51 protein-coding genes and 8 tRNA genes (2 of these 59 cut by a window edge) are annotated in these 57,671 nt (G+C 51.0%); 12 read left to right on the top strand and 47 right to left on the bottom strand.

The window, feature by feature from the left end; all coding sequences use genetic code 11:
• Positions 1-237: the 5' end (the start) of a DUF4430 domain-containing protein gene (locus tag HY394_01190; GenBank protein MBI4052636.1), read on the bottom strand. The gene continues 1,323 nt to the left of window position 1, outside the view; only the first 237 of its 1,560 coding nucleotides appear in the window; the start codon lies at positions 235-237; its stop codon lies off the left edge, out of view.
• 144 nt (positions 238-381) lie between these two features.
• On the opposite strand from HY394_01190, the gene HY394_01195 reads away from it, so the two are divergent.
• Positions 382-912: a helix-turn-helix domain-containing protein gene (locus HY394_01195; protein ID MBI4052637.1), complete on the top strand. Its 531-nt coding sequence runs from the start codon at positions 382-384 to the stop codon at positions 910-912.
• 129 nt (positions 913-1,041) lie between these two features.
• Here the strand turns inward: HY394_01195 and HY394_01200 are convergent, their stop codons facing one another.
• Both HY394_01200 and HY394_01205 read right to left on the bottom strand, forming a co-directional pair.
• Positions 1,042-2,199 carry a PLP-dependent transferase gene (locus HY394_01200; GenBank protein ID MBI4052638.1) on the bottom strand — a complete coding sequence of 386 codons (1,158 nt, stop codon included), beginning with the start codon at positions 2,197-2,199 and terminating at the stop codon, positions 1,042-1,044.
• A gap of 47 nt (positions 2,200-2,246) precedes the next feature.
• Positions 2,247-2,843: a ferric reductase-like transmembrane domain-containing protein gene (locus HY394_01205; GenBank protein MBI4052639.1), complete on the bottom strand. Its 597-nt coding sequence runs from the start codon at positions 2,841-2,843 to the stop codon at positions 2,247-2,249.
• 72 nt (positions 2,844-2,915) lie between these two features.
• Between HY394_01205 and HY394_01210 the strand changes: the two genes are divergently transcribed.
• A complete protein-coding gene (locus HY394_01210) occupies positions 2,916-3,536 on the top strand; it encodes a hypothetical protein (GenBank protein MBI4052640.1) in 621 nt (206 codons plus the stop codon).
• 126 nt (positions 3,537-3,662) lie between these two features.
• Here the strand turns inward: HY394_01210 and HY394_01215 are convergent, their stop codons facing one another.
• Entirely contained in the window at positions 3,663-3,821 is a 159-nt protein-coding gene (locus tag HY394_01215; protein MBI4052641.1) for a hypothetical protein, read from the bottom strand.
• A 301-nt stretch (positions 3,822-4,122) separates the two neighbouring features.
• On the opposite strand from HY394_01215, the gene HY394_01220 reads away from it, so the two are divergent.
• Positions 4,123-5,229, top strand: a complete 1,107-nt coding sequence (locus tag HY394_01220) for a DEAD/DEAH box helicase (protein ID MBI4052642.1) — start codon at positions 4,123-4,125, stop codon at positions 5,227-5,229.
• Positions 5,230-5,271: 42 nt separating this feature from the next.
• Here HY394_01220 and HY394_01225 read toward each other — a convergent pair whose 3' ends face one another.
• From HY394_01225 to HY394_01250, 6 genes are all read right to left on the bottom strand, one after another.
• A complete protein-coding gene (locus HY394_01225) occupies positions 5,272-6,201 on the bottom strand; it encodes a Fic family protein (protein ID MBI4052643.1) in 930 nt (309 codons plus the stop codon).
• A gap of 345 nt (positions 6,202-6,546) precedes the next feature.
• Positions 6,547-7,419 (bottom strand): phosphatase PAP2 family protein, encoded by an 873-nt coding sequence (locus HY394_01230; GenBank protein ID MBI4052644.1) that lies wholly within the window; start codon positions 7,417-7,419, stop codon positions 6,547-6,549.
• A gap of 29 nt (positions 7,420-7,448) precedes the next feature.
• Entirely contained in the window at positions 7,449-7,889 is a 441-nt protein-coding gene (locus HY394_01235) for a DUF2666 family protein (protein ID MBI4052645.1), read from the bottom strand.
• A gap of 177 nt (positions 7,890-8,066) precedes the next feature.
• Positions 8,067-8,140, bottom strand: a tRNA-Lys gene (locus HY394_01240).
• Positions 8,141-8,490: 350 nt separating this feature from the next.
• Positions 8,491-8,564: transfer RNA gene (locus tag HY394_01245), tRNA-Thr, on the bottom strand.
• Positions 8,565-8,647: 83 nt separating this feature from the next.
• Entirely contained in the window at positions 8,648-9,196 is a 549-nt protein-coding gene (locus tag HY394_01250) for a PH domain-containing protein (protein MBI4052646.1), read from the bottom strand.
• A gap of 116 nt (positions 9,197-9,312) precedes the next feature.
• Here HY394_01250 and HY394_01255 point away from each other — a divergent pair, with 116 nt between their 5' ends.
• Entirely contained in the window at positions 9,313-10,710 is a 1,398-nt protein-coding gene (locus HY394_01255) for a hypothetical protein (protein ID MBI4052647.1), read from the top strand.
• On the opposite strand, the gene HY394_01260 is transcribed toward HY394_01255, so the two are convergent.
• Entirely contained in the window at positions 10,679-11,560 is an 882-nt protein-coding gene (locus tag HY394_01260) for a hypothetical protein (GenBank protein ID MBI4052648.1), read from the bottom strand. The genes HY394_01255 and HY394_01260 overlap by 32 nt on opposite strands.
• 56 nt (positions 11,561-11,616) lie before the next feature.
• On the opposite strand from HY394_01260, the gene HY394_01265 reads away from it, so the two are divergent.
• Both HY394_01265 and HY394_01270 read left to right on the top strand, forming a co-directional pair.
• On the top strand, positions 11,617-13,677 hold the full coding sequence (locus HY394_01265; GenBank protein ID MBI4052649.1) for a sodium-translocating pyrophosphatase: 2,061 nt from the start codon (positions 11,617-11,619) through the stop codon (positions 13,675-13,677).
• Between the two features lie 160 nt (positions 13,678-13,837).
• The gene (locus HY394_01270) at positions 13,838-13,993 is read left to right on the top strand and encodes a hypothetical protein (protein ID MBI4052650.1); all 156 of its coding nucleotides are present in this window, start codon (positions 13,838-13,840) and stop codon (positions 13,991-13,993) included.
• Positions 13,994-13,996: 3 nt separating this feature from the next.
• Here the strand turns inward: HY394_01270 and HY394_01275 are convergent.
• From HY394_01275 to HY394_01310, 8 genes are all read right to left on the bottom strand, one after another.
• Positions 13,997-14,142 (bottom strand) — tRNA-Glu (locus tag HY394_01275).
• On the bottom strand, positions 14,128-14,832 hold the full coding sequence (locus HY394_01280; protein MBI4052651.1) for an LAGLIDADG family homing endonuclease: 705 nt from the start codon (positions 14,830-14,832) through the stop codon (positions 14,128-14,130). Before HY394_01280 ends, HY394_01275 begins: the two co-directional genes overlap by 15 nt.
• Positions 14,833-14,900: 68 nt before the next feature.
• Positions 14,901-17,288: a U32 family peptidase gene (locus tag HY394_01285; protein ID MBI4052652.1), complete on the bottom strand. Its 2,388-nt coding sequence runs from the start codon at positions 17,286-17,288 to the stop codon at positions 14,901-14,903.
• 27 nt (positions 17,289-17,315) lie between these two features.
• Positions 17,316-17,540 (bottom strand): DUF2283 domain-containing protein, encoded by a 225-nt coding sequence (locus HY394_01290; GenBank protein MBI4052653.1) that lies wholly within the window; start codon positions 17,538-17,540, stop codon positions 17,316-17,318.
• Positions 17,528-17,833: a hypothetical protein gene (locus HY394_01295; GenBank protein MBI4052654.1), complete on the bottom strand. Its 306-nt coding sequence runs from the start codon at positions 17,831-17,833 to the stop codon at positions 17,528-17,530. Before HY394_01295 ends, HY394_01290 begins: the two co-directional genes overlap by 13 nt.
• Positions 17,834-18,109: 276 nt before the next feature.
• Positions 18,110-19,189: an aspartate-semialdehyde dehydrogenase gene (asd, locus tag HY394_01300; GenBank protein ID MBI4052655.1), complete on the bottom strand. Its 1,080-nt coding sequence runs from the start codon at positions 19,187-19,189 to the stop codon at positions 18,110-18,112.
• A gap of 149 nt (positions 19,190-19,338) precedes the next feature.
• A tRNA-Met gene (locus HY394_01305) sits at positions 19,339-19,447 on the bottom strand.
• A 72-nt stretch (positions 19,448-19,519) separates the two neighbouring features.
• Entirely contained in the window at positions 19,520-20,242 is a 723-nt protein-coding gene (locus HY394_01310; protein ID MBI4052656.1) for a ribose-5-phosphate isomerase A, read from the bottom strand.
• A gap of 104 nt (positions 20,243-20,346) precedes the next feature.
• On the opposite strand from HY394_01310, the gene HY394_01315 reads away from it, so the two are divergent.
• From HY394_01315 to HY394_01330, 4 genes are all read left to right on the top strand, one after another.
• Positions 20,347-21,462, top strand: coding sequence for a TIGR04084 family radical SAM/SPASM domain-containing protein (locus HY394_01315; protein ID MBI4052657.1), 1,116 nt, complete (start codon positions 20,347-20,349; stop codon positions 21,460-21,462).
• 40 nt (positions 21,463-21,502) lie between these two features.
• Positions 21,503-22,924, top strand: coding sequence for an aspartate ammonia-lyase (locus HY394_01320; protein MBI4052658.1), 1,422 nt, complete (start codon positions 21,503-21,505; stop codon positions 22,922-22,924).
• A gap of 71 nt (positions 22,925-22,995) precedes the next feature.
• Complete coding sequence (locus tag HY394_01325; GenBank protein ID MBI4052659.1) at positions 22,996-24,153, top strand: 2'-5' RNA ligase family protein; 1,158 nt, start codon at positions 22,996-22,998, stop codon at positions 24,151-24,153.
• A gap of 14 nt (positions 24,154-24,167) precedes the next feature.
• Positions 24,168-24,398 (top strand): hypothetical protein, encoded by a 231-nt coding sequence (locus HY394_01330; GenBank protein MBI4052660.1) that lies wholly within the window; start codon positions 24,168-24,170, stop codon positions 24,396-24,398.
• Positions 24,399-24,578: 180 nt separating this feature from the next.
• On the opposite strand, the gene HY394_01335 is transcribed toward HY394_01330, so the two are convergent.
• The 21 genes from HY394_01335 to HY394_01435 form a co-directional block, all read right to left on the bottom strand.
• Positions 24,579-24,650, bottom strand: a tRNA-Thr gene (locus tag HY394_01335).
• 36 nt (positions 24,651-24,686) lie between these two features.
• Entirely contained in the window at positions 24,687-25,934 is a 1,248-nt protein-coding gene (gene hisS, locus HY394_01340; protein MBI4052661.1) for a histidine--tRNA ligase, read from the bottom strand.
• Between the two features lie 89 nt (positions 25,935-26,023).
• Positions 26,024-26,623 (bottom strand): class I SAM-dependent methyltransferase, encoded by a 600-nt coding sequence (locus HY394_01345; GenBank protein ID MBI4052662.1) that lies wholly within the window; start codon positions 26,621-26,623, stop codon positions 26,024-26,026.
• A gap of 116 nt (positions 26,624-26,739) precedes the next feature.
• A complete protein-coding gene (locus tag HY394_01350) occupies positions 26,740-27,114 on the bottom strand; it encodes a DUF1801 domain-containing protein (protein ID MBI4052663.1) in 375 nt (124 codons plus the stop codon).
• A complete protein-coding gene (locus HY394_01355) occupies positions 27,114-28,010 on the bottom strand; it encodes an ATP phosphoribosyltransferase (GenBank protein ID MBI4052664.1) in 897 nt (298 codons plus the stop codon). Before HY394_01355 ends, HY394_01350 begins: the two co-directional genes overlap by 1 nt.
• Positions 28,007-29,008 (bottom strand): phosphoribosyl-AMP cyclohydrolase, encoded by a 1,002-nt coding sequence (gene hisI, locus HY394_01360; GenBank protein MBI4052665.1) that lies wholly within the window; start codon positions 29,006-29,008, stop codon positions 28,007-28,009. The genes HY394_01355 and hisI overlap by 4 nt, the downstream gene beginning before the upstream one ends.
• Positions 29,005-29,784 carry an imidazole glycerol phosphate synthase subunit HisF gene (gene hisF / locus HY394_01365; GenBank protein ID MBI4052666.1) on the bottom strand — a complete coding sequence of 260 codons (780 nt, stop codon included), beginning with the start codon at positions 29,782-29,784 and terminating at the stop codon, positions 29,005-29,007. Before hisF ends, hisI begins: the two co-directional genes overlap by 4 nt.
• A 12-nt stretch (positions 29,785-29,796) precedes the next feature.
• The gene (locus tag HY394_01370) at positions 29,797-30,201 is read right to left on the bottom strand and encodes a hypothetical protein (protein MBI4052667.1); all 405 of its coding nucleotides are present in this window, start codon (positions 30,199-30,201) and stop codon (positions 29,797-29,799) included.
• 9 nt (positions 30,202-30,210) lie between these two features.
• On the bottom strand, positions 30,211-30,813 hold the full coding sequence (gene hisH, locus HY394_01375; GenBank protein ID MBI4052668.1) for an imidazole glycerol phosphate synthase subunit HisH: 603 nt from the start codon (positions 30,811-30,813) through the stop codon (positions 30,211-30,213).
• Entirely contained in the window at positions 30,810-31,442 is a 633-nt protein-coding gene (hisB, locus tag HY394_01380) for an imidazoleglycerol-phosphate dehydratase HisB (protein MBI4052669.1), read from the bottom strand. The genes hisH and hisB overlap by 4 nt, the downstream gene beginning before the upstream one ends.
• Positions 31,439-32,506 (bottom strand): histidinol-phosphate transaminase, encoded by a 1,068-nt coding sequence (hisC, locus tag HY394_01385; protein MBI4052670.1) that lies wholly within the window; start codon positions 32,504-32,506, stop codon positions 31,439-31,441. Before hisC ends, hisB begins: the two co-directional genes overlap by 4 nt.
• On the bottom strand, positions 32,499-34,700 hold the full coding sequence (gene hisD / locus HY394_01390; GenBank protein ID MBI4052671.1) for a histidinol dehydrogenase: 2,202 nt from the start codon (positions 34,698-34,700) through the stop codon (positions 32,499-32,501). Before hisD ends, hisC begins: the two co-directional genes overlap by 8 nt.
• A gap of 85 nt (positions 34,701-34,785) precedes the next feature.
• Positions 34,786-35,009, bottom strand: a tRNA-His gene (locus tag HY394_01395).
• Positions 35,010-35,435: 426 nt separating this feature from the next.
• Positions 35,436-35,519, bottom strand: a tRNA-Leu gene (locus HY394_01400).
• Between the two features lie 65 nt (positions 35,520-35,584).
• A tRNA-Arg gene (locus tag HY394_01405) sits at positions 35,585-35,658 on the bottom strand.
• Between the two features lie 85 nt (positions 35,659-35,743).
• A complete protein-coding gene (locus HY394_01410; GenBank protein ID MBI4052672.1) occupies positions 35,744-36,613 on the bottom strand; it encodes a hypothetical protein in 870 nt (289 codons plus the stop codon).
• A gap of 5 nt (positions 36,614-36,618) precedes the next feature.
• Positions 36,619-37,212, bottom strand: coding sequence for a hypothetical protein (locus HY394_01415; protein MBI4052673.1), 594 nt, complete (start codon positions 37,210-37,212; stop codon positions 36,619-36,621).
• A gap of 35 nt (positions 37,213-37,247) precedes the next feature.
• On the bottom strand, positions 37,248-41,237 hold the full coding sequence (locus tag HY394_01420) for a hypothetical protein (protein ID MBI4052674.1): 3,990 nt from the start codon (positions 41,235-41,237) through the stop codon (positions 37,248-37,250).
• On the bottom strand, positions 41,234-42,028 hold the full coding sequence (locus HY394_01425) for a hypothetical protein (GenBank protein MBI4052675.1): 795 nt from the start codon (positions 42,026-42,028) through the stop codon (positions 41,234-41,236). Before HY394_01425 ends, HY394_01420 begins: the two co-directional genes overlap by 4 nt.
• Before the next feature lie 129 nt (positions 42,029-42,157).
• Positions 42,158-43,054: a type II methionyl aminopeptidase gene (locus tag HY394_01430; protein MBI4052676.1), complete on the bottom strand. Its 897-nt coding sequence runs from the start codon at positions 43,052-43,054 to the stop codon at positions 42,158-42,160.
• A 52-nt stretch (positions 43,055-43,106) separates the two neighbouring features.
• The gene (locus HY394_01435; GenBank protein MBI4052677.1) at positions 43,107-45,521 is read right to left on the bottom strand and encodes a ribonuclease H-like domain-containing protein; all 2,415 of its coding nucleotides are present in this window, start codon (positions 45,519-45,521) and stop codon (positions 43,107-43,109) included.
• Positions 45,522-45,569: 48 nt separating this feature from the next.
• Between HY394_01435 and HY394_01440 the strand changes: the two genes are divergently transcribed.
• A complete protein-coding gene (locus HY394_01440; GenBank protein ID MBI4052678.1) occupies positions 45,570-46,097 on the top strand; it encodes a hypothetical protein in 528 nt (175 codons plus the stop codon).
• A 90-nt stretch (positions 46,098-46,187) separates the two neighbouring features.
• Here HY394_01440 and HY394_01445 read toward each other — a convergent pair whose 3' ends face one another.
• A complete protein-coding gene (locus tag HY394_01445) occupies positions 46,188-47,744 on the bottom strand; it encodes a hypothetical protein (protein ID MBI4052679.1) in 1,557 nt (518 codons plus the stop codon).
• A gap of 82 nt (positions 47,745-47,826) precedes the next feature.
• Between HY394_01445 and HY394_01450 the strand changes: the two genes are divergently transcribed.
• Positions 47,827-48,486, top strand: a complete 660-nt coding sequence (locus HY394_01450; protein ID MBI4052680.1) for a hypothetical protein — start codon at positions 47,827-47,829, stop codon at positions 48,484-48,486.
• 98 nt (positions 48,487-48,584) lie between these two features.
• Here the strand turns inward: HY394_01450 and HY394_01455 are convergent, their stop codons facing one another.
• The 6 genes in view from HY394_01455 to HY394_01480 are tightly spaced (at most 50 nt apart) and all read right to left on the bottom strand, a layout consistent with a single transcriptional unit that may run on beyond the window.
• The gene (locus HY394_01455; protein MBI4052681.1) at positions 48,585-48,938 is read right to left on the bottom strand and encodes a hypothetical protein; all 354 of its coding nucleotides are present in this window, start codon (positions 48,936-48,938) and stop codon (positions 48,585-48,587) included.
• Positions 48,939-49,262, bottom strand: a complete 324-nt coding sequence (locus HY394_01460) for a hypothetical protein (GenBank protein MBI4052682.1) — start codon at positions 49,260-49,262, stop codon at positions 48,939-48,941.
• 33 nt (positions 49,263-49,295) lie between these two features.
• Positions 49,296-49,520 (bottom strand): hypothetical protein, encoded by a 225-nt coding sequence (locus HY394_01465; protein MBI4052683.1) that lies wholly within the window; start codon positions 49,518-49,520, stop codon positions 49,296-49,298.
• A 35-nt stretch (positions 49,521-49,555) separates the two neighbouring features.
• Positions 49,556-49,891 (bottom strand): hypothetical protein, encoded by a 336-nt coding sequence (locus HY394_01470; protein ID MBI4052684.1) that lies wholly within the window; start codon positions 49,889-49,891, stop codon positions 49,556-49,558.
• Entirely contained in the window at positions 49,888-50,223 is a 336-nt protein-coding gene (locus tag HY394_01475; protein ID MBI4052685.1) for a hypothetical protein, read from the bottom strand. Before HY394_01475 ends, HY394_01470 begins: the two co-directional genes overlap by 4 nt.
• A 50-nt stretch (positions 50,224-50,273) precedes the next feature.
• Positions 50,274-57,671, bottom strand: partial view of a carboxypeptidase regulatory-like domain-containing protein gene (locus tag HY394_01480; protein MBI4052686.1) — the 3' portion only. Its footprint extends 66 nt past the window's final position; 7,398 of the gene's 7,464 nt are visible here — the last part of the coding sequence; the start codon falls outside the window, past its right edge; its stop codon occupies positions 50,274-50,276.

The raw sequence follows: 57,671 nt of genomic DNA on the forward strand, positions 1-57,671 counted from the left end.
CTTCACCCCATCGCCGTCGAAATCGTAGTATGCGATGTCGAGTGCAACGCTTTTTTCCTGTGCCGCCTGCACGAACGCCGTGAATGCATTCGCGTCATCCGCAACGTTCACGCTTGCGCTCGTGTCGGCCGAAGCGTTTGCGTACGGAAAGTTGAATTTCACGTTCACGGTTTTCGCCTGCGCCGCTTGCGCGAACACGAAAAGCAGAACAAAGAACAAAAAGCCGATTTTTCTCATTTCCCCCACCGCCCGCAGATGTTTTTTTTCTTGCGTTCAGAATCAGTGCCGAAGCCTTTTAAGCAGTTCCATTTAGGATAATTATCATTAGCATTCATGGTAACGTTAGCACGCTATTAGCACTTGGTTTATCATGGTGGTTTGTTGGACATACTGAAGGCTTTGGCCAACTCCAACCGGCGCAACATGGTCCAGATTCTCCTCAAAAAGGAAACCCACATTGCCGCGCTCGCAAGGGAATTGAACATTTCCAATCCGGTTGCATTGAAGCACGCGCGCATTCTTGAGGATAACGGCCTGATTGAACGGGAAAAAGCGGGGAACACGCACATACTGCACATCCGCAAGGACGCGCTCAAGAAAATACGGCTGGCATCGGAGCTTTTTGAAAAGCCAATTTCTTTCAGCGTCGCGAAAGGCACTTTGCTTTTGGACGCGCTTTCAAAGGTCGATGGCCTCGAGATCGAGAACACGAAACAGGGCGCGTTCATCAAGGCAATTGACGGCAAGGAAGGCTACTTTGTCTTTGAAATCAACGGCAAGTTTCCGACAAAGCCGATCGAGGAAATCGAAATTTCCGGCAGGACGGAAATCGAGTTGAAGCGCCTTCTGCCCGTCATCGGAAAAAAAATCGTTTTCGAAACAGCCGGTTCCGTCCGGCTGGTCCGGGACTAAGGCGTATCGTTGCAAAATCTTGGATTTTGCGACGTGCCCAGAATCTGTGGATTCTGGTGCATGCTTACGCAATACGCCGAGTAATTCTATTCCGCATTTCGGGGTTTTACGCGGGGGTGTCCCATGTGTTCACGCCTTTTCCAGCGCCTGCTTTAAGTCTTCAACCAAGTCGTCCGCGCTTTCCAAACCAACGGACAAACGCACCATTGTCTCGGTTATGCCCGCTTTCCTGCGCTCGCTCTCCGGCAAAGCGCCGTGCGTCATCGCCCAAGGATATTCTATGAGGGATTCGACCCCGCCAAGGCTCACTCCGAGAGTGAACAGATTGGTTGCAGCAAGAAACTTCTTCGCTGCAGCTGCGTTTCCTTTGAGTTCAATCGTTATTATGCCGCCAGTGCCTTTCATCTGCTTTTGCGCAAGGCCTTTCTGCGCAAAGCTTTTCAGGCCGGGATAAATGACGCGCTTCACTTTCGGATGCCTTTCAAGGAACTCCGCGATTGCCTGCGCGTTTTTTTCATGCTGCAGCATTCTCTGCTTCAAGGTCTTTATCCCGCGCAGGACAAGAAAGCAGTCCAAGGGCGAAGGCGTAGGGCCGAAGGCATTCTGCAAAAACTTCAGTTGCCTGTAAATCTTTTCGTCGTTGCATGCAATCGCGCCGCCGATGATGTCGGAATGGCCGTTGATGTACTTTGTCGTGCTGTGTATGACAATGTCGGCACCCAGGTCAAGCGGATTCTGGAAAACCGGTGACAGGAAAGTGTTGTCCACCGCCACAATCAGGCCTTTTTTGTGCGCGAGCCTTGAAATTTCCGCGATGTCAACAAGCTTCAGCAAAGGGTTTGTCGGGCTTTCAAGGTAAACCATTCCGGTGTTCGGCTTCAACGCCTTTTCAAGGCTTTCCGGTTCAGTCAGGTCCGCAAGCGAGTAATCAATGCCGAACTGCCTTTTGAATGTTTCCAGCAGCCTGAAAGTTCCGCCGTAAACATTGTCCACTGCAACAATGTGCCCGCCGCTTTTAAGCAGGCTCAGGCAGACCATTTCCGCGCCAAGGCCGGACGAGAACGCGAGGCCAAAGCGCGCGTTTTCAAGCGAGGCAACGCTTTTTTCCAGGGCATCCCTTGTCGGGTTTCCCGATCGCGAATAATCGTATCCCCGGTTTTTGTCAACCGAATCCTGTCTGAATGTTGACGACAGGTAAACTGGCGTCATGACCGCGCCGGTCAGGGGATCTGCGCCCGCTTCGTGGATCGCCCTGGTTTCGAAATCAAGCCGTTTGCCTTTAGCCATGGTACCAAAACCTTGTCGCTTGTTATTTAAAAAATACGCCCGACAGTTTAAACGTCGATTTTCTGCCTGCTTTCCATGCTTAGCAGCAGGGCTGCGCCCCTCAGCAGCAGAACAAGCAGTATGAACGCCATCGCGATCTGCCCGGTCAGCCTTGACAGGAAAACCCCGTTTTCGAGCAGGAGGATGTGCAGCAAAAGCATTGCCATTGCGACATAGCCGGTTCTCTGCAGGTTTTTCCAGTTTTCATAGCCGAGCTTTTGCACCCACTCCGCAGTCGACGTGAACGCCATGAGCGTGAAAATCATGAACGCTATCGCCGCGACCGCCAGTGACATCACGTCCGCAAAAGAAATTTCCCGCCTTTCGGAAAGCAGGACAATGGCCGCCAATGCGACGTGCAATGCCGCAAGCGAAAAACCCCACAACCCGAACGCCTTCCTGTGCACGAGAAAGCGGTCAAAGAATTTGACGAAGCGCGCGAGCGGGCCCAAAAAGAATGCCAAGCCGAGGATGATCACTGCGGAGAACGCAACAATGGCATTCGCAAAGCCGATGCTTAAAGGCATCGCCCTGAAAACAAGATAGTACCACGCGAACGTCCCGATCACAAGCAGGGAAACGATGTGCGGCAATTTCCTGTCCATGCACTACAACAACGACTTTCCGCTTTAAAAATTTTTCCGGCCTCCATCTTAGCGCTTGGCTTTGGTGGCTTGATGCGCGCTTTCGGCTTTGACAAAAAAGAACTGGCGGTTTTCAGGCGCCTTGACTCCGCGCAAAAAATCCAGGACTTTCTGGACAAAAAACTTTCGTACAACCTTGAGGAAAAAGGCGAAACCTGCTATTCGCCGAGGCTTGTCCTCCGGCACAGAAAGGCGCACTGTTTCGAAGGCGCTGCCTTCGCTGCCGCGGCCCTGGCCGTGCACGGCCACCCGCCCCTGCTAATGGACTTCCGGGCAGTGAGGGACGAGGACCATGTCGTTGCCGTCTACAAAATCAACGGCTTGTGGGGTGCGATCGGCCAGTCCAAGTTTTCCGGCCTCAAATACCGCGACCCCGTTTTTGCAAGCGTGCGCGAACTCGCAATGTCCTATTTCGACCATTACTTCAATTTGCGCGGCGAAAAGACCTTGCGCGAGTTCTCCGCGCCCGTCAACCTTTTCCGGTTCGGAAAGGCCTGGCTTGTTTCCGAACGGCCAATTGGCTTCCTTCCAGACGGAGTTGAAAAGGCAAGGCACTTCAAAATCCTGCCTTCCGCGGAACAGGAAAAGCTGCTGAAAAGCGCTTCAAGGCAGCGCATCAAGGCGGAACAGGCAGTGGTCAAACAAAAGAAATGACCAAACAGCTTTTTCTCCGGCCTTGCGGCTGGGATTTGAAAAATAAAACAAAAAATAGAACAAAAAAAACTTTTTGGGAAAAAATGCTTTTCCCAAACTGAAACCTTTAAACAGCCAATTTTTCAATCAGTTGTTGTCGGATTTTCTTTTCTGATAGCAGTCCCTGCAGTAAACGGGCCTTTTGCCATCAGGCTTGAATGGAACCTTTGTTTCAGCTCCGCAGTCAGCGCATACCGCATCGTATAGCTGCCTTGGGCCGCCAAAGTCCCTGTTGCCGTAAGCCATTTGTTTTTTTCACCTTTTTTTCTTTTAGTTTTGCGCGCAAACTCTCGCCTGCGCACACATTCTTTTTCACACGCTAAACCTTAAAAGCCCGCAGGTTTGCCTTTTTTTTGCCTTTTTTTCCCGGTTTTTTGCCCGCCTGAAACCTTTAAAAGCCTTTGTTGGCAGAACCTTCTACAGAGATTAAAGGAATAAGAACCCTATTTTTTTCTTAACTGAAAAACTTCGCTGCCCGGGCGGTTTCCGCTTTTGCAGGATAGTGTTTTTTTTGCCTTTTTCTTCTAAAACCAAGGAGAGGTACACATTGAAATTTGAAGAATTAAACATCAGCGACAGCCTGAAAAAGGCCATCAAAAGCAAGGGCTTTGAAAAGCCATCCGAAGTGCAGGAACAGGTAATTCCGGCAGCGCTTTCGGGAAAAGATTTGGTCGGAAAATCGAAAACCGGCACCGGCAAGACAGCCGCCTTCGCAATCCCATTGATTGAAATGGTTCAGCAGGGCAAGCCGTTTTCCGCGCTCGTGGTTGTTCCGACAAGGGAGCTTTGCGTGCAGGTGAAAGACGAAATCGCTTCCATTGCCCAGGGCAGCCGCATCAACACTTTTGCGGTTTTCGGCGGGCAAAGCATTTCAGGCCAGGCAACTGGTTTGAGGAGAAAGCCGGAAATAATCGTCGGCACCCCCGGCAGATTGCTTGACTTGCTGTCAAGGCGCATGCTCTCGTTTTCGCAGGCACAATTCCTGGTGCTGGACGAAGCCGACAAAATGTTCGACATGGGTTTCAGGTTCGACATCGAGCGCATAGTCTCGTATTTCCCGAAATACAGGCAGACAATGCTGTTCTCGGCAACAATGCCGAAGGAAATCCTTGCGCTAGTGGAAAAGCACATGAAGCATGACAAAATTGTTTTCGATTTGAGCGAGGACAACGCGCCCGTCGAATCGATTGAGCAGTTTTACGTCAAGGTCAGCCAGAAACAGAAGGTTGACACGCTGTGCAGCATTCTTGCAAAGGAAAAGGACTCGAAAAACCTTGTTTTCTGCAGGACAAAGCGCACGGTCGACTGGCTTGAAAAACTGCTTGCAAGGCACGGAATCAGGGTTTTCGCGATTCACGGCGACAGGCAGCAGAATTCGAGAAAGCGCACGATCGACGAGTTCACGCGCTCCGAAAAAGGAATACTGCTTGCAACTGACATTGTCGCGCGCGGCATACACGTTGACGACATCGACAACGTCATAAACTTTGACTTGCCGACCGAAGCCGAAACCTACATCCACAGGATTGGCAGGACTGCAAGGCAGGGCAAGAAAGGCAGGGCAATAAGCTTTTGCACGAACCCGATGGACGTGCATGACCTGTCACAGGTTGCTGCTTACAACAACAGCCACATCGCGGAATGGCGCTTCTGAAAAAAGCGCCTCATTTCCTTCTTTTCTTTTTCTTTGCTTTTTTTAATTTGCGCTTGGCTTAAGGCTTTTTTTTGCGGCTTTTTTGCCTGGAAGCAGGCATTCTTTGTACTGGTTTATGTATGCTTTGTAGAGGTATTTGACGAACGGGCTTTCCTTTTTTTTCGCGTCGACTTCCCTCAGCATCAGGTAATACAGCATTTTTTCGGAGTTGAAAATGTTCAGCAAAGGATAATTGTTTTTGAACAGCAGATGGTTCATCGCCAGCCTTGAAATCCTGCCGTTCCCGTCCATGAACGGGTGGATTCTCACGATTTTCAAATGGGCCAATGCAGCGGTTTCAAAGGGGTGCAGGGTTTGTCCGGCCTGCTTAATCCATGAGAAAAATTTGTCCAGTTCCGGCTGGACCTGTTCCGGTTTCGGCGGCAGATAGTTTCCGACAATGTTCTGCCTCGTCCTGATTCTGCCTGCTTCGGGATGGATGCCATTCATTTCGATTGCATGGAGTTTAAGCAACAGGCTTTGGTCGAATTTGCCGTTGTAACCAAACAGGAAATCAATGCATTCTTTCATGTTTTCGACTTCCCGGACGTCGCGCTTCGCATGCCTTGCCACAGGCTTCCCTTCAAGGATATTTTTCGTTTCCTCATAGCTCAGGGAATTGCCCTCGATTGCGTTGGTGTTGTAAATGAAGCTTATTATCTGCTCTTTTTCGGTTTTCCACAGGCCTTTGCCTATTTTGCGGGTTTTCAGGTAATTTTCCCTGAGCAGGTCGATTATTTTCATCTGCTTCAGCGTCAAAATCCTCCCGATCGGCTGGGCAAGTTCAAGCTCCTTTTCGGCCTGGGCAAGGTTCGACAGGTCGGTTCCGACATATTTGCTTATTTTTTTCCACTTGTTTTTGGAGACACGGATGTTTTTCATCAGGTAAAAATACCCGCGGCCGCCGATTTTCTTTTTCTCGATATATGGCATGGTAAAAATTAGGGGGCACAAAATTTAAAAGCATATATTAGGGGGCACAATTTAAAAATTGTGTAATAATTCCCTCCTCCCTGATTTGCACAGGGGATCTCACCGTTGCCGCTTTTTTCGCGGCGCAACAGCGTTCTTTCGAACCTGCTGCCCAGCCATTCAAGGCAGTGCACAAGAGCGTGCACGAAAATCTACAGCGGTGCGTGTTAGCTACTACACCAAGGAGGGCTCGGCATGCTGCCGAGCGTGCAGCCTTGTGGTATCGCTGACGCGATACCACGCGTGCCCGCCCAAAACAGTTCCTGCCGGCTAATTATTTGTTTCACTCAATCGTTTTAAATGTTTTCAGGCGAGTTTTTCCGCCAAAACCGGCTGAATCAGGGAAATCCACAGGCCCGCAATGAAGAATGCTGCGGCTTTCAGGTAATAGTCTGTTATCACAAACTGGCCCGCGCCGAGCAGTGCGCCTAAAACAATGAGGCCAATAACGCTTTTGGGCACAAAAGCTTTGGCGGATTGCGTTTTTCCAAGCTCTTTCCATGCAAAGAAGCCCGCGTAAAAGCCGAGAAACGTTGTTCCCAAGGAAACGGTTTCCGAATCGCCGAGGACAATGATTGCTATTACCGCCAGAACGACCGCCGCAACAAGGCCCAATTCTTCTTCTGGCTTCGTCAGCCTGAAACCGTGTTTGAGCCACTGTTTCCTGCTCCAGGCATTGATTGTGCCAATGCAGAGGCCGAGGATAATGCCGCCCAGGACATCTGTCAGGAAATGCACGCCAAGATACATTCTTGAAACTGCCACGGCTATAACCGCGAATGCCAGGAGAAGTTTTTTCTGCCTGTCAAGGAAGCCGCGCGTGTAAGCGAAAACCGATGCAATGGTTGTGGCGTGCCCGCTTGGAAAAGACGCGGTATTGTAAGTGTCCTGCGCCACCACGCGGAAAACGCCCTGGTCCGGCCTCGGCCTTGCAACAAAAATTTTTATTATGCCTGCTGCAAGCGCGGCAAACATGACCGCATTCATCAGGAAGAACGCGTGGTTTTCCTTTCCCTTCCAGTAAACCAATGCGGCAACCATTATCCAGACAACCGGGTGGCCGAGAAGAGTGATGCCTTTCATTGCAATGTCAAGCAATCCCGAGGAAAAAGTTGCCTGCAGTGCGTGCAGGAACCACTCGTCAAAAGCCTGGATTGCAGCGGGAAAAAGCACGTTCATCAAACCAAAAACATTTCAGCTTTCCGCCTTTAAACCTTTGTTTTCATTACGCGTTTCATGCCGGGAATTTCCACGCTTGAATAGTCGACGCTCAGTCCTGCTTTTCCAAGCGCTTTTTTGAGCGCGTAAACCTTGCAAAACCCCGCCAACTCTTTCTGCTCGTTTTTCTGCAGGCTTTCGACTGCGGTTATCTCGTTTATCACGCCGTTGACTTTTCCGGAGGACGCTGCCTTCAGGATTTCCGCGATTTCGGCTTCCGATTTTCCGGCCGGCAGTTCGGCCAGCATTGCGTCAAGCTTTTTCAAATCCACAAGCTTTCCGAGGTTCTGCTCCACTTTCTTGTCCACGCTTATCGTCAGGCTTGCCAGGAATTCCATTACCGTGCGCGGGTCGGTTTTCTCCTCTATCTTGAGTTTCTTGATTGCGACCCAGTCATCGTAGTTTGCGATTAATTGAATGCTCTTGTCCACGCTCTCACCTTGTAAAAATAAGTTTCTGGTGGTTAAAAATCCACATGCTTACTCGGCGTTTCACAACGCAGGGGCCTTTGCCCCTTGCAAACCCCCGAAATATTTGTTGTGTCCTACTCGGCGTGTCGCATCAGCGGCACGCCTTGGTTTCGGACCCGGCGGACGAAACCGCCGAGACGAGCCCGGAGGGATTTGAACCCTCGACACGCGGATTAAGAGTCCGCTGCTCTACCAGGCTGAGCTACGGGCCCAATTAGGGCGGTTAAATTTCGCTGGTCATTAAACTTGTTATTAATTCACTTATGCCCACTGATTTTAAACTTTTGTCAATGGGCTATTGGTCTTTTGGGGTTCGTGTTGGGCATGTGCGGTATCGGCGGTAGCGAAGATACCACAAACAGCACTGGCTTTTGCGTGATGGCTTGCCCGGCGTATTGCGATACGCAATACGCCTTGGTTCCGCACGCAGGGGGCTCTGCCCCCTCGCACGCCCCCGAAACATTTACTACGATCACTCGGCGTATTGCGATTAGCAATACGCCTTTGTTCGCACCAGCCGGGCGTTCGGCTATGCCCACTGATTTTAAACTTTGCAGTGCCAAGCCTTGGGAGGGATTTGAACCCTCGACCAGCAGTTTACAAAACTGCGGCTCTACCAGGCTGAGCTACCAAGGCGGCTGTAGAATTGTTGTTTGGGCAATTTATTAAAAGATTGTCGGGGTTGCCCTAGCGCATTTTGTTTGCTTGTTTTGGCCGTTTCAGAATGACAGTTTTTCGCGCTTTCTTTTTTCGCCTATCAGGCCGAAAATGAGTTCCTGCGTTCCTTCCGGGTCGGGAACCGCAAGCAATGAGCCTTCGGCGCCGAACCTGTTGTTGTATGTTATCTGGCCGGCAAGGCTTTGGATGTGCACGCTTCCGAAGCCGAAAATGCTTTCTGCAAAGGAGCGCGAGATTATGGCGTCTGAAATCCTTTCAAGCGGAATGGAGTTTACCTTGTAGCCTATGAAGCCGCTTTTCTGGATTATTCTCTTATTGGTTATCCAATAGTGCTGCTTGTTGTAGCGCCAGAATGCTCCAAGCAACGGTATGAGGATAATGCCAACAAAGCCCAGGGAGAAAACCGTCCACAGCAGTCCGCCGGGCGAGCCCGAAAAAATGCCTCCGAATATAAGCGGAGTGAAGAAAATTCCTATTAAGAGGAACAGGATTATTCCTGGCACGAGCCAATACCAGAGCAGGCCGCCCACAGGCTTGATTTCCTTGATTATTTTTTCGCCTTCCTGCAAATTGAACGGCCGGTTTTCCATAATTTAATTTACTGCTTGTTTTGGTTTAAAAGGTGTCGTTTTTCGGCTTTGGCGTTGTTTTTTCTTTTTTTCCACACACGTAAAATATCATTATGTATTATCGCCCGCGTGAGTCTTTGCTGCAGAAGCTGGTTTCACGGCTGAACGGCTTTTCTTTCGAGCGCAAGTTCCTGCTCGTTTCGGCAATCGTTTTCATTGCATTGTATTTGTTTTTTTACCCGCCTTTTTTCACTTCGATTGACGAGAGCCAGTTTGTCAAGCAGGCGTGGCTGTTCCTGCACGGAAAAATAGGCGAGCAGGATCCATTGCAGGCATTCGACCTTTTCTGGAACGGCTCGTTTTTCGTTCCGCGCTATCCGCCGCTTGCGGCGTTTTTGCTTGTGCCATTCCTTTTTTTCGGCTGGCAGTTTTCCTTTCTGCTGAACCTGCTCATGCATCTCGCCGGATTTTCCGTTTTCTATCTGCTGCTGAAACGTTTGCGCATCAATCCGGCGTTTGCGGTCTTGTATCTTTTCTTTCCGGCTTCGGCTTTGTTTTCGCGTTTTGCCGTCAGCGAACCGTTGTCCTCGCTTTTGGTGCTTTTGGCAGCGTATTTTTACCTCTCGGATGAGGGTCAGGGCATTGGCTCGAAAGGCCATTTTTTGGCGGGCGCGTTTTTCGGCCTCTCCTTGCTGGCGCGCTACACTAACGTTCTCGCTTTCGCGCCCTTCCTCTTGTTCGCATTTTTTGACAGCAGGGAAAAGCTTGCAAGGCTTGTAGTCGGCGCATTGCCGTTCATTGCGCTTCTGCTTTTGTTCAACAATGCGGCTTTCGGCGGGTTTCTGGAAACCGGCTACTCCATTACCGGGGAACGCCTGAAGTTCGAATTCGGAACAGTCTTCGCGGCCAAGCTTTTCTCTTATGTTCTGGTTTTGCTTGCAGTGTTTCCGGCAATGCTTGCAGTCGTTTTCGTTGAGCGCACAAGGCTGTTCCACGAAACGGTTCTGGCTTCGGCATTGTTCCTGCTGTTTTTTTCCGCGTACTTCTGGAGCGCGAACATTCTCGGCCTTTCCGATGTGCTGACCAAGGCGAGGTTTTTTTTGCCGATAACCGGGTTGCTGCTCGTCCCGTACGCTTCATTCCTTTCACGCATGGCCTCGAAATTTTCCGTGCCGGAAAAACCTTTTCTTTTCGGGATTCTTGCAGTGCTTGCCATCGCAACGCTTTTTGTTTTCTCCGCGCATTCCAACGCCGGCCGGGAAAAGCTTGCGTTGTTTGAAAAACTGCAGTCCTCGGTTCCGGACGGCTCGCTTGCCATTACGCAGGCAAACTGCCTCACTTTGAAAGACCAGGCCGAGCATTCGGATTTGGGAATGTTTTTCGGCGGAATGTTCAACCAAACAAAGTCAATCAACGCTTCGCGTGGTTTTGAAAAATACGTGCCGGAATTCAGGACTGTTTTTTTGGTGAACCGCAACTGCGTTCCGGGCAACGAACCCCTGGCTATTGAACGGTTTGTTCCGAAACAGTCATGAGGAATGCGAGTTCAACCAGCTTTTGCGCTTCGACCGCCATCTCGAATTCCGTTGCAGCCTGCCTGAATTTTTGTTTGCGCAATCCGATGAATTCAAGCATCTGGCTGTCGAGCCTTTCCCTTATTTTTTCCGCGTCCACGTTCAGGTTTTTCGCCGCATCCTCTCTTAATTCCCTGCCCGCAAAGTCGGTCACAGTTATTGTTTCCGCGGCCAGGCCTGCGCCGTCAATGGTTGCGGCCATTGCATTGGCGTCGGACAGGTTCACTGACATGCCGTCCAGTGCCACAATGTTGAGTTCCAAGACGTAGGCTGCGGTTATTGTGAGCGCGGCCTCTTCCTCAACAAGGCTTTTCGTTTCCGGGACTGTTTTTGCGGAAACGATTTTGCCATAGTTCGCCTGTTCTTTTTCCGCAAGCCATTGCATGTCTTCAACCATTGATTTCTGGAATTCTGTGAGCGTGGCCTGCGCTATTTTGTCGTCTGAAACCGGCAGTTGCACCTGGTTTGCCTTCTGCACAAGGCCCTGGACCCTTGAATGCGAATCGTTTGCGAACGCAAGATAGAATTCTTTTTCCTGGCCCGCGGGAATGCCGTTTGCCGCCGGAGCGGACCGTGACACTTTTATCGCGACGAATGCCGCGAAAAGAAGAATGCTGATCGTTGCAAGTATCACGGCCGTCTTGTTTTCCTTCAGGGTTTGGCGAAGGCTTTTCTGCGCATGGGCGGGGCTTTTCTTCGCACCGCCGGCCTTTTCTTCGCGGCCTGGCTTTTCGGTTTTTTGGCGGGGCCAGCTTTTTTTTGCCGCCGGCTTGTGCCCATCCGCCTTTTCCCCGCGTTTTTTTCCATCCATCCGAAAACCTGTTTTCGCGTTAGTTTTTAAAGGATAACCTACAAAAACGGGTCTTAATGGCATTCGAATTTTCGTTGTTTCACGTATTTTTGATGAGTTTATTGTCGCTTGTCTTCGTAGCCGTGCTTGTCCGCTACGTGCTAAGGAAGGACACCGGCACTGCGCAGATGCGCCAGGTTTCCGATGCAATCAAGGAAGGCGCCAACGCTTTCATGAAGCGCCAGTACACCACGATTGCAATACTGTCAATTGTGCTTGCAATACTGCTTTACGGCCTCTACCTGTTTTTGGGCAAGAGCCAGACCATTGCAATGATGACCGCCGGCTCTTTCATTCTCGGCGCGTTCTTTTCCGCTTTGGCGGGCTTCATCGGCATGTGGGTTGCGGTCAGGGCGAATATCCGCACTGCGTCTGCGGCAAAGAGAAGCCTTGGCGAGGCCCTTCTGGTTTCGTTCCGCGGCGGCGCGGTTTCAGGCATAACAATTGTTGCGTTGTCGCTTTTGGGCGTCAGCCTGATTTACTTTTTGTTCGGCGGCATTGAGCATCCGACTGAAGTGCCGTTCCTGATTGTAGGATTCGGTTTCGGGGCAAGCTTTGTGGCATTGTTTGCGCAGCTCGGCGGAGGCATTTACACCAAGGCGGCGGATGTGGGCGCCGACCTTGTGGGGAAAATCGAGGCCGGCATTCCGGAGGACGATCCGAGAAACCCGGCGGTTATCGCAGACTTGGTCGGCGACAATGTCGGCGACTGCGCCGGGCGCGGCGCGGACCTGTTTGAAAGCACTGCGGCTGAAAACATCGGTGCAATGATTCTTGGAGTCGCCTTGTATCCTGTTTTCGGAGTCAACGGCATACTCTTTCCCCTTGTGGCAAGGTCCTTCGGCCTGCTTGCAAGCATTGTCGGCATTCTTTCGGTGAAAAGCCTCGGCAACGAGGATCCCATGAAGAGCCTGAACAGGGGCTATTACGTTGCCACGATTCTCGCGGCAATCGCGTTTTATTTTGTCACAATGGCAATGCTCAAGAACATCTGGTTCTTTTATGCAGGGCTGGTCGGCATAGCCGCAAGCATTCTTTTCGTGTGGATTACAATCTATTACACTGAGCAGGCTTTCGATCCCGTGCGCAGCATTGCCAAGGCATCCGAAACCGGCCATGCAACGAACATCATCCAGGGCTTTGCGGTTGCGTTGGAGACAACGGTTGTCCCGGTCCTGGTGCTTTCGGCTTCGCTTATCCTGACATACAATTTCGGCGTGTGGAGCGGAGTTCCGAACGGCGGATTGTATGGCACGGCGATTGCGACAATGGGAATGCTGAGCACTGCGGCTTTCATTCTTGCAATGGACACTTTCGGCCCCATAACAGACAATGCCGGCGGCATAATCCAGATGTCGAATGCGCCTGAATCGGTCAGGCGCATCACTGACAGGCTTGATGCTGTGGGCAACACGACAAAGGCTTTGACCAAAGGCTATGCAATCGGTTCGGCCGCTTTGGCGGCATTCCTGCTTTTCGCGGCTTACATGGATGAAGTGGCGCTTATCACGGGCAAGGTTCTGGTCATTGACCTGGCGCAGGTGACGATTTTTGTCGGCGCATTCCTGGGCGCAATGCTCGTGTTTGCGTTTTCTTCCCTTGCAATCAGGGCTGTGGGCCAGACCGCTTCAACCGTTGTTGAAGAAGTCAGGAGGCAGTTCAAGGAAATCAAGGGCATAATGTCGGGAAAGGCAAAGCCGGATTATGCGACGTGCGTTGACATCTGCGCAAGAAATTCCCTTGCAGCAATGGTTGCGCCCGGACTCCTGGTCGTTTTCATGACTATCGCTGTCGGCATTCTTTTGAAGGCCGCGGCTGTTGCCGCTTTTCTGATGGTCGGCACAATCACCGGGATCCTCATGGCCCTGGTTTTGAACACTGGCGGAGGGGCCTGGGACAACGCCAAAAAATACATTGAGGATGGCGCGCACGGCGGAAAAGGCAGCGAAGCCCACAAGGCAGCCATTACCGGCGACACTTTGGGCGACCCGTTCAAGGATACTGCAGGGCCGAGCCTGCATGTCCTGGTGAAGCTTTTAGGCACGATAACGCTTGTGCTGGCTCCATTGTTCATCTAAATCGCCGTCATCGCCCGGAGCCGTCACGTCCGGCTGATACGTGCGGCACGTAAAGTGCCGCTGCCTCGCTGTTGCTCGGAACCGGCGGGTGCGACGTTGAGGATTCTCACTGCATTCGAATCCTCTGCCTGCTTAATTAGTTTTTTTGCTCGTAGAATTTGTGGAACTTTGTGTGCAGAATGCCTTCGCCTTGTTCAGTCTTTCAGTCATTCCGGTTCAATTCCTGATGGCAATGGGCCTTTTGCAGTTCGCCACAGCCATGCCTGGCGCAACAATCGCGTTCCCGGTTTACTTTCCCAGAAACGCAAAAAATTAGGAATGCCCCGGCCGGGATTCGAACCCGGGTCGCGGCCTCACCCCGCTCTTGAATTTTTTGGAAAATCCTTGAGAGGGCCGAGTGCTTTCGGCAACAGCTGCTTTTTTTTATAAAAACAAACCGTTTTAGCCGGACTACACCACCGGGGCACTGCAGAATTTTTTGAACCTGTTTATGTGCTTTTTGTTGCTGAACCCGATTTCAGTGAAATAACGCAGGACTTCTTTAGAATCTCCCATTGAGCACTGCATTGTATTCCTGTCCTTCTTTTGGGTCCATTTAGATACTCTGTAGCCCAATATTTTAAATGCCTTTGTTATGCTGCTTTGGATTGTAGGCGATGCCGTGGCGAACCAGATTGTGGGCGTTTTGTGCCTGCGCGTTTTCGGGTAAACGCTTCCGTCAGTGTCAATCAATCCCCTGACACAGGCTTTAAGGTAACCGCTTTTTCCAAGAACCCAGCAGGGAATTGCCGCGCCATTCGTGGTTTTATTGCCGTTTTTTATGCCAAAATGCATCAGCGTGTGCACCAAATTTTTGCTTTGCTTGAATATGACGACAGCGTTTCCGGTTTTTGGAAATTTTATGCTGAATTCGGTTCCAAACACTTTTTTGAACAGGCCCGAAGTATAATTTGTCAGATAATCAAAATCGTTCCCGCGATGGCCTATAATTCTTATTTGGTAAATGCTTTTTTCTTTTATAACCTGGCAGTTTCCGTCGCCAAGCATTATGCCGATAATTTCCGCAAGCTCCGCGCTTTTCTTTTTTGCAAGCAATTTCGGTTTCATCGGCAAGAATTTGCCGTTCTTCCGCGGCTGCAGCCGGCAATTACCCATAATGTACTGTTGTTTTTGTGGACAAAAGGGGTTTGCCAAGTGGCTTTCCCCTGATTCTTGATTTGGCCTCACACCGCCTTTTCATAGCTTGCGCGCGTGAACGGCATGTCCGCAAAGCCTTTTCCACCGCCAAGCTTTTCCTTGACGGATGCGATGATTTTTTCCGCGTCTTCGCCTGAAACGCTGCCAACATCGACCCTGACAACATCGGCAATCGCTTCGAGCTTTTCAAGCTCCGGAACCATGTTCATCGCCATAGGATTGTAGAGGTGCGTGCGCTCGCTTTCATCCAGTTCAACAGCATATTTCCACTTGTTCCTGTCGATGAGAGTATACCTGCCTTTTTTTGGCAATATTTTGGTTTCGATTATCATTATTTCCGGAAGTTCGAATGCGACAAGCTCAATCTTTGCGTCCGTGCGTTTCCGTGTAGCGGAAAGCTGTTTGAGCGTCAGTTCCCCTGACGGCAAAATCCTTTCGACCTGCGGGTTTTTGGCGAAAAAGTTTGCGGCAATGGAATTGAACACGTTCAAGTTTTTGCCGATGATGATTTTTTCAAAGCCCTGCCCCGCAAGCCAGTGATAGAGGCCGAGGTTGTTGCATTCGATTGCCGCGCCCGCAAGCTCCGCGCTTTTGCCTTTCACTGTTTCCGACAGCTTTTTGGCGAGCGCTGCAAGCTCATGGTCCTTCATTATCACGGGCGTTGAAAGCACAAGCTGCATTGCGTGCTCGGAGCAGATTTTTTGCGCTTCAAGCAATGTTTTTTTGTCCGCGTTTTCCGGGAACGAAACCGCGCAGGGCTTTGCCTGCAGGAAAGCATTCAACTGCTTGAGCGAGGAAACCTTGACTGAGATGGCGGCCTTTCTGCCTTTTTCATGCCCCGCGTCCTTCAGCAGTTCTTTTTTCCGTTCCTCGAATTTTTTAGCATCAACGTTTTTCCTGAAACCTTCAAGCTTTTTTTTGGTGAACGCGTCGATGGCTTTCCTGCGCAGGTCGTTGAGCTTGCTGAACGGAACCATGAGGCCCTCGTCGACCTTGACGCTGATGCTTTTCAATTCAAACAATGTTTCGCCGGTCTTTGAAAGCTTTTCCTCGGCAACCTTTTCTCCGAGCGGGATTTTTTCGGCTTTTTTCGGCGTGAAATCCGAGACGACTTCCGCGGAGGTTTGCCCGTCAAAAGCCCTTATCCTGAATTCTTTGTGTGAAATTTTCGCTTCAAGGTTCACTTCCGGCTTTTTCATGGTCTTGATTGACGAGTAAGCAAGGTCGGTGAGCTGTTTGGACTGCACCTTGAAGATTGTCCACCCTTTTTTGATTTCGTGCGGAACCTCGATTTCGACTATTTCGTTTGCAAACGCGTGTTCCATTTCCTTTCCGTTTTTCAGGATTTTTTTGGCAAAAAAGTCCACTCTCTCGTCGCCCAGCTTGTGCGACAATTTGTCCCATTTCCTGACGCGCTCGAACAATTGGACCTTTATCTTGCCGTCGGCGTATTCAAGCACTTTCGCGACGCGTATTCCGACCTTTCCCGGATAATCCTTTTTTATGATGTCGTCGTTCTTGCCGTTGAAGTGCCCTGCCGAAAAGTCGCGGTTGTAGGCTATGCGCAGCTGCTTTATCTCGTCTTCCGAAACCGCTTCTTTTCCGCCGAACGCGTTATCGATTGCTTTCCTGTAAACCCTTGTCGCAATTGCAACATATTCAGTGCCCTTTTTCCTTCCCTCGATTTTGAATGCCGAAACGCCTGCTTCGGCAAGCTGTTTTATCATGGGCACCGCGAAAAGGTCCTTCTGCGACAGCAGATAGCCTTCGTCAATCCTTTTCCCGCCTTCTTCCAAATCGTAAAACAGGCGGCAGTTCTGCGCGCACCTTCCGCGGTTGCCGGAGCGCTTGAACGAAACGCTGCTCGCAAAGCACTGCCCCGAATATGCTACACACATCGCGCCATGCACAAAGCACTCAACCTCTATTCCGGTCCCAACCCGTGATTTCATTTCATGGATTTCTTCAACCGAGTTTTCCCTTGCCAGCACCGCGCGCTTGATGCCAAGATCTTTTGCAAACAGCAGTCCTTCGGTGTTGTGGATTGTCATCTGCGTGCTTGCATGCAATCTCAGCCCGGGCAAAAGCTCGTGCAGGCTGTGCGCCAGGCCGACGTCCTGCACGATTACAGCGTCAATGCCATGCTCGTACGCACTCTTCGCCATGTCGATTGCCGCGCCGATCTCGAACTCGTTGAGCAGAATGTTCAATGTAAGGTAGGCTTTCCTGCCGTGCAAATGCAAATAGTCGATTGCTTCTTTCACCTGCTCAGGCGAAAAGTTTTGCGCGCCGATCCTTGCATTGAACGCCTGGTAGCCGAAGTAAACAGCGTCCGCGCCGTTTGCGACCGCAGCTTTCATGTGCTCAAAGCTGCCCGCCGGGGCGACAAGCTCCGGTTTGATTTGTTTCACCATAAGAATCTCTTTTTCAAAATCAGGGTTTTATTCTGTTTTTCCGCTTGCCGGCAGGGATATGCGCGTGGATTTTTTTGAGTCAAACCGTTTCTCAAAGTTCAGAATGGTATACCCGACTGTTTTGCCGCTTTTGGCGTCTTTTCTTTCCAGTATGTCCTCTCCAATTTCCCCGCAGACCGCTTTTTTCGGCTTTCCGATGACTATCTCAAGTATGTCGCCTTCCTTGTCGTAGTGCAGGCTTATTTTTTCCAACTCGTTTCACCTGGTTTTTCAGTCTTTGAATAATATCCGGCCAGTACAAACCCGCTGTTTTCATGCGTCTTTATAACAATTATTAGTAGCCTGCCGTTTTTAACCTTTTTATGGTACAGCTCAACTTTGCCGTCAAGCCTGCTTTTTTTGATGAAGTCCGGGTTGCAGACAGTTTCCTCGATTTCCTTGAATTTGCCTTCAAGTTCCGGCCTGAACATCGTCATGTGCGAATACCTTTCAGCCGTCAGGGAAATTTTCCTTCCCAGCGGATCAGTGGCGCGGAACAGTTCCATGCTTTTCCAAAAAGCCCCGGCTGGGAAAATTTAATAACTGTTCGAGGTTTTAGTCAATAAACGAAGGCCGATGATGACCAGGCTGAGATTTGAGAGCCGCTTTCGTCCGGCTGGTTCGACGCCCCATGCCAATTTCATTCGCATGGGGCTGCGCGCTGTTGCGCGGGAACTGCCTGAAAGCGCTTGATGAAGAATCGTTATGAGTGCCGAGGCTTTCGCTTTATTGGCGGTTTGAATGGTTCATTGGCCTGCAAGACATGATATTTTTCTTCTGACTCAGCCAAGAAAGCCCTTTGCCTTAAGCAATTCCGCGTTCAGGATTCCGCCGCCGGCAGCGCCCCTGCCCGTGTTATGCGACAATCCGACGAACCTGAAGTCGAAGACCTTGCATTCGCGCAGCCTGCCGACCGAAACAGCCATGCCTTTTTCGGCATCCCTGTCCTTGCGCGGCTGCGGCCTGTTTTCCTCGAACCTGTAAATGATGGGCTGTTTGGGCGCGAAAGGCAATTTCAATTCCTGCGGCTCCGCCTTGAAATCCTGCCAGATCTTGATTATCTGTTCCTTCGAGGGCTTCTTGTCCTTGAATTCGATGCTCACGCAAGCAGTGTGCCCGTCGATTACGGGAACGCGGTTGCAGTGCGCGGAAATTTTGATGCTCTTGTCGTAAACGAATTTGCCGTTTTCAATCTTTCCCAGAATCTTTTCAGGCTCGCACTCCGATTTTTCCTCTTCCCCGCCGATATAGGGAACGACATTGTCAATCAGGTCAAGCGACGGCACGCCGGGATAGCCCGCGCCTGACGCTGCCTGCATTGTAGTGATAATCATTTTGCTTGCCTTGAACCCCGCTTGCTGCAACGCATGCACCGGCGTGAGATAGCTTTGCAGGGAACAATTTGGTTTGACCGCAATGAACCCCTTCACGAATCCGCGGTTTTTCTTCTGCACCGGAATTATTTTTATGTGCTCCGCATTGATTTCCGGAATGAGCATTGGAATGTCGTCGGTATGTCTGTGCGCGCTCGCATTCGAAACAACGGGGATGTCGTGCCTCGCATACTCTATTTCAAGCGCCTTTGTCATGTCCTTGTCCATTTCAAGCGCGGAAAAAACGAAGTCGGCGTCGCATTCCTCGACTTTGTTCGCGTCCCTTACAACAAGGCCTTTCACGTGTTTCGGAATGTCTTCCTGCATCTGCCATCTTCCCGCAACAGCTTCGGCATAGCTTTTGCCAGCCGAAGAGGGCGAGGCCGCCACGCATGACACTTCAAACCATGGATGATTCTCCAAAAGCCTTATGTAATTCTGGCCAACCATTCCGGTTGCGCCCAAAACCCCGACCTTCAGTTTCTGCATCAAAAAACACTCTCCATGAAAACGAATTTATGCCGATTCGGCATTTTTGCCTGTCTAAAAGCAGTAAAAACTCCTCTACGAAACCCATTAAAAAACTAACTAAAAATTACGAAAAACGTATGGACCGTTTTGCCTTAAAAAAGAAAATTTGCCGGTGGCGAGATATGAACTCGCGGCCTCTTGATTATGAGTTTCGCCCCGCAACACAAAAAAGCTGAATTGCAGTCAAGCGCTCTAACCAGGCTGAGCTACACCGGCAAACTCAATTCGGTTAGGCTATGATTTTTGCCTGTTAAAGGCTTTTAAAAGTTGTTTTCGGCGGTTTCGGTCTCAGATGGTGAAAAACCCTTTTTCGCCCAGGACTTCGGCTTCCTTCGACTGTTTGGTGTAGTCGAGCCTGCTTTTCACTTCGATGTGGCCGTTGTGCAATAGCATCCTGTCCGCATAGCCTATGAACAGGCCGGTTTCAAGCACGCCCGGAATCTCCTTTGCCTGGAATTCCAAGTCTTCAAGCGAATAAATCCTGTCGACCAGCACTTCCGTGAGATAGTTGTTCGACTCGGTTTTCGCCGGCTTTCCGTCGCGCAAAACGATGTTTGCCCTGCCGAGCTTTTCAAGCTGTGCGACCGTGCGCTTCCAGCCGAAAATGGCGATTTCAAACGGGATTTTTCCATGCAATCTTGCGACAAGGTTTTTCCTTTCAGTGATGATTATGAGCTCTGCCGCGCTCTGCGCTATCATCTTGTCCCTCACAAGCGAATGCGAGTCGCGCTTGATGAAATTGAAAAAATTGTCAGCTTGGTCGACAAACTCGACTGCAACGTCTATTTCGATGTCGTTCAGCGAAACCACTTCAAGGCCCAGTTCGGTGAGCATTCCCGCCATTTTTGCGGAAGTGGGAACGACCGAAAACGACAGCTTTTCCTCCTCCGCCTTCAATGCGACCTTTTTGAGGAAGATTTCGGCCATCTCGCTTGTGCCGAACGACAGCACTTCGCCTTTTTTTATGTACTTGTCGACAAGCAGTTCAACCAGATTTTCGCTCAAAGCCATTGTAATGCCCATAATAGATTGATTCTGCTGTTTTTATTTTTTTGTCCTGCTGGCAGGGATTCCTGCGGCTTTTTTATTTTTTTTGCTGGAAAACCATTTTTCCCATGATGTACCACATCATCACGACCCCGGACTGCAACCTTTGCTGCAGCTACTGTGCGGGCAAGGCCTTCGACGAGCCGGAGGACGCGAGCAACAACATGCAGTTTGAATCCCTGCCCATGAAAATCTCGTATTCGATGCAGGACCTCAATTCTTTCCTTGCCAAGGACAGGGAAAAGAAGGGCCTGATTTTTTACGGCGGCGAGCCTCTTGTAGCCCTGCAGTCAGTCAAGCAGGTAATGGATTCAGTGCAAGCCGACTATTTCATGATGCAGACAAACGGCATTTTGCTCAACCTTTTGCCGAAAGAGTATGCAAACCGCTTTCACACAATCCTGGTTTCCATTGACGGCGGAAAGGAAAGGACTAACGCAAACAGGGGCGAGGGAACATTTGAACGCGTTGTCTCCAACCTCAAATTGCTCGGGCAAAACGGCTTCAAGGGCGAAATAATCGCGAGAATGACTGTCGAGGAGCCCACAAACTTTTTTGACGACATCATGGCACTGCTCCACAACACTGATTTTGCGTTCTCTTCCGTTCACTGGCAGCTTGACGCAAACATGTGGCACGATTACGAAAAAAGAAACTTCTCAAAATGGAGCAAAGCCTATAATCAAGACATTTCAAGGCTCGCGGATTACTGGCTTGCCGAGCTTGAAAAAGGAAACGTTTTGCGCCTTTATCCTTTCCTCGGCCTGCTTGACGCAATCCTCAATGGAACACAATACAATCTGCCATGCGGTTCCGGCACAGGCAACTTTTCAATCCTGACAAACGGCGAAATCAGCGCGTGCCCGATCATGGCGGGAGTGAAAGACAAATACGTTGGCAACATCCGCGATTCAAATCCGGAAGACCTGCCGTTCAAGATAACCGTCGGCGGGCCATGCGTTTCCTGCGAGGTTTTCAGCTATTGCGGAGGCAGGTGCCTTTATTCAAACATCGCAAAGCCCTGGCCGGAAAAAGGCTTCAAGGAAGTCTGCGGAACCGTAAAGCATTTGGTCAAGGAAATGCAGAGAATTCGCCCAAAAGTTAAGGCCTTGCTTGACAATGGAACAATCGAATGGGAACAGCTTGCCTTCGTCAAATACAACAGCGCGGAAATTATCCCCTGAAAACACTGTTTTTAACTTTTTTCAAGGCAAACTTTCATTCATGCAGGAAAAACAAAACGCCTTCCGCACCGAAAAGGACTCGCTCGGCGAAAAAAACGTGCCTCTTGAAGCCAATTTCGGCATTTTTACCCAGCGCGCTTTCGAAAACTTCCGGATCAGCGGCCTGAAAGCGCCGAAAGAACTGCTGAAAGCCTACATTTCAATCAAGCTGTGCGCCAGCCAAACCAACGCGCAATTGGGCGTGCTTGAAAAAGACAAGGCTGATGCCATTGTGCGGGCGTGCAGGGAACTGCTTGCAAAGCCTTTGCATGAGGATTTTCCGCTTGACGTTTTCCAGGCCGGAGCCGGAACACCCTACAACATGAACGCAAACGAAGTCATTGCGAACAAGGCAACGGAACTGCTTGGCGGAAGGAAAGGCGAATACCTAGTGCACCCGAACGACCATGTAAACCTCTCGCAGTCAAGCAACGACGTTTCGCCGACGGCAATACGCATCGCAGCATTATGGCAACTGCAAAACCTCGACAAGAACCTGGCGCAATTGCAGGCCGCATTTGAAGGAAAAAGCCATGACTTTGCGGATTTGCTTAAAGCGGGGAGAACGCACCTGCAGGACGCATTGCCCATAACTCTCGGCCAGGAATTCTCGGCTTTCGCAAAAGCCGTTGAAAAAAGCAGGAAACGCATCAGGCAAAGCGAGGAAAATTTGCGAATTCTTGGCATCGGAGCAACCGCGCTTGGCACCGGCTCGAACGCGCCGAAAGAATACCAGAAACTCATGGTTGAAAACCTCGCAAAAGAAACCGGCCTCGAACTCAAACCGGCCGACAACCTGTTCGAAAAAACCGCTTTTGCCTCCGATTACCTTGAAACCGCGCACGCACTATCCGAATTTGCTGTCGATTTGAACAAGATTTGCAATGATTTGCGCCTGCTATCCTCAGGCCCGAACACTGGTTTTGCGGAAATCGTTTTGCCTGGCGTGCAACCCGGCAGCAGCATAATGCCCGGCAAGGTCAATCCAAGCATATCCGAAATGGCGAACATGGTCTGCTATCAGGTGCAAGGCAACACAAAAACAATCGAACTGGCGGCAATGAACGGCGAACTGCAGTTGAACGTGTTCACGCCGGTCATCGCGCACAACCTGTTGCAGTCAATCGACATTTTGGCAAACGCCTGCTCCGCCTTGAACGAAAAATGCGTTTCCGGCATCCAGGCGAACGAAAAAAAGCTGAAAGAAAACTTCGACAAAAACCTGGCAACGGCAACGCTTCTCTCTCCGTTAATCGGCTACGCAAAGACAGCAGAGCTCGTCAAAGAAGCGCTACGCGAAAACAAAAGCCTGATTGAGATAGTGAAAGAGAAAAAACTGCTATCCGAAGAAAAGCTGTCCAAACTGCTTTCGAAAGAAGTTCTGACGATGGCTAATTTGGAAGAATTAAATAAATTGAAGTAGGTAACATAATTAGTGATTTAATGTTCCGCTGGCTCAAAAACCTGTTCAGGCCGTCAAGAGGCCCGCACTATTTGATTGAATTCAGGTTTCATGGTTACACAAAAAAGTATCTGAAGGAAACCATTTTTGACGTCTCGAAAAAGTTCCGCGTTTCAGGCGTTACCAAAAAGCACGTTGTTCCGCATATAAGCTTGGTTGGGCCGTTTCAAACAAGAAACCAAAGAGAAGTCGTGTCCAAGTTTGTGAACGTGTCCAAAAAATATGGGCGCATAAACTTCAAGTTGTCAGGATTCCGCCACTTTGACGATCGGGTGGTTTTCGTTGATGTCGAGTCTTCCTCTGAACTGGCCAAATACCGGCAAGACCTGTTCAAAAGCTTGGAGCCAGTCATTTACACGACCGACACCGACTACCTTGAACCATTCGCGTTCCATTCTACAGTCGCCTTCAAAGACATCCAACACAAATTTGACAGGATTTTCTCCTATTTGGATAAACAAAAGCCTAAACAAATAAACCAAACCCTGCTCAGGGCCACGTTGTTAAAAGGCGGAAAAATTCTATGCGAATACGATTTCATTCAAAAAAGGCTGCTCAAACGGAAAGAGGCACTAGACAAAAAACTAATGAAAAAGACGATTGGCATATTGAAGGAAACCAAAAACGCGGACATCACAAAAATACCTGAATTTACGGCCAAAGAAAGCGAAGGAAAACGCACTTTTCTTATAAGCGACCTCCACTTGGACCATGCCAATATTATAAAATTCTGCAAAAGGCCATTCAAGAATGTCGAAGAAATGAACCGCGCACTAGTTGATAATTGGAACAAAACTGTCTCTAAAAACGACACGGTTTATTTTTTGGGTGATATGGCATATGGCAAAAACAGCAGGTCGGCAAAATACTGGCTTTCCAAACTAAACGGCAAAATAGTGTTCATTGAAGGCAATCATGAGGATATTGGCAACATGAAATCATACACGCAAATAATACTAAATTTTGGGCAAGAACGATTTCTCTTAATTCATGATCCAGCGCTCAAACCAGCCGACTGGCAAGGATGGGTTATCCACGGGCACAAACACAACAACGATTTGTCTGGTTACCCATACATTAACAAAAAAAACAAAACAATCAACGTAAGCGCAGAATTGGTAAATTACACCCCAAAACGGTTAGATGAGGTTTGCAAAGAAATTGGGGTGTTTGAATTCAAGATTCTTTAGAAAATATCGGAGAATTGGTTGAAAAGGTTTCATTTTATAAACCGCGACTTGATTTCAATGATCGTGCACTTCTTGCAGTTGTTTCTTTTTTTGGTTGTATAATTTCTTCATTAATTTTTTTGTCTGGTATCACTTTCGGTAAACTTAATTTCTTATCTTTTGCTATGGGATTTGCATTGTTGGGGATAGGCTCATCCTTAATTCTTCTTGTTAGTTGGTTTCTTTTCAACAAAGAAAATGAATGATAGTTATATGGGAATTTCTGTCTAACATTGTCAGACTTTTCCCACTAATATCATCGCCTCCATTTCGTCGAATTTTTTCTTGCGACTTGTGCGCCGCTCGGCTTAAACCTTCGTCTGCTCGGCAAAAATTAAGCTAAAAATAGTCTTCTGGATTTGCTTTTTTTGCAGGCTTTTTTTAAAAGCCTCTGGCGGGAATTGAACCCGCGACCCCGTCCTTACCAAGGACGTGCTCTACCACTGAGCCACAGAGGCGATGAAAAGCCTAAATTTTCCTTCCCGCAAGCTTTTTTATTCCAAATCCCAAAGCTCTTTGAGCGCGTCAAGCCTGACTGTTTTCTGTTCGCCGGTTTCAAGGTTTTTGACTGCAAGCTCTTTTTTCTGCAGTTCGTCTTCGCCGGCAATAATCGCGAATTTGATACCCTGCTTGCTTGCGAATTCAAGGTTTTTTGAAATGCCCCTTCCAACCAAATCAATGTCAGTGTTCAGGCCCAGCCTTCTCATTTCCTGCACGATTTTAAGGCATTCTTTTTGCGTTTTTCCGATCGGAATGACAAAGAATTTCACCGGGTTTTCTACGCCGAGCTTTTCTTCGACGACATCAAGGAGCCTGTCGATTCCAAAAGAAATGCCGATTGCCGGTGTAGGCGAACCGCCATAGCTTTCAATGAGATTGTCATATCGGCCGCCCCCGCCGCAGGAAATTCCCGCACTTGAAACCTCGAAAACGTTTCCAGTGTAATATTCCAATCCGCGTGCCAGGCTAAGGTCGACTTTTACTTTTTTTGACAGGCCGTTTTCTTCAAGCAAATCCAATAGTTCTTTGAGTTCCTTGAACCCGTCTTTTTCTTTCACGTCCTTGGGCAGGCCTTCGAAATCGTTTTTCTTGAGCGTTTCAATGATCTTGTCGGAAATGCCTTTTTGTTCCAATTCCTTCCTGACTTCTTCTTCGCCGATTTTTTCCAGTTTGTCCAGGCTCCTGAAACAGTCCTTGATTTGGCGTTCTTCCACGCCATTCGCCTGCGCGACGGCTTCGAGCAGTTTTCTGTTATTCAGCCTTATGTAGAAATCAACGTTTATTTCTGAAAAAAATTCGGCTGCAAGCGCAATCAGTTCAAAGTCAGCGAAAACGCTTTTCACTCCGATGATGTCGGCATCCGCCTGTGTAAACTCGCGATACCTTTTTGCGCCCGGCCTGTCATACCGGTAAACCCTTTCGATCTGGTAGCGCTTGAACGGTTTCGGCAGCTGCGGGTTTGTTGCTATGACACGTGCCAATGGAACCGTCAGGTCGAAGCGCAGGCCAAGCTCTCTCTCGGACTTGTCCTTGAAGTAGTAGATTTCTTCCTTGATTGCCTCGCCGCCAGAGCCTTTCTTTGCAAGCAAGGCGAAGTCTTCCACGACGGGCGTCTGCATTGGCTGGAAACCGTATTTTTCAAAGATGCGCCTGGCTAAACCTTCGAGGAAAAGTTTTTTGCGCGCCTGTTCGGGCAGGATGTCGCGCATTCCCCTTATCGCCTGGAATTTTTCTTCAGCCATGCAATTCACTTTCAGATTTCCTGTCAAAATCCCATAAAAGGGCTATGGTTTATAGCCGCCCGCTTCATTCCGTGGCATTGTCCAAACTTTTATTCCGAACGCGCTGGCTTTCTGACGTGGAATACTCTTGTCGGATAAGTTCCCGGAATAGGTTTTGTGTTTTCCGTGATTATTTCAAATCCTGCGGCTTTGAGTTCGCTATGCCAGGTGTTTATCTCTTTTTGTCCGCCTATTTGGATGAGCATGTTGAATTTGGCTTCCCCGCCCGGCCTGAGTATTCGGTATAATTCGGCAAAGGCTGTGCTTTTGGGCGTTGCGTGTGCTATGCCGAAATGCGAGTAAACAAAGTCGAAGTAATTGTCTGGGCGGCGCGTGTTGTGCGCGTGCGCAACATGCCATAAAACGTTTTCTTGTCCGCGCCATTCCGGGGCGCGCTTTAAGCTGAGGCCATGTGCTTCCATTTCGGGGTATTCTCTGGCAAGTTGCATGATGCTTGTTCCTTCTTTACAGCCTAAATCAAGGACCCTGATTTTTCTGTCAGGCGTTGCTTGGTGAATCCTTCTTATGTCCTCGATATTAAACCCCAGATTTTGGTAAATTGTTGGCAGGCCGGTTTTGCTCACCGACCACCTGCACAGGGGCCTGTTTCCTTCGTAAAGTTTGATTATGTCTCTGAGTCTTCGGCCCACTTTTGCCCTATCTTCAGGGGATTCGGGTTTTCTATGGCCCGGTTCCAAAAAGACACCTCATTCCAAATCCCACCGCTCTTTTAGTTCGTCGAGTTTGACTGTTTTTTGTTCGCCATTTACTTTTTTGCTTTTTTTGCCTCATTCATTTTCGCTTTTGCTTTAAGGATTTGCCCTATCTCCGCGGCCGGCGCTTTTTGGTCGAACCTGATTTGAATGGTTTTTTTTCCGGTCACATAACCTTTTTCTTCGAGCGCTTTGCGGTCTTTACTTTGAAGCGCGAACGCCAGGCCGAAGCCGGCGTGGCTCTTGAATGCGGCAAACCCGGCAAGAAGGCCCTGGTATTTGTAGAATGGCACGCCCCAGCTGATGCTTTCCTCCGCCTTTGGCACGGCTGATTTGATTATTTTCCTGATTTCCTTGAGCGTCGGCTGCGCTTCTATGCCTGCGCCGGCAATGTACTCGTCGACGTTTTTTGCGCTGTAATTTTTCACTATTCCACGACCTTGTTCAAGGGAAACTCGACTATGCCTTCCGCGCCGGCACCCTTCAGTTTCGGAATGAGCGTCCTGACGTCGTCTATTTTGACGATTGTGAGAACGTCGAACCAGCCTTCCTTGGAAAGCTTTGAAACCGTTGGATTGTTCAATGATGGCAGGACTTTGAGGACTTTTTGCAGGTTTTTTTCCTGCACGTTCATCATCAACCCCGCAAGGGTTTGCGCCGCGATTGCGCCTTTGAGCAGGGTTGCGATTTCGTCGATTTTCTTTCTCTTCCACAAATCCTTTGCCGCGCCTTTGTTTGCAATCAGTTTCGTGTTGCTTTCCATGAGCGTTTCGACAATGCGCAGGCCGTTCGCGCGCAAACTGCTTCCGGTTTCAGTCACTTCAACGATTGCGTCGGCAAGCGTCGGCGGCTTGACTTCGGTTGCGCCCCATGAAAATTCCACTTCGGCTTTGACGTTGTTTTTTGCAAGCCATTCCTTTGTGAATCCCACAAGTTCGGTTGCGATCCTCTTTCCCTGCAGGTCCTTCACGCCTTTGATTTTCGAGTCGTTCGGCACAGCCAGAACCCATTTGACCCTTCCAAGGCCGGATTTTGCGTAAACAAGGTCCGCGATTTCGTCAACGCTTGACTTGTTTTCAAGAATCCAGTCCTTTCCCGTCAAGCCAAGGTCGATTGCGCCCTGTTCGACGTAACGCGACATTTCCTGCGCCCTGATGAGCACGCACTCTATTTCATCGTCGTTTATTTTCGGGTAATACGAGCGCTCTTCCGCGCGGATGTCATAACCGGCTTTCTTGAACAATTCTATTGTCGAATTCTGCAGGCTTCCCTTGGGGATGCCAAGCTTGAGTTTTTTGCCGCTTCCATCTTCTTTGCCTTTCATTTCAATTCCTCCGCTTTCCTGAAAAAACAGCTCCTCTTGCCCGTGTGACAGGCAACATTGCCTTCCTGCTTCACTTTAAGAAGAATCGCGTCGTTGTCGCAGTCAAATCTCACTTCCCTGACAATCTGGAAGTTTCCGGAAGTTTCGCCTTTCACCCATAATTTTTGCCTGCTTCTGCTCCAATAGCAGGCCTTTCCTTCTTTCAGGGTGCGGCGAAGGCTTTCCCTGTTCATGTATGCAAGCATAAGCACTTCTCCCGTATTCCAGTCCTGTGCGATTGCAGGCAGCAGGCCGTTTCCCTTTTCAAAGTCAAGTTCATCGGGCAGGATGTCGGATAATTTTATCTTGCTAGTGTACAATGACATGCCCAATGCGCAGTCCACGCCGATGCCTTCAAGCCTGCGCGCCTCTTCAAGCGAGGCAATCCCGCCGGCGGCAATGATGCGGTTTTTCGTTGCCTTGCGAAGCCTTTGCACCGCTTCAAAGTCGATGCCTTTCATGAGGCCCTCTTTTTCCACGCACGTGAACAGGAATGCAGAGCACAGGCCTTCAAATTCTTTCGCCTTTTGCAAATAATCCGCCCCGGTTTTTTCCTGCCAGCCTTTCACAACAACCTCGCCTTTCCATGAATCCAATGCAACAATGATTTTTTCCTTTCCAATTTGCGCGCCAAGCTTTTGCAGGAATTCCTTGTTTGCGGCACTGCCGATGATGACGCGCTTTGCGCCAGCGCCGATGAGCGCTTTGGCTTTTTCCACGCTGTCGATTCCGCCGCCGGTGTTTGCATTCACGACAGAGCAGATTTTTTTGACGGTTGCGAGATTTGAGCCTATGCGTTTTGCCGCGTCCAAATCAATGACCTGCACTTCCCTGAAAGCGGAGAATTTTTCCGCGAATTTTTCGGGAGCAGACGCTATGCGAATCTTCTCGGTTTTGCCCTGCTGCAGCTGGACAACTTTTCTGCCTTTCAAGTCAATGCTTGGCAACAACATTTTCATTCCCTCACTACAATTCCCTTTTCTTTCAGGTATGCCTTGACTTTCCACACCGGAAACTCGTTGAAATGGAAAATGCTTGCGGCAAGCGCGGCATCGGCCTTTCCTGTTTCAAATACATCCACAAAGCTTTCAAGGTTTCCCCCGCCCCCGCTTGCAATGACTGGAACGTTAACGCTTTCCGAAACCGCTTTTGTCAGTTCGAGGTCGAAGCCCTCTTTTGTTCCGTCGCGGTCCATGCTTGTCAGGAGGATTTCGCCTGCGCCAAGTTCAACCGCTTCTTTCGCCCATTCGAGGGCGTTTTTTCCCGTGAATTTGCGGCCGCCGTATTTCGAGCACTCCCACCAGACTTTTCCTTTCTCTTCCCTTTTTTTCGCGTCAATCGCCAGCACGACTGCCTGGTTGCCATACGCTTTTGCAATCTCCGAAATGAGGCGAGGCCTTTCCAGCGCGGCAGTGTTTATGCTTACCTTGTCCGCGCCTGCTTCGAACACACTTTTTGCGTCCGCCAGTGAGCGTATTCCGCCCCCGACAGTTAACGGCACGAAAACTTCCTGCGCGGTTTTTTCGATTACGTCAACCATTGTTTCTCTTCTCTCGGAACTTGCGGTGATGTCCAGAAAGACGATTTCGTCAGCGCCCTGCGCGTAATACGCTTCGGCCTGCTCCCACGGCACGCCGGCGTATTTTATTTCCTTGAACTGGACTCCTTTGACGACTCTTCCTTGCGCGACCGAAAGGTCGCAGTCCAGACAGGGAATGATTCGTTTTGCGAGCATTTGAAACCAGTTTTATTCTCTATTCATTAATTCAGTTTGAACGCGGGTGTACATTGTAATTAATCCATTTGCAATAATGTCCGTTGTGTGTTCGGGCTGTTCTGTCGTGCGTTCGTGTTCTATTTCAATGAACCGGTTTATCCTTTCCATTGTGCTTTCAAGGACTTCCGTGGGAATGCTTGTGAGCGGCCTATTGCGTTCAACCAATCTTAGTGTCAGCCTTTCGAGTTGCTGGTCTGGGCCCAATCCGGTTTCCAGCAATTTTTGCAGTTCCGGAATCACATGTTGCTGGGCCGGCATATCCGTTCCGGGGACGGTATGTGTCGATTCTCTCACATCTTGCCCAAAATAACCCTGCGCTATATTCCGGAAACGTTCTTTAAGCCCTTCCGGGTGCGCCTCATGTCGTCTCTCCATAGTATCACCTCAAATTTCAACAAAATTCTCCAGCACCTTAAGTCCAGCGGCTCCGCTTTTTTCCGGGTGGAATTGCACGGCAAAAACGTTGTCTTTTTCAACAGCGGAACAGTATTTTCCGCCGTAATCGGTTTCGCCAGAGACGATGTCCTTGTCGAACGGCTTGGCATAATAGCCGTGCACGAAATAAAAGAACGAATTGTCGGGAACATCCTCGAGCAGCGCGCTTTCCTTTGCCTTTTCGACCTGGTTCCAGCCGATCTGGGGAACTTTCAGGTTTTTTCCTTCAAATTTTTCAACCGTGCCCTGCAAAACTTTCAGGCCTTCGCTTTCAGGGCTTTCCGCGCTTTCCTCGAACAGCGCCTGGAGGCCGATGCAGATGCCGAGGAAAGGCTTTCCTTCCTCGATTGCCCATTCGATTGCGTAGTCCAGTTTTTTTTCGCGCAGTTCGCGCATTGCCTCGCCGAAATTGCCCACGCCGGGAAAAACGACCTTGCTCGCTTTTCCCACCTGTTCAGGAGTTTTCGCAATGACTGCCTTTTCGCCGATTTTTCGGAAGGCGTTGCGGACGCTCTGCAAATTGCCCCTGCCATAATCAATGATTGCAATCATAGCATTCCCTTGGTGCTCGGCAAAAACTTCTGCCGCCTGTCAAATTCAACCGCGCAACGCAACGCGCGCGCGAAAGCCTTGAACAGCGCTTCAACCAGGTGGTGTGCATTCTTTCCGTAAACAACTTTGACGTGGATGTTTGCCTTCAGCTCGTTTGCCACTGCCTGGAAGAATTCTTCCACAAGCTCGGTCGGAAACCCGCCGATGCGGTCGAGCGGAAACTTTGCGTCGAACACAAGCTTTGGCCTGCCGCTCAAATCAATCGCGCAGAACGCAAGGCTTTCATCCATTGGCACGTATTCCCAGCCGTACCTTGCAATGCCCTTTTTGTCGCCAAGCGCTTTAGCTATTGCCTGTCCGAGGACAATGCCGGTATCCTCGACAGTGTGGTGCAAATCCACTTCCAAGTCGCCTTTTGCCTCAAGCGAAACGTCGATGAGGCTGTGCTTGGAGAAAAGTTCGAGCATGTGGTTGAAGAACCCGATTCCGGTTTCAATTTCATACCTGCCTTCGCCGTCAAGGTTTACCGAGGCTTTGATTTTGGTTTCAGTGGTGTTCCGTTCAATCTCCGCTTTCCTCACGAATGATTTCGCCTTTTTTTCGTTTGCCTTTCCTTTGCCTTCGCTCATTTCGTTTCACCCAAAACCTTTTCCAGCGCGGAGCAGAATTTTTTCATCTGTTCTGGCGTGCCGATGCTGATGCGGATGCAGCCTTCCAGTCTCTCATAACCGCTCCTGTCCCTTACAAGGAAGCCTTTTTCCTTAAGCTTTTCGGCGATTGCTTTGGCGTTTTTGCCAAAGCGTGCGACGAGAAAATTCGACTTGCTCGGAAAGCGCTTCACGCCTTTTTCGTCAAGGAACTTTTCAAGAATTGCGCGCCCCGCTTCAACCTGTTTCACATAATCCTGCATGTAAGCCGGGTCCTTCAGCGCTTCCGTTGCCGCGAGCGCGCTCAAAGCGGTGATGCTGTAAGGCGACTTCGCCTTTTTCAGCGTTGAAATGATTTTTTCGTTTCCCAGAGCGTATCCGATGCGCATTCCGCCGAGGCCCATTGCCTTTGAAAAGGTTTTGAGCACGACAAGGTTGTCGAACTCTCCAATCCTGCCGGCAACGGTTTCTTTCGTGAATTCCGAGTATGCTTCGTCGACGATTGCCAGGCAGCCTTCCGCCCGCGCGGCCCTGATGATTTCGATGAGGTCTTTTTCCGGAATTTCGGTGGCAGTCGGATTGTTGGGGTTGCAGAGAATGACTGCCCGGCTGCCCTTGATTTCCGCGAGCACTTTTTGCGTCGGAAATGAGAGGTCTTCATTGTACAGCGGCTTTGCAATTTTCGCCCCTTGCAGTTCAGCGTAAAAGTAAAACATGGCAAAGCTCGGAGTCGGAATCACGATCTTTCCGTTGCCCACAAAGCATTCAATGCATCCGCGGATGGCCTCATCCGAGCCGTTGAAGGGCACGGCGTTTTCCGGCTTCGCGTTGTTGTAATCCGCAATCGCTTTTGTCAGCTCCGAGTATTCCGGATACGCGGACAGCCTTTCCGCTGAAACGTTTTTGATTGCCGTGAGAACGCGCGGGCTTGGGCCGAGAGTGTTTTCGTTGAAGTCAAGCCTCATTTTGCCCAGCCTGCTGGCTGTCGGAGGATTGTACGGCTTGAGCTTTTTCACATTGCCGGTTTCGGAAATCATTTCATTCACTTCCCGCATGCTCCGGCTTTCCAAAAAGCTTTGGCAGTTCGTTTATGTCTTTCAACACGGCGTCCGCGCCTTTTTCCAAATAAAATTTTTTGCCCGGCGAGAACGCGCCCGTCAAAACCATTGCGCAAAAATTGCCTTTCAGCGGGCCGCCCGCGTTTTTCACCATTTCAAGGTCGTCAATCATGTCACCCACATACAAAACCTTTTCGGCATTGAGCCTTTTTTTCATCCATTCCAGCGGCGCGGCGTTTGGTTTCAACTTTCCGCCGGTTTCGCTTGCGGTTTCATCCGAAAAAATGTTTTCTTTTGCAATCGCCGCTGCAAGGCCGCATCTTTCAAGGCAAAGCATTGCTTCGTTGAACGTGCGCCCGGTTATCACGCCGAGCTTTTTGCCGTTGTTTTTCAGCCACTCGACGGTTTTCCTTGAAACAATCATTTTTTCGTTTTCGCAAAGCCCTTTTTTCACGCCCAATCTTGCCGGTTTGCCGAAAAACTCCGTGAAACGCCTTTCGCCGAGGTATAGTTCCTCGAACGCGTCCATGATTTTTTCGCGGTCGTATTCGCGTGCAATGCTTTCCCACTTTTGGCCGGCAATCTGCCTTGCAGCCCTTTCTGCGCCTTCAAAGCCTTTGTCCAAGCCGATTTTCGGGGCGAATTCTTCCCCGCTTACGCGAAAGCCGTTTTTTTGCAGCAACGCAACCAGGCTTAAAGCATAGGCAACGTGCCAGTCGTTGTTGAATCCCCCCAAGCGCTTGAACAAAGCGGTTTTCTGCACCGGAAACCTTTTTCCGTACAAAACTTCGACCGCTTTCACTGTTGCAATCCTGTAAGTGTTGCTTACATCTGCCAGCACGCCGTCAATGTCCAAAACAATCGCGTCAACGCCAGAAAACCCGCTTCCGGGCGCGCTTTTTCCGCGGTCCAAGCGTATTTCAACGCTTTTTTTGTGCGCTTCAAGGCCCTCGGAATCAGCCATTGCACCAATCGTTTTTTGCAGGCCTTTCAGGCCTTTTTCAGAGATTTTCTGGAACGCGATGACCTTGACAAAGTCCCTTGCCGACAGGCCAGCGCGTTGTTTTGCCGTTCCGCCGGTTGGCAGGACGTGATTTGTGCCGGAACAGTAGTCTCCCGCGGCTACCGGGCTGAAGTCTCCGAGAAAAACGCTTCCAGCCGCGCTTATTTGCGGCAGAAGCCTTTCCGCCCTGCCGAAAAGCACCAAGTGTTCCGGGCCGATTTGGTTCACGATGCCCGCGCAGTCCTGCAGATCCCTTGCAATGACAACAGCCGAATTGGTTTCAAGCGCCCTGCGTGCTGTTTCGGCATTCTTTGCTGTTTCAAGCTGAACCGAAAGCGCGGCTTTGGCTTTTTCTGCGAGCGCCCTGTCCGGCGTGACAAGAATGCAGACGCTGTTTGAGTCGTGCTCGGCCTGCGTCAAAAGCTCGGCCGCAACGATTTTCGCGTCGGCTTTCGAGTCCGCTACAACGCACACCTCGCTCGGCCCGGCAACAAAATCAATGGAAACCTGGCCGAAAACAAGCCTTTTCGCGGTTGCGACAAAAACGTTTCCCGGCCCGGCAATCTTTTGCACGCGCGGCACGGTTTTGGTGCCGAATGCCATTGCGGCAATTGCCTGGCTTCCGCCCAGAGTGAAAATCCTGTCCACGCCGGCGATGTCGGCTGCGACAAGCACGAGCGGGTTAGTGCCATCCTTTTTCGGCGGAGTGCACATCACAATCTCTTTCACGCCCGCGGCTTTCGCAGGCAAGGCATTCATCAAAACGCTTGAAGGCAAAGGATACCTGCCCGCTGGAACATAAATGCCGACAACGTCCAATGGCCTGACAATTTCCCCAACAACCACGCCTTGCGCATTTTCAGTTTTCCATTCTTTCGGCAGCTGCCTTTTTGCAAAAGCAAGAATGTTTTTTTTCGCGAGCTTCAAGGCTTCAACCTGTGCCTTCGAAACTTTGGAATAAGCCGCCTTAATCTCCGCACTGCTCACTTCCATGCTTTCAGGGGAAAGCCGCACGCCATCGAATTTTTCCGAAAACGCAATCAGCGCGGAATCGCCTTTTTCCCTGACTTCCGCGATAATGCTTCGGACGGTTTCTTCGACATTCTTGTCCGGCGCCTCCAGCCCGGCAAGGAACGCTTCAAGCTCTCCGGGTTTTTCGGCGGTTATTTCTTTCAGCATGTAGACCACGTGCCAAGTAAAGGCTTACTTGGCATATTGCGCAGCAATATGCCTTGGTTTCGCACCCGCCGGGCGATGACGGCGAGGCCTGTGCCGGGAATCGAGCCCGGGCCGGGGGATAACTGCAACCATGCGGTTTTTCGCAAACCTTTTTGGAAAAGGTTTCTTGCGGTTTTTCGCAAACCTTTTTGGAAAAGGTTTCTTGCGGTTTTTCGCAAACCTTTTTGGAAAAGGTTTCTTGCGGTTTTTCGCAAACCTTTTTCCAAAAGGTTTCCACAGTCCCCAATGCTGCCACTACACCACACAAGCCATTCGGCGGTTTCGTCCGCCGGGTTCGACGACGGGTACTTCGCTGCGCTCAGTACCCATCTGTTCTTTTTCGTATTATCCTCTGCCGCTAAAAGGTTTTCCGCCGCGAATCCAGCCTGAGGGCTGGGTTGCGTTGAAAACAGGCTTTCAGAGTTACTTCTATTCAAGAATTTAAGAGAATTTTCATACGATGTGAAGTAACTCACTTTTCATTCTGAAAACCTGAAATAATCTGCCTATGCAAGGTTTAAATACCTATGCGGCGGCGGGAATTCGTGCTTACTCGGCCATTGCAACGCAATGGCCTTGGTTCCGAACGCAGGGGGCTTCGCCCCCTCACCCGTCCCCAATCATTTACTACTGCTTACTCGGCGTATTGCGCTGGCAATACGCCTTGGTTCCGAACCAGCCGGACGGAACCGGCTTTGCAGGAGGGCGGATTCGAACCGCCGAACGCACTAAGCGACAAGGCCCTGAACCTTGCGGGTTTGGCCGCTTCCCTACCCCTGCATTATGCTAGTATTTGTTTTGGGTTTGTTTTAAGAATATTTTTTTTTGCGCGCCGGAACGCGCTTCGACCCCAAGGGGATTTGAACCCCTGCCAGAGGCTCCGCAAGCCCCCGTGCTGTCCAGGCTACACCATGGGGCCAGAACTGTCCGGGCAATTTTGCCAGAAGCAATTGTGCTGAAAAAGTCTTTTTATGGCTTGTGTTGGATTGCCATAATAAAAGCGCTTATTCGCGGAACAGTATGAATGCGATTACCGCGAAGAGCGCGGGCAATAGCAGCAGGTTTGTTTCGGGAATGTTGGTTGCGCTTGTCCGCTTTGACACGCTGAAATAGGCTTCCCTTGAATCGTTGTTCGGATTGGAGTTTGCCGGTGGCGCAAGAGGGTCAACTGGCACTATGCTTTTGAGTGTTATTTGCACTTTATAACTGTCTTTGTTTGCAGCAAGTCCCCCCGGCGGATTGTATGAATAGCTGCCGATTGTCAGTTCAGATTGGTTGGCCGGAACGTTTGAGAATGCGAGCAGGCCCGTGGCACTAATGCTGCCAACCGGCGTTGCCGATGGGCCGGGCGTGAAGGTTCCGCCGGTTAACGGGGTTCCACTGGTGTCAAAAAATTTGTATTCGGTTTGGAGGTTCACCGGCCCGGAATTGTTATTGTACACGCTGAGTTTTACTGTTATTGGATTGCCTTCAAAAATGCTTGGCGCCTTCACGTCAATCAGTGCGACGTCGTTGGCGCTGACTGGAACGCAGTGGCCGAGATTGACGCACACGTACAATTCGCTTAGGGTCAGCTTGCACGTTCCGTTGTCGCAGTGGAAGTTTATTTCGCAGTCCGCGGAGCTTGTGCAGCTTGCCGCGTTTCCTGTGCCGGGCGCCTTTCCGCCTTTCAGCAGGTCAAGGTCGACGCGATAGTTTGTTCCCTGCTCGGAGTTGCTGCCTTTTGAAACGTAAAAATAGTAGCAGAAATTCGTGCCCGCCGTGAGCTGTATGCTTGGGTCTGCGGGCGCGGGGCAGGTTACTGCCGCGAATGCGTTGCCTGCAAGGAATGCCATGAACAGCGCAGCTGCCAGCAAAAAAAACTTTTTTTCCATTTTTTTCACGCGCTTATTCCGACCATGCGGAAAAACTTTTCCACTTTCCCTGTTTCAATGTCGACTATCGCTATGAACGAACCCTTTGCCGCCGAAGAGAATTCCACGAGGTGCAATTCCTTGTCCGGCAAATTTTGGTATATTATGAACTGCTGTTTTAGTATTTCTTTCTTTTCTATCGTGAGAACGTAGACTTTCGCGTCAAAACCTTGGTCCTTCACGTATGCCTGGTAAGTCGCATTGGTTGCTGCAACTTCTATCGCCTTTGCCGTCTTCGCAGAATCGGTTTCCTCGCTCAATTGTGCGCTTTCTTCGGGTTTGCCTGCCCCCGCACTTGTTTCAGCCTGGCTTGCGGTTGGCTTTTCTGTCACGGTCACAGTGCTGTTTTTGCTGTCCCGCTCTGCCTGCAGCCGGATTTCATTCATTTCGTTTTCAATGTTTTTCTGGATGTTGGCGTAAGCCAGGTATCCCAGAACAACGGCCAGGATTACCGCGGCCACCAGAAAGACTATGGTGGCTTTTTTGAATGTACTTCCAGGTTTTGCCGGAGCATCGCTTTTGGCTTCCTTTTTTGCCTGCGTTGCTTTTTTTTGCGGCACCAAAAAGACCTTTCCCTGGCTTTTCTTATGCCCATTCAGGACGTGAACGTCACATTGATTGTTTCGGTTGCGCCCGTTGCATTGTCCCTGATTGTCGCGGTTCCGGTGTGCGGCGTTCCGGGCACAAGCTTGCAGTTTAACGGGTCGATCTGCACCGAAATGATGCCGTTGTTGAATGCCGGCGAGATTGCCGGGGTGCTGCAGCTTTCGCCTGCAACAGTGGAATTGACAGTGAATGCAACCGTGCCGCTTTGCACGGGCTGGCCGCCGGCCTTCATTATGAAACCGTTAAGGAAAAGGAAAACGTTCACAGGCTGCAATGTCTGGCCTGAAGTGTTCTGGCAGGTTCCCTGGCAGCAGACCAAGCCGTTTTGCACGTCCTGCACTGTTCCAGAGCACAATTCAGTTGAAGCATCGCAGGTGTTCCAGCCTTGGTCAGTGCAAGCCTGTTCGAAGTTTGTGGGATTGGTGCATGCAACGTTGCAGCAGACGCCATAAGGATAGGTTGCCTGCACGTTCGAGCATGTCTGCAGGCCCGTGCAGTAAATGTTTGTAGAACAGGTCACGACTCCGCCCCCGCCGCCCGGCGCTGTGTGCCCGTGCTCTAAATCGTATTGGCAGCTTGTCATGAGCGTCGGTGTTCCGGTTGAATTGTCATAAACCTGCAAGGTTATCTGGTGGATTGTCGGGTCCGTTACCACAGCATAACTGTGGTTTACGCCCGCTGAAAGGTTTGTGATTTGCCCAAATGCAACATCTGCGAACGCGCCCGCGGAATCCCACTTGATTTTTGCCGTATGGCCGGAGCCGACTGGGTTTGACACGCTTGCCTTGACATTGACTGTTGCGGCATTCGCCGGATAAATGTTTGACGGGTCGACCAGGAGGTTGCAGCTTGGCGCGTTTCCGCCTGTTCCCCCGGTGCCTCCGCCCCCGGTCAGCACGGGGCTTTGCCTTAAAGTCTTGGTGCACGAATAACCGTCCACATCGGTGTAAGTGACGTCATAGCTTATCTGGCTTTCGAAATTGTTCTGTCCGTAAGTGCATGTTCCGCCGGAGCTTATTGCCGGCGCGTTGTTTCCGCATGAGATTGTTCCGGCCGGAGCCGCGTCCGGACTGAAGTTTCCGGCTTCAACCTTTATTTCACCGCCAACTGCGTCAATCTGGTCGATGGCTGCGCCGACGCTTCCATCCGCATTAACTGTTTTCGTGGTTATCTGGCAGGTTTTTCCTCCGCCGCCCCCTCCGCCATTGTTTGAGCCGCCGTTGCGGAATGGGCAAGTAAGGTCTGCTGATATTGTCGGGTCTGCTCCCGTGTTCGGGTTCTTACGGAAAAAAGTTGACCATGCTGCCGCGGTCGGGCTTGGCGTCCAAGTTGAAACGATAAAGTTGTTGGCCAATATTCCCGTATGGTTGATTGTTCCGCTCCCGCTCCAATTGCATGCGCCCATCGTCACTGCCTGGTTATTGCCTGTGATGCTGGGCACTTCTTCAATCTTTATGCCTTTTGTGTCGCCGTAGTCAACAGATACCGTGAGCCGCTTGGAGCCATTCCATATGCCCGTGCCTTGCAGCAACAGCTTGTAGTCCTTGTCTGTTTCGGCGTTTCCAACTGAAATGACGTGATCGAATGCAGCATTGTTGAATGCCATGCGGCCGCGGACCAATTCAAGGTCTTTTTCTGCCTGAATTCCCAGATATATGAATGGCATGTCAATGTTTTCAAGCCTTATTCTCGGTGCCGTGATCAGCTTTAAAACATACACGTAGGTTCCGACAAGCTTTATCTCTTCGTCTGCATCGATTGTCATCTTTTCGTTTCCGTTGCCGTTTTCCGTGCCTTCAAACCGGCTGCCTGAAACGTCGATTTTGTTGGCTTTCAGCAGTTTGATGTCGTTTCCCCAGCCGTTTTTGAAATTGGTGTTCCGGATGGTCAATGTTTCGTCCGCCTGGATTACCGCGCCGCTGGGGTCTGTTGCAGTGTTGGTGGTCACGTCCCAGAATTCCGGGTTGTTTAAAATGGTTATGTTTTTTGCGCGGATTAGGCTTACAATGCTTCCTTCATTGAAATTGCGCTGGTCCAGGCCCTTCCCGCTGATTGTGATGTTGCCGTTCAATGCCTTGATTTGGGCGTTTGCGCTGTTAGGGCCGATTACTGACCAGAAAGTCGTGTTTGCCAGGTTTATGTTTCCGTTGGCTGACTCTATTTTTGATATTCCGTTGTTGTTGAGGCCGTCAAAGCCCTGCACGTTTGAAACCGTGATGTTGTTGTTTGCCGTCAAAGCCCCTTTCATGAAATGAATGCACCATCCTCCGCCGCAGCTGCTGATGTCGTGGATGTTGATTGAGCCGTTTGGTGCGGTTATTGCCGCCGGGTTTTCAACCGCCTTGCCGTTTTTCTGCCCGGTTATTTCCAGTGCGGCCTGCGTGCCGTCATCCGGGCCGTTCACGGTTATGGGATAGTAATTGTTCACAAAGCTGATTTTTGAGTTCTGGCTTTTCATCCTTCCGCCGACGGTTATGCCGCCCGTCGAATACATTTCAACATTTGAAAGGTTTAGGTTTCCGCCAGAATTGATGCCCTGCAGTTCTGTGCGCGAATTGGAAATTGTTGTCTGCAATGAGCTTTCCAGCTTCGGGTTGTGCCTGACATCGGTTCCGCTTAAAATTATCGAGCCGTTCGTTGCTTTGATCAGGCGGTCGGTTATGCCGCTGCCGTCAATTGTATACTGTGCGACCGGCCCTTTTCCCGTCATGCTGATTGCCCAGTTGCCCGCAAATTCGCCAGTTCCGCTTTCATCGGTTCCGCCGGCGGTAATGCTTCCGTTCTGCTGGAAATGCATTCTTGAATTCGTCGTTTTTATTTTGCCTGTTGATGCTGTCACGGGGCCGCTGATATAGTGTATTTGCGTGTCATTGAGCTTGAGGTTTCCCCTGCACAGCTGGATTTTGTTTGGCAAGTGGATGCCTATGTCCCTCCCGGATGTCCTGCCGTCAACGACCATTCCGGCGTCGGCTGTCGGCGCAGTGCAGCCTACTTTTATTTCGCCGTGGTCCGCTATAATAACCGAGTCTGTTGATGTGAATTTGCCTTCAACAGAGATGTTTGTGGGGCATTCACCGCCCCAGCAGTTTTCTATTTCGCTGTTGGTGAGCGTGAAATTGTTGCCGACGTTTATGCGGCTGGCGTGCAGTGCGCGCCCGCCGTACAATCCGCTTACCGTGAGGTTTCCGCCTGCCGTAATTGTCGTGCCGGTTTCAGGGGCATGCAGTTCAACCCTTGCGCCGCTCATGTAAATGTTGTTGCCGGCGTTGATGCTTGCGCTGCCGCCCGCATTGCCAACCAAATCCACTCTGTTGTTTTGCAATGTTATGTTTCCGTTCGGGACGCTGAGGCTTTTGGCGTAAAGCGCGTAGTTGTCGCGCTGGCCTCCGGCATAAAAGTCGCTTCTGGCGGTGATTGCGCCGTGGTCGGTCCGGATGTTTGAACTGTACAGCCAGATTCTCTCCGCAGTCACTATTCCGGGCGCATTCACCTGGATGCGGGCGCTGTCGTTCAATTGCAGGGTTTCGTCAAGGCTTATTGATGTGACATCCGCGATTGACGCGCCGTCCCTGCTCGGGCCGGTCGCGCTTATTGAAGTCGCATCAATGGTCATGTCGATTGTTGTCCTGCGCCTTATGACTCCGCTTGGTTCCCCGCTGGCCGGTCCCCTTATGTCAATAATGAGTTTCCCTGTTGTCGCCTGAGAACCGCTTTTCGTTAGGGCTATCCTGTTTGTTCGCAGCACTCCGCCGGGCATTATCGTCAAATAGTATGTGCCAAAACCGCGGTCTTCAAGCTGTCCCTTGCCGACCAAAAACTCGTTTATGTGTATTTCGCCTGGGCTGTTGTCAATGTAGCAGTAAAAGTTGGTTCCGACTTCTTGTTGGTACGAGCAGGCAGTAAGCGCGTTTGCCGCCTGCATTGCCAAGATGAATGCGAATGCCGCCACCGCCAAAAGAACCCTTTTTTTCATTGTCATTGCGCATCACCCGGCGCGTTTGTGTCCGGCGGCCCATAGTTTGAGCCGGGGTCGGACATCGGAACCACTTCCGGCTGGCTGGTTTCCTTCGGAGGAACAAAATCCGGGTCCGGCGTTCCCGCTTCGCAGGCCTCTTTTATGTAATTCCAGTATTCCTGGTCCTGGTTGCGGGCTTTCATGTTTTCGATTGCCATTTCGTTCCCGATGCCTGCCAGCTTTTCGGAAAGCTTTTCTGCAATGGTTGTGGAAATGCCTGCCACGACTGCCGCGCCTGGATTGCTGTTGAAAAGCCCTTTGGCGATTTTGTCGGCGCCCGAAATTTCTTCGCGCGCGGACAAGACTTTCTGTTCGGCTGACGGAATAAGCTTTGCTATTGCACTGCTTGCGCCATCCCCGCAGAGGTTCACTTTTCCGATTTCTTCAAACCCCTGCCTTGCGCCCTCTATCGCGCTTATGGCGTTCAGGGCCGAATTGTATGCCGCGGTTGTCTGCCCGCCGGTTTGGTCGTCTTTTGCCAGCAGAGCAACGCCCTGCTTGAGTTCGGCTATTTTTGCGCCGGTCATGGGCTTGTCGTCCGGGCCGCTTGCCGCGAGATAAGAGTCAATTTCGGTTGTGATTGCCGAATAGTCCGCGATTTTTGCGTTGTTTTGCGGCACGGCTTTTTGTTCCACGGGCTTGGGCGCGAGCACGTTTCCGAACGCGAAGCCGATTGCAATGAGCACAACCAGTATTCCGACGAATGCCGCGGGCTTCAAGGTTACGGCGTTGTCCTTGAGGAACTGCAAACCCATGTTCTTCACTTTTTAACCGGCGGCTTTCGCGCCCGCGATTGTGCTATTATAATTCGCTTTTTACTATTTAAATCTTTGCGGGCGTTTTTGGGTTAGCAGGCTTTCAGGCTTTTTGCGGTGGCGAAGCGTTCAGACGAGGGTTTCAACCTTGCCGTCCGCCAAAAGAATTGTTGTTTCGGCCTGCGTGACAATCCTGCCGTCTTTTTCGCGCAGCACGGGATATGACTGCAGGCATTTTTTGAAGACCAGTTCGCGCAACGCTGTTTTGCGCTGGAAATCCGAAAGCTGCAGTTCCCTTCCGATCCACCTTTCCGCGAAAGGCAGTGCAAAATAGTTTTCGGCTGCGAATTCGAGTATTTTCCTTGCGACCGGGCTGCGCATTGTTTTCGGCTCTTCAAGGGAAAAGATTTCAACGCTCTGCCCTTCGCGCACAATGCCCTCTCCGTCGGTCGCGAACGGTTCGATTGCAATGCACGAATCGTCTTCCAGAATCCGGTCGTCGGGCCTTTCGATGTTGGGAATGCTTGGGGGGGCGTGCGCTTCGAATGCCTGCAAACCGTGGCCTGTCAGGTTTTCGACAGGGGAAAAGCCGTAATGCTTTATCGTCTTTTCAATTTCCTGCCCGATTTTGGAGATTTTTTGCCCGGCTTTGACGTGGCTTAACGCGTTCTCCAAAGCTTTCTCCGCGGCTTCAATCATTTTTGCGTGCCTGTTCGACGGGTTGACAGTGAAAGCTGTGTCGGTGATGAAGCCTTCGACGTGCACTCCGATGTCCACCTTCAGGACATCCGATTCCAAAAAAACGCTTTCGTCGCCGATGCTCGGGGTGGCGTGCGCCGCCTCGTTGTTGCGCGACAAATTGACGGGAAACGCCGGCTTTCCGCCTTCTTCGGCGATGAACTTTTCAATGCTTTCCGCCAGGCCGGACAGCTTTGCGCCCGGCTTTGCCTCTTTTTTGGCGAAATGAACGGCTTTCCTGAGGATTGCCCCGGATTTCCTGTAATTTTCAATCTCTTCGCTTTCCATGAAAAATCGGATTTATTTTCTGGACAAGAAGCCTTTTTTAGCTGTCGTTTTTTCAGAAAAACCGGTTGAGGCTGCTCTGCTTTCCGCCGTGCAGTAGGTCCTGCTCGGAATAGCCGAGTTCCTGCACGATTTTTTCAACTGCCGGCAAAACCTGGTGGCTTATGTAGTAGTCGGCGTCGTAGTCGCCTTCGTTCACGAATTCCTCAAGCTCGGCCTTGTCGGAAATGCTTTTTCCAGTGCGCGTAACGATGTAGCCTATCACGCTTCCGACTCCAATGTCTTTTCCGCGCTTTATGGCTTTTTCAGCGGCAACGACGTGCGGGCCTTTCGACACGTATTTTTTGAGCGGCCTTTTTATCTGCGTCAGGATGACAAGCTCTTTTTTCGGAACCTTCCCTTCCTTCAGCTCGGCCAGAACCTTTTTGACTATGGCAATCGCTTTTTCGGGCCTGCCCTCTTTCAGCACCGCCTCTATGACCTGCCTTTGCGTTTCCTTGGCGATGTTCGACCAGTCCCTTCTCACGTATTCGAAGCCGACTATTTTGAGGTTGTCCTTGTAGTCCATCAGGGCATACCGTTTCTTTGCCGCTTTCTCCTCGCCTTTGCGCGAAACGAATATGCCGCGCTTGTAAAATCCCTGCAAATCTATCTGCATTATGCCGGGCAGCCAGTCATTGGTTTTCCTGACGAATTCCTCGACGTCCTTTTCGTTTTTGCCGGCCGGAATTTTCAAAAAATTGGAATCAGTATCCCCGTAAATGACTTCGAAGCCTTCTTCTTCCGCCATCTTCGCGACTTCCTGCACGTACTTTTGGCTGAACATTGTCACGGCCCTTGCGCATTCCCTGTCATACCATCTGCTGCGCGCATAGCCCAGGTAACCGTAAAACGAGTTGAGCAAAATTTTCAATGCCTGCGTGCGCGCGTTCAGCAGGGCAAATTCCTTGCTTTTCCTGTCCATCGCCTTCAGCTTTTTCTTGAGCGCCATGCGCCGTTCAAAAAGGTCTTTTATGATTGAGGAAAGGAACCCGTCTTTTTTGGTGCAGAACCAGTGGTTGGTGGGCGCGGAGTTTTTGGCTTTGCATTCCTCATGCCTGCAGTCGAGGCTGTCCGGCGAAATGTTGTGCGAAACCATTATGCTCGGATGCAATGAGGAAAAGTCCAATACCGCAATGCGTTCATGCAGCCCCGGTTTGGGTTCGCGCACAAAGCCGCCTTCAAAGCTCTGCATTATGCGCTGCCCCACTTCTTCGTCGGAAGGCTTTTCCGGAACAAGGCTGTTGGTTTCAAAGCACTTGTTGTAGAGCAATGCTTCCACCAGGTTTGAGGCCGATGCCCTGCTCACGTCGAACAGCGTCTGCTTGACAAGCCTGCAGAACTCTGTTTCGAGCGGCAAAAAAGTTTCGGCTATTCTCAGTGTTGCTTCGGCATCCTCGCGGTTGTATGCTACAAGCCTTTTGAATTCGGCTTCCGAGCCTTTTTCCCAGATCCTTGCTATGTCCGCAGCTTTTATCTTTTCTTTCGGCGTTCCGAACAGGCTTTCCGCAACCGATTCGAGGTCGAACTTGATGAGGCTCACAACCGCAAACCTGTTGAGCACCCTGAGCATCTGGAACGCGTCGAGATGCTGCAGGCCGTTTATTTTCACTGCATTGTCCTGTCCCCTGCGCCTGATTTTGGGTTTCGAGCCGTCCGATGCTATTCCGTCGTCAAAGCCCAGCTTTTCCGCCCTGCCGGCAAGGTACGGCAGGTCGAAGGAATCTCCATTGTAAGTGACGAGGATGTCGAGTTTCGCTTTGCGGATTTCAGCGACAAGCGCTTCCAGCATTTCCTTTTCCGAGCCGAAGGTTTTGGTGCCCTGCATGCCCGCAAACTTTTCCTTGTAAGTCAGCACAAACGAATGGCCGTTGCCGGCGAATGATGCCATCAGCACCGGGTCCTTGTCGGGCGTGGAAAATCTTTCCGCTGAAAGGGTTTCAAAGTCGAACGAGGCAATGCTGAACTCGGCTTCGGAGTCGAACTTTTCCGCTTCAAGGATTTCATTGCCTTCGACAACCAGCCTTATGCCGTTCATGGGTTCAAGCCGCTTGTCTATGAGATAGCGTTTCGCGAACGGCAAATCGTATTCGCGTTTTTCGATTAGCCATGGAAAAGCGCTTATTTCCTGCCTTGCAATGATGAGTTCGTTCGTGCTTTTGAAATAAATCTTGACAACGTTTTCGGCATTGGATTTTTTGACGGTTTCGGCTTTCAGGGCCTTTGCGCCCTCCGCAAACGTTTTTTCCCTGAGGTCTTCGATTGCTTTTTCCGTGTCTTTTGTTATGGCATAAAAGTAGGGCCGGAATTTTTTGTCCTCGAACCGCCGGATTCCTTCAGGCGTTTTCACGAACAGTTCGATGTCGGATTCGCCGTTTTTTCCGGAAGAATAGGCTGCGTCAAGCAAAATTCCTTTTATCTCCCTTGGCATACAATAGCCTTTTAAGTATCAATTTCTTTAAAATAATGTGATTCTCTGATGCCGCCACATTCCAGGCCGGCGAGGCCTGCAGACGTTTCCGCGAGGCCACAGTCTTATTCTGCTTCCGGCGGCGGGGCTTCATCGGGCATTTCCGCCATGAGCCTGCGCGAGGACATTAAGGCGCTGAATTCCGCGATTCTCGTGCTGTCGCAGAAAATGAAGTTTGTAGTGCGCAACGAGAAGATTCTTGGCAGGAACCTTCTTGTTTTGAACAAGAAGTTCAAGGGCTTTGAGGAGCCGAGGCAGAACGGAGCTTCCTCCGACAGCGGCGGCCTTGCTTCCGAGGACATTGAAAAGCTTTTGCTGCATTTGCAGGATCTTTCGGGGAAAGTCGACGAGCTTGAGGCAAAGCTCAAGCATGCGCAGGAAACCTCGGTGTCAAAGGAGCAGTTTGCCGAGCTCAAATATGTCATTGACGCCATAAACCCGCTTGACTTTGTAACGATCGCGCAGGCAAAGGAACTGATTGACAAGAGGCTTGCGAAGGATTCGGCCGGCGAATCAAAGAAAGAGAAGAAAAAATAGTTGCCGCTTTTTTTTGCAATTGCATTATGTTTGCATTTTTTGTGTTTGCGTTTTTTTTTGTAATTGCATTGGTTTGCGTTTCCTTTTATTTTATTGCAATTCCGAGCACGCGCTTAATCCGGGGCGGAGCATTGCCCTGTATTGCCTTTTGTTCCTGATCTGCACGCCGATGTCGTTGTTTTTGACTATCCCGATTTTGGCTTCGGTTTCCTCGAGCAGTTTCCTGTCAAGGTCGGTTTCAACCGGCGTCGAGAGCGCTATGCCCGTGCCGAAGGTTTTGAGTTCGAGCATTGTTTCGGCGATGCTTTTGCCGTCAAGCGTTTCATCTTCGAACGGCGCCAGCTTTTCCGTTTCGGGGATGAAAACCATTGTTTTGAGCCCTCCCCGCGAACCGTGTTTCCTGAAATGGTTGAGCAGTTCCCTTAACAGCGCGTCGACCATAATGAGCGACTGCCTTTTGTCCAGGCCAGCCAGGCTGATGTGGCTTGTCCTGCCGATGCCATGCAGCCATTTTTTTGAAATTTCCTCGACGTTGTTTTGGCCGCCGAAAAATCCGGGATAGCGAACATCCAAAAGCTTTGCAAGCCTTATGGTTTTGAGTTTGTGGAAATCGTTCCAGTCGTCCGTTGCGGGCATTTTTTCTATTTCTTTTATGAGGCCGTCGATCGACTCCGCTTTCGACAGCTTTACCGCCTTTGCAAGAGTTTGCGCTGCAACGTTGTTTCCGGTTTCAAAGAGTTCCAGCACGCCGTCAGCATTGAGGCTTGGAATGCATGCCTTGATGTTTTCCTTGGGCTTGAATTCCCTGAACGGGAAACCGATGGGTTCCACGTCAAGCTTGTAGTCGAGGAGCTTTTCCTTCTGCTCCGTCTGCCTTTTGAGGCCGGAAAACCTGTCGCTCCAGTCGAAGACTATTGCGGGCAGGCTTGAAAGCAGGGCGCTTTCGATGAGAATGTGCATTGCGTGGTTTCTTTCCTTTTCAGTTCCGCCGTAGATTACGGTGTGCGAGAAAAGCCTCAGCGGCTCTTTGAGCGGCTGGTTTTCCGCGGAAACCCCGAGAATGATTTCACCGGCCAGGTCGTGTTTTTGCATGTTTCCTTCATCCCGCTCCCCGTCGGCTGTTGCAGGCCCGGCAGTGCCAAGGCTGTTAGGCATGAGTTCCATTGCCAGCAATGGCTGGGAGAAGAACGCGTTTTTTGTCTCGTCGCCGCTTTTTTCCAGTTCCGAGAGCTCTATGTCGTATGCCTTTGAAAAGTTGCCGACAAGCTTTGCCGAGGTTTCAATCTGTTTGAGCTGCTCGTCGACGGTTTCCTCGAGCGAATCCTTTTCAAGCGGCGAATACGCCGGCTCGGAGGGCAGGAGCAGGAATTTCATTGTTTTTTTAGGGTCGTGCCTTGAAACGACTATCGCGTCTTTCGGAAAGGTTTCAACGAAACCGTCTATGTTGCCGGTAGCGTGGAAAACCTTGAAGAGCTGCGTAAGCGCGCCCTTTTTTTTGCCGTTTTCCTCGTCGAAGACGGTTGCGAGCACGACGGATTCCGGGTTCAATTTGATTTCCGAGGCGTGGCCCAGGACATTGCCTTCGAACAATTGCTTCCAAGGGCCCTGTAAAAACCTGGCCTCTCCGCTTTTCCGTTTCATGCCCATAACCAAAAACCGCAGGTTTAAATATGCCAATTTTATTATTAGATAAGTGTTAGCCTAATAAAAATTTTTGGTTGCGGTTTGCATGGTGAACAAGCAGGTTGTCCTTGAAACTATCAAGAGAATGCGCGATTCCGGCCTGGACAATGCGGACATCGCCAAGACTTTGCGCGACATCGGCATTTCCGACAATGAAGTCGAGGAATATCTTCTGGAGCTTGAGGACAGCTATGCAGGCAAAAAGCCCAAGCCCGCAAAGGCAGGGGAAGGCGATGCGCAGTCAGCCGAAGGCCGGGGCGGGGAACGCCAGGGTGAAGAACGCGATAGCGAAGCGGAAGAGGGGGATGCTGAAGGCGGGGCCGGAGACGAGGTTCAAGGGCAGGCAGAGGACGATGATAATGACATTGACATTGCCGAAAAGACGGCGTTGCGCGTGAAAGAGCATTTGGACCGCAGGCTTGAGGAAGACGCAATGCAGGATGCCGAACTGCAGAACCGGCTTGACAGCCACTCCGAAAAGCTTGAGGCCATGCACGAGAACGTGCAGGACATCCACGGCAAAATCGCTTCGATTGCATCAGGGCCGTCGAACCGCGATCTGGAGAAGCGCCTTGCCGACATCAATGAAAGGCTCTCCGCTTTGGAGGCGCAGGTCAACGACCTCAAAGCATTGTCCACGGCATCAAAGGCTTTGCTTGCGAAAATCCTTGAAACCGACAGGCGCATTCTCGGCGAAAAAGATTAACTGTTTCTGACTTTGCAAACACCTTACTCGGCATTCTGCGAAAGCAGAATGCCTTGGTTTCGGCACGCGCGGTCGAAAACGCGCCCGGACGAAACCGGCTAACGGAAAATTTCGAAGAACATTTCCGACACGTTTTTTGCGCCCTGGCCCATGCGCGAAATGAGGTTCGGCGACTTCCACTTGTGGTGCGAGGGCGCAAACAACCCCTCGCCCGTTTTTTTGCCCATTTCCCTGAACGACCTGTCAACGAAACCTGTTTTGACGGCTCCGGCTTTCCTTTTCTCCATTTCGGAGACCGTGCCGTGCAGGAGGAACGAGAAAAAGCCTATGGTGATTTTGAGGATTGCCGCAACTATTCCGAAGACGAACAGCCAGAACCCGAAGACTTGTGCGTTAAGCTGCATTGCAATGAAGCCGAAGACGAGCGTCCAGAAAATTGTCGCCCATTTCATTCAATACCCGCCGGGTCCGCCGTAGCCCCCGCCGCCCATGTCACCGAACATGTCCATTGGATAGCCTTGCGGCGCACCGGGCTTGTCCCCGGAACCGAAGGCAAGCGCTATGATTATGAGGCTGACAAGGATTATGGGGCCGTATGTCTTCACGTCCGGGAAAAGGAAGAACGCGCCGAGCATGATGATGACAAGCAGTATTGTCCCGATGGAACGCATTGAAACCACGAGTATGCCGACAACTCCAAGAATCATCCACTGCTGGTTGAACTGTATGGCAAGCATTATGAGCAGGACGGCAATGATGAACGCGAGCGTATCCATTCAAATCACTTTTTTAATGCCGCCGCCATTTCATCACGCCATTTTAGCGAACAATTCCTTTCCGAACGTCGCGAACAAAAATATCACTGCCGGAATCCAGACCAGCTCCGGGAACTGGAAAAACGTCAGGTAAACTACGATAAGCGAAAAGATGATGGCGAGTTTTGCGCTGCCAAGCTGGCCGCTCGCCCAGCGGAAAATCCACACAAGGTAGACGAGAGTCAGCACCTGAATGAGGTTTGTCACAAAGTCAGCCATTTTCCCGCCTTACCATAATTGTGCCGCATCCGGTTTTAATGCTGCCCTCCGAGAACCGAACGCACGTTGACCGTTCCCCAGAGTATGACCGAGAAGAACCCGAAAGTCCAGAGAATGAACAGCACGTAAACCGATGAGAAGATGTAAACCCATTTTATTGCAAGGAAATATATCAGCACCCCCGAAATTATGAGCGACGGCACGCCGGGGCCGAGGAAATTCCTCACTGTCGTGAAGATGACGAGCACGAGTATGAGCCTGAAAACGATGTTTGCCGGAGTGAAAAAATACATTATTGTCGGCACGGCAATGGCAATGAGCAGCAGGAACAGGAAAACCAGCACGAGCGCGTTGATTCCTTTTTCGTTCATCTTCTGCCTCCTTCATGGCGCATCGGCCCCATCATCGGCATTCCGCCGTGCGCCTGGTCCCCGCTCTGCGGCAGCGCCCAGAACACGTCTATCAAAAACTGCGTCATTCCGAAAGTAAGCATGAGGTATAGCACGAATATTCCGCCGAAAAACCGCCAGTAATCGAACACCACAAACCAGGAAATGATTGCAATCAGGAGCAATGCCATCGGGCCTTTTCCGAGGTGGTTGAGTATGAACGAAACGATCGTCATGAGCGCGAAAATCTTCAGCAGGAAGTTCGCGTCCGACAGGAGCTCGCCCAGCAAAAGCAATGCCAAATCCGGTTGCATAATATTGCCTATGGTTTTTCTACTATAAATAATTTCCATTGATTAAAAAGTCAGCTTATGCACGTATTCCCGGCTGACAGCCCCGACTCGAAGCCCTCGACGCTTTTCCCGCCTGCACCATTTTCCTCGAACAGTTTGAGCGCATTCCAGTAGAAAACGCTTTTGTCGCCGGAATCCGAAAGGCAAACAGTCTGGTCTCCGACCATTCTGAACAGGTCGTTGAGCTCCTGCACCGTGCCATTTGATGCGAGATTGTTTTTCTTCATCCCGCCCAAGCCGTTCAGGTTCACGGTCGTGCCGGTTTCGCTGTTCATTGTCGTGAACGAAAGCGTTCCGTCTCCTGGAGAAAGCGCCTTCAGCACATAGTTCGAGTTCGCGGGCGTAAAGACAACGGTTTTGAGGAAAACGTTTCCCTTCTTTTCCGCGCTCTGCCAGTCGACCGCGTAAGCGTTTTCGGCGCCCGGAACCGGGTCCGAGGAATTTCCTTTCCTGTCGGGCCTGTCCCAGAAAACGTTTGAAGCAAAGTCGCCTGAGAAGTCCTTGCAGTTCGACATTCCGGCCCAGTACGCGAAAACCGTGCCAAGGGTTTTCGGCTGGCCGGCCTGGAACAACTGGTAGTAGGCCGAGAGCCTGCTTCCATCCGTTTTGTCGGAAGACATTTTCATTACAACCGGTGTTGCATAATTCGGCGAGAATGTCATCTCTTTGTCAGTCCCGGTTGCGCGCCTGACTGATAGCAGTGCTCCGCGCGTGTCAGCAAGGCCGTTGATTTTTGCCGGGTCGGCCTCGATTTTTGTCCTCAGCAATGTCATTGCATCCGAGTTTTCAATCGGCTTTGTTTCGATTATGTCCTGCGAGTTTTCAGTCGAGATTTTCACGGCTTGGCCGCTGTTCAAATAGTTCAGGCCATAGCCCTGCCTGCCATTGCTTGTGCCGACCCCGACCTTTCCGTCGAACGGCAGATAATAGAATGTCGATTGCGGTTCAGGATAGCCCTTGTAATAGAATTTCACAAGGATTTTTGCCTTGGGCTTTCCGTCCGGGCCGAAGAATTTCCAGCCGTCGCCGAAGTCGATCCAGGCCTGTGCGTCATACGTGCCTGCATCGGGCAGTTTGTCGGAGCTTGTAGTGTATTGGAAGTCAAGCCTGTCAGTGTCAGCAAAGTAGTCCGCAAACTTTCCCGTTCCATCGGAATCGAAATAGCTGGGCGTGTTGTAGAATGTCTTGTGCGCGTAGAATTCCGCGAAATCCTTCTGGAAATCGTCCGAATAACCGTCCCTTATCAGGTTGACTCTTGGCCTGAGCAGTTTCCTGAGGGTTTCCTTGTCGGGAACGTGCTCCGTCCAGTTGGGTTCCTGCTGGTCGGCGTTTATGAGTTCTCCGAATGTTTCCAGGTCGCGGTCAAAGAACGCCTCTACTCCGGAAACTCCGGGCATCACTTCGTATGTCGTGTTCTTCAGCCAGCATTCCTCGTCCGCAGGAGGGGAAAAATTCCAGAACAGCAGTTGCAGGTTGTCTGTTGAGTAATGCGTTGCGTCGCTTGCCGGCAGTGCGTTCACGAAACCGGGTGCAAACAACGCGTATGCAATGAACGGGTGCCCGGATTTTCCCAATGCGTTCCCGTCGAATCCGAGTTCCGCTGAGCTGTTCCTTGCAACGCTGATCTCCTTTTCCTCGTCCCCTGACACCGCGTTTCCTTCGGTTCCGCGCAAACGGAAATGCACTTTTACTGTCCTGTCCTCCGAAGTCCTGTTGAACACCTCGACCGTGAATTTGAAATTGTCGTTTTCGTCCTTGTCGTAGCGCAGTCTCTGCAGGCCGATTTTTCCGGCAGGCACGTCCTTTTGGCTTGCAGTGCGGGTGTTTTCCTCGGCCACGCCCTGCCTTACTTTGTATTCGGGGTTGACCGGGCAAAAAAATACCGGGTTCGCGTCGAAGAATTCGCGCAGGAACTGCATTTTCTGCGTCAATGCAATGCTGAACTGCGTTGCGTCGCAGTAAATGCCATCCGGATTGTCTGCATCACAGCTTTCCGCATTGATGTTGTCGCTTCCATCCGTTGTCCACTTCCAGTTGAGGTTGACTTTAGGCAAGGCCCCTTCGCCCGTCCTTCCGTTTGCGTTGCATGCGAACACGTTGTTGCTTAACTGAACGGGCTGCCATTGCTGCAATTCCTTGGTTTGCACGCGGATGTGGAATTTCTGCGAATACGTGCGCGTTGAAATGCCATTGCAGCTTCCCTGTTCGGGCGAATCGCCTATGTTGTATTCGGCGAGCGTTCCGCTGCTGCATTCGATGTCATACGAGTCATCGCCCGTTCCATGGCTTCCGTTTTCATTGTCATGCCTGAAGTCGCCGTGCACGTGCTCATTCGCCGAGACTGTGAGGATGCCGTATTCCGGCAAATCCGACCCGTAGCCTTGGTTTGAAAAGTCTATTTCCTGGGTTTCGAATAATCCATCCCGCCCTTCCCTGAAATTCCATTCCGGCTTTATTTTTCCATCGAAACCGCTCACAGAAAGCATGTCGTCTGATGTGTCGGGCGGCACTTTCAGCGAAGGGTCTTTCAGCGAGGTCGAGCCGCCCAGGTTTATGACGAATGCCGGAAGCGTGTTCACTGCATGAACGTCATGGCATGAAAAGAACAGGTCTGCCAACAACATGACCGCAAAGTATGCGATGACTCCGATTGCAATGTTTATCGCGAACGATGTTCCAATCGTTGCCGCGGTTGTCCCGCCTGCAAGCGCGGCCGTCACTCCCCCGATTGAAACGCCGAGTCCGATGGAAAGCAAGGCGGTTACAGTAACGCTTACCTGGATGCTTGTCGCAATCAGGGCGGCGGTTTTAACATAGCTCCTGAACTTTGCCCTGTCAGTGTTCTGCAAATCCTTCCACACGCAGCCGTCAGCGCGCACCTTGACCTGTTCGATGTACGCGTTGTTGTACAGCGCTGTCTTGTCCTCGCTGCCGGGGAAAACTTTCAGGTCGTACCGGTCCATTGAAAAGTAGCCCATGCCCGCCCAAGGCCTGCCGTTTTCCCAGTGCGCCGGGTTGAATACAAGGATATCGTCCTTGCGCAGTTTTTTGGGCGCCCTTGAAGCGAAATTTCCGTAAACGTTTATGCCGTAAACCCCGGCTATGTCGCGGTCGCCGTCGACCTTTATTGTCTTGTGATTTGTGTTCGGGCCCGGCACCAGTTCGAAGTCTTTTTCTGACAGGCTCAGGCCGCCTTCGGTTCCGCCTGAGCATCTTCCGTCCTGGTAGCACAGCCTTATCCGCACCGGCTGGCTTATGTTCGGGCAGTTTTCAATTGAAACCGTGATTTCGCCGGTGGGATCGAAGAATGGCGTGCCTGGATTGTCGGCGAGTTCGCGCCTGCCGTTTTCCGGAGAATAGCTGATGCAAGTTGAAAGGTTGACAAGGCTGATTCTTCCGCTGAAATCCCTTGTTGCCTGGGTTTCGTCGAAGCCGTGCTCGGATTTTAGCAGGCCGTTAACCTGAATGTCGAATCCCGCATCATTGTTTTCCGCGCCGAGCTTTGAAGTGAAGACAAGGCTTGCGGAAACGCTTTGCCCGGCCGGAATTTTTTCAAGCACGCCGATGGGCACGTTCGGCGGCAATGCGTACAATCCGATTTCCCTTCCCGTGCCGTCCTTCAATGAAAGTGAAACGTCGCCGAGATGGCCGCCGCTGTTGGGCTGGTACGAAAACTTCAATCCGTCCAGGGCAATCGGCGTGCCGTCGATTTCGCAGTTGTTGGTTATGCTGGAGATGTGCCCGTCGGTTTTCCCGTTGTCCGTGAAGTCAACCCAGTCGGGGTTGTCGATTGAAACGCATGGCGTTGCGGGAACGTCGCCGAGGGAAATCGCAACTTTCAGCGGCAGTTGCACGTCATAGGTTTTTGCGAACGCCGCGTTCTCGAAAGTGAAAAGCGCCTGGCCGTCCACGCTCTCGTTTTTGGCGATGAGCAGAGGTGAAATGATTTTGGTTTTGATTATGCCTGAAACCTCTTTTTCCTCGAGGCCCGCAAGTTTCAGGCCATTGCCGGAGTCCACGCCGGTTTTAGCGCGCAGGAACGAAAGCATTGAAGTGTAGTCGAGCAGTGCAAAGAACCTGGAATTTTTTCCGGACAGGCCTGCCTCAGCAAGCCCCAGTTCGGCGCCGGAAAAATTTTTCATGGTCAGGGTTTCCTGTATTATTTCCTCCGTCCTGTTCCGCGAGTTCACGCCTGACGCGAGGCTTTCAGGCTCGAATGCGATTATTTCATCCGAAACCACGAGCTTCAATTGCGCGTCCTGCCAGTAGCCGATTTTTTCGGCTTCGAAAACAATTTGCGTCGATGGCGAGCTTGCCGGCAGATGGAACACGGCTTTTCCCTGGCCATCGCTCAGGCAGTTGTTGCCTGAAATGCATGAAAGCATTGTTTCGGTTCCGTCGGCAAGCCTTTTCCTCGCCTTCAACAGCACGTTCTCCAGCAGCTTCCCCTGGCGGTCTTTCACCGTCACAAGAATGTCTTTTTCCTCGAATGCGTGCAATTTGTCAGGTTCGGCTGACAGGACAAGCGACTCGTTTTTCCTTGTCCGGAAGCCGATTTTTTCCCTGAACAGTGTCTGTCCCGCGGAAAAGATTTTTGTTTCAAGCGAGTTCGCCTGCACCTTGCTGCCGCGTATCCGCAATTTCACGAGCACGCTTTTTCCCTTTGAAAAGTTTGGCAGGGGGATTGCACTTATTTTGGATGCGTTGAAGTTCGCATTTTCGACAATGTTTGACTGCGTGTCAAGAACAGAATAGCCTTCGATTGCAATGCCGTTGTCCTCCGCGTTCCTGGAATCAACGCTTGAAATTGAAAGCGCGGGCTGTGCAAACTCCGCATCCGAGTTGTTCCTGATTATGAACGAAACCTCGTATGGCGCGAAAACAATGATGTCGTACGGCGGATCGAGGAAAAGGTTTTCGCGGAGGTCCAAGACTTTTTCGCCGGCATAGCAGAAATCGGAATCACAGCGGACCAGCACACCTTCCTGGAAATCGCTCAAGTCAAACGTTTTCGCGTACAGCTCTTTTTTTGACGCGGTTTCACGCGCGGCCCCCAACTCGGTGTCGGCAGGCATCCTGCTGTAAGAGTCTCCGCTGGCAGTCCACGCCCTGTAATGCATTGGCAGCGGCGAGAACGCGGGCGTGGAACTTTTCACCACGACTTCAAAGCCGGCTTCAGCCACCATTTCTTTTCCGTCCGGTGCAAACCTTGCGTTCGCCCATTTTCCGGGCATGCCTGTCTGCGGCACGGGATTTTCCGCATCAGTGCCCGCCGGAGGATTGTAAGCTGCGCCCTTTTCAATTGCCGCGTTTCCTATGTCCACTGCGCCTACGAAAAGGTTTTCGCCGGCAATTCCTGCCTGGTCGCCTGCCCTGAAATGGACGCCGGCGCCTTCAACGCCTGCGGGAACGCTCAGGCGAAACAATGCAATGTACGAATGGCCTGCTTCCATTGCATTGCTTTGCCTGTAATTGTCAAGCATTCCAATGAATTCGATTTTTGGTCCGGCAATGCCGCCTTGCAGTGGCAGTTCGCCGGAAAATTCCGCCTTGGTGTTTGCGAAAAGCGTTTTCGGGATTGTCGTGAAAGAAACATGGCCGGGCGAGGTTATGACCACAAAGGCTTTCTGCCCCGCCCTTATTTTCTGCGAAGCCTTTCCGTTTGGCAGATCAAATTTTGCAATGCTTTCTCCGAGCATGTTGAAGAATTCGGCCTGCGAGTTTTGGAGCGGCGCGCCTTGTTCATCAGTTGCCTCGATTTCAACATCGGCATCGCCTATGACCAGCCTTACCCTGAATTCGTTCAGCTCCTTTTTCAGGATTTTTTTGGCAATCCCTTTCGGCGCGGCGTATGCCTGCGCCTTGTACGCCGAAGGGTAAAGCGTTTCCTCTTTCACTCCCGCCCACAATGCAACGCCGTTGGCGTCGGTTGAACGCGCGGGATACGGCGCGAGATTCCCGTTTTCAAACAACAGCTTTGCAATCGCGCCTTCGACCGCAACATCGTCCTCGTCGAAAACCTGCACCCTCACCTTTCCGGAGTTTTCCTCCGTGACTTTTTCCAGTTCGATTGAAACGTTCTGCTCGCCGCTGAGCGAGGCAATGCCTGCCGTGCCGTAAAAATAGTCGTCCTGCGAAACCACGATTGCCAGGTTTGCCTGCGGGTCGAAGAATGAAACGATTGCGTCTTCGCCGCCTGTGCCGGTTTTTCCCGTGCCTATTTCAGCGCCGTTTGCATTGCGCACGGAAACAACTGCATTTCCAATCCTGCCGCCCGAACCTTTTTCAATTGCTGAAACAACGAGTCTGGCGCGCACGTTCCTTGAAACAACCGCATTCACGGCCGTTTCCTGTGCTGGCAGGACTTCAATGCCCTGCTGAGAATAGCCGGAATACGCGCCGTTCGCATCCGAAACAACAACAGAATACCTGCCCGGCAGGAGGCCCTTGAAGACTGCCTGTCCATAATATTCCGTGTTTTTTTCCGCGACCAGCCCGCCTTCGAAATCATTTAGCCGCACCGAAAAATTCGTTGACGTGACAATGCCTTGCTTTTCATCCGCTATCGTCACCCGGATTTTTCCCGCAATCGCCAAGTCCGCCCCGGTTTCGCGGATTTTTCCCTCGCAGTCATTTGCGCACGCGTTTGCGTCCTCGCTGTTCTGGCATACGCCGTCACCGCAAACCGCGCCCGCCCCGCTCACGCCGCCGGACAAGAGCTCTGGTGTCAAGGTGAGAGTGTTGACGGGCTGGGGCAATTGGAATGTTTCCTCGCCAAAGCCGGACGCAAGCACAGTCGCGGAGAGACCGATGCACTCTGAAACGTTTTCAACGATTATTTTTCCGTCGCCGTCGTCGTCCGCCAAAACTTCTATGGGCAGAGTGCCCTGCCTGCATGAAAGCCTGACGCTTGTGCCCTTTCTTGCAACGCGCTCGCCGCTTGGGGCCTTGAAAATTATCGTCTTAGTTGGAACTTCCACGCCGGCATATTGCAGGACGATTTTCTGTTCCACGCCGGCCTGAACCGCAAACGTGCCGGCGAAACCTGAAACGGTTTTGCCGTTCACAAGCTGTTCCCTCACGGCAATTTCAATGCTGTCAGCATTTCCTGCCGCCACTGAAAACCTGCCATCTGCGCCGGAAACAGCTTCGCCGGCAGCGCTTCCAACAATGAAATTGATTTTCACACTTGACAGGCCCTGTCCGGTCAGGTCAACAACCGCAAAATCCGCGTGAACGCCCTGATTTGGCATTGCCTGCTGCAAAAAAATGGCCGCGCCGAACACTAGAACAAGCAAAACCATTGCCAGCAGCAATGCAAACGACGGCACAACCCTGTCGACCGCGTCAACAACGCCGTAAACAGGCGCGCCCTTCGCCTGCAATGCGTCAAGCAGGGAATAATACCT

It is taken from the genome of Candidatus Diapherotrites archaeon, from assembly GCA_016205145.1.
In the GTDB taxonomy this organism is placed as follows: Archaea; Iainarchaeota; Iainarchaeia; order Iainarchaeales; family JACQJH01; genus JACQJH01.

Coding starts and splice junctions, on each gene's coding strand:
- HY394_01200 (MBI4052638.1), bottom strand. CDS start 2,199: ATGGCTAAAGGCAAACGGCTTGATTTCGAAACCAGGGCGATCCACGAA.
- HY394_01205 (MBI4052639.1), bottom strand. CDS start 2,843: ATGGACAGGAAATTGCCGCACATCGTTTCCCTGCTTGTGATCGGGACG.
- HY394_01210 (MBI4052640.1), top strand. CDS start 2,916: ATGCGCGCTTTCGGCTTTGACAAAAAAGAACTGGCGGTTTTCAGGCGC.
- HY394_01215 (MBI4052641.1), bottom strand. CDS start 3,821: ATGGCTTACGGCAACAGGGACTTTGGCGGCCCAAGGCAGCTATACGAT.
- HY394_01225 (MBI4052643.1), bottom strand. CDS start 6,201: ATGCCATATATCGAGAAAAAGAAAATCGGCGGCCGCGGGTATTTTTAC.
- HY394_01230 (MBI4052644.1), bottom strand. CDS start 7,419: ATGAACGTGCTTTTTCCCGCTGCAATCCAGGCTTTTGACGAGTGGTTC.
- HY394_01250 (MBI4052646.1), bottom strand. CDS start 9,196: ATGGAAAACCGGCCGTTCAATTTGCAGGAAGGCGAAAAAATAATCAAG.
- HY394_01260 (MBI4052648.1), bottom strand. CDS start 11,560: ATGGATGGAAAAAAACGCGGGGAAAAGGCGGATGGGCACAAGCCGGCG.
- HY394_01265 (MBI4052649.1), top strand. CDS start 11,617: ATGGCATTCGAATTTTCGTTGTTTCACGTATTTTTGATGAGTTTATTG.
- HY394_01280 (MBI4052651.1), bottom strand. CDS start 14,832: ATGGGTAATTGCCGGCTGCAGCCGCGGAAGAACGGCAAATTCTTGCCG.
- HY394_01285 (MBI4052652.1), bottom strand. CDS start 17,288: ATGGTGAAACAAATCAAACCGGAGCTTGTCGCCCCGGCGGGCAGCTTT.
- HY394_01295 (MBI4052654.1), bottom strand. CDS start 17,833: ATGGAACTGTTCCGCGCCACTGATCCGCTGGGAAGGAAAATTTCCCTG.
- asd (MBI4052655.1), bottom strand. CDS start 19,189: ATGCAGAAACTGAAGGTCGGGGTTTTGGGCGCAACCGGAATGGTTGGC.
- HY394_01310 (MBI4052656.1), bottom strand. CDS start 20,242: ATGGCTTTGAGCGAAAATCTGGTTGAACTGCTTGTCGACAAGTACATA.
- HY394_01315 (MBI4052657.1), top strand. CDS start 20,347: ATGATGTACCACATCATCACGACCCCGGACTGCAACCTTTGCTGCAGC.
- HY394_01320 (MBI4052658.1), top strand. CDS start 21,503: ATGCAGGAAAAACAAAACGCCTTCCGCACCGAAAAGGACTCGCTCGGC.
- hisS (MBI4052661.1), bottom strand. CDS start 25,934: ATGGCTGAAGAAAAATTCCAGGCGATAAGGGGAATGCGCGACATCCTG.
- HY394_01355 (MBI4052664.1), bottom strand. CDS start 28,010: ATGAAAGGCAAAGAAGATGGAAGCGGCAAAAAACTCAAGCTTGGCATC.
- hisI (MBI4052665.1), bottom strand. CDS start 29,008: ATGAAAATGTTGTTGCCAAGCATTGACTTGAAAGGCAGAAAAGTTGTC.
- hisF (MBI4052666.1), bottom strand. CDS start 29,784: ATGCTCGCAAAACGAATCATTCCCTGTCTGGACTGCGACCTTTCGGTC.
- HY394_01370 (MBI4052667.1), bottom strand. CDS start 30,201: ATGGAGAGACGACATGAGGCGCACCCGGAAGGGCTTAAAGAACGTTTC.
- hisH (MBI4052668.1), bottom strand. CDS start 30,813: ATGATTGCAATCATTGATTATGGCAGGGGCAATTTGCAGAGCGTCCGC.
- hisB (MBI4052669.1), bottom strand. CDS start 31,442: ATGAGCGAAGGCAAAGGAAAGGCAAACGAAAAAAAGGCGAAATCATTC.
- hisD (MBI4052671.1), bottom strand. CDS start 34,700: ATGCTGAAAGAAATAACCGCCGAAAAACCCGGAGAGCTTGAAGCGTTC.
- HY394_01410 (MBI4052672.1), bottom strand. CDS start 36,613: ATGGAAAAAAAGTTTTTTTTGCTGGCAGCTGCGCTGTTCATGGCATTC.
- HY394_01420 (MBI4052674.1), bottom strand. CDS start 41,237: ATGACAATGAAAAAAAGGGTTCTTTTGGCGGTGGCGGCATTCGCATTC.
- HY394_01425 (MBI4052675.1), bottom strand. CDS start 42,028: ATGGGTTTGCAGTTCCTCAAGGACAACGCCGTAACCTTGAAGCCCGCG.
- HY394_01430 (MBI4052676.1), bottom strand. CDS start 43,054: ATGGAAAGCGAAGAGATTGAAAATTACAGGAAATCCGGGGCAATCCTC.
- HY394_01435 (MBI4052677.1), bottom strand. CDS start 45,521: ATGCCAAGGGAGATAAAAGGAATTTTGCTTGACGCAGCCTATTCTTCC.
- HY394_01440 (MBI4052678.1), top strand. CDS start 45,570: ATGCCGCCACATTCCAGGCCGGCGAGGCCTGCAGACGTTTCCGCGAGG.
- HY394_01445 (MBI4052679.1), bottom strand. CDS start 47,744: ATGGGCATGAAACGGAAAAGCGGAGAGGCCAGGTTTTTACAGGGCCCT.
- HY394_01450 (MBI4052680.1), top strand. CDS start 47,827: ATGGTGAACAAGCAGGTTGTCCTTGAAACTATCAAGAGAATGCGCGAT.
- HY394_01455 (MBI4052681.1), bottom strand. CDS start 48,938: ATGAAATGGGCGACAATTTTCTGGACGCTCGTCTTCGGCTTCATTGCA.
- HY394_01460 (MBI4052682.1), bottom strand. CDS start 49,262: ATGGATACGCTCGCGTTCATCATTGCCGTCCTGCTCATAATGCTTGCC.
- HY394_01465 (MBI4052683.1), bottom strand. CDS start 49,520: ATGGCTGACTTTGTGACAAACCTCATTCAGGTGCTGACTCTCGTCTAC.
- HY394_01470 (MBI4052684.1), bottom strand. CDS start 49,891: ATGAACGAAAAAGGAATCAACGCGCTCGTGCTGGTTTTCCTGTTCCTG.
- HY394_01475 (MBI4052685.1), bottom strand. CDS start 50,223: ATGCAACCGGATTTGGCATTGCTTTTGCTGGGCGAGCTCCTGTCGGAC.